This window comes from Roseateles sp. (assembly GCF_039929605.1).
Classification (GTDB): Bacteria; Pseudomonadota; Gammaproteobacteria; order Burkholderiales; family Burkholderiaceae_C; genus Pelomonas.
In genome coordinates this window covers 1-55,789 of sequence record NZ_JBDSQX010000033.1, presented here as the reverse complement: position 1 = coordinate 55,789, position 55,789 = coordinate 1, and the positions used below count along the sequence as shown (strand labels likewise).

At 67.2% G+C, this 55,789-nt stretch carries 52 protein-coding genes and 1 pseudogene (1 of these 53 cut by a window edge); 24 read left to right on the top strand and 29 right to left on the bottom strand.

The features are described from left to right. The 5 genes from atpD to ABIS05_RS05005 form a co-directional block, all read left to right on the top strand. Positions 1–1,228, top strand: the 3' portion of a protein-coding gene (gene atpD, locus ABIS05_RS05025; RefSeq protein ID WP_348013248.1) for a F0F1 ATP synthase subunit beta. 179 nt of this gene lie to the left of the window's left edge; only the last 1,228 of its 1,407 coding nucleotides appear in the window; its start codon lies beyond the left edge, outside the window; its stop codon occupies positions 1,226–1,228. 134 nt (positions 1,229–1,362) lie between these two features. Beyond that, the gene (locus ABIS05_RS05020) at positions 1,363–1,776 is read left to right on the top strand and encodes a F0F1 ATP synthase subunit epsilon (protein ID WP_348013247.1); all 414 of its coding nucleotides are present in this window, start codon (positions 1,363–1,365) and stop codon (positions 1,774–1,776) included. A gap of 131 nt (positions 1,777–1,907) precedes the next feature. Beyond that, on the top strand, positions 1,908–2,594 hold the full coding sequence (locus ABIS05_RS05015; protein ID WP_348013246.1) for a CsgG/HfaB family protein: 687 nt from the start codon (positions 1,908–1,910) through the stop codon (positions 2,592–2,594). Continuing rightward, the gene (locus ABIS05_RS05010; protein ID WP_348013245.1) at positions 2,576–3,016 is read left to right on the top strand and encodes a DUF4810 domain-containing protein; all 441 of its coding nucleotides are present in this window, start codon (positions 2,576–2,578) and stop codon (positions 3,014–3,016) included. The genes ABIS05_RS05015 and ABIS05_RS05010 overlap by 19 nt, the downstream gene beginning before the upstream one ends. Positions 3,017–3,030: 14 nt before the next feature. Next, positions 3,031–3,711 (top strand): DUF799 domain-containing protein, encoded by a 681-nt coding sequence (locus ABIS05_RS05005; protein WP_348013244.1) that lies wholly within the window; start codon positions 3,031–3,033, stop codon positions 3,709–3,711. Positions 3,712–3,795: 84 nt separating this feature from the next. Here ABIS05_RS05005 and ABIS05_RS05000 read toward each other — a convergent pair whose 3' ends face one another. Continuing rightward, the gene (locus ABIS05_RS05000; RefSeq protein WP_348013243.1) at positions 3,796–4,485 is read right to left on the bottom strand and encodes a phosphatase PAP2 family protein; all 690 of its coding nucleotides are present in this window, start codon (positions 4,483–4,485) and stop codon (positions 3,796–3,798) included. A 122-nt stretch (positions 4,486–4,607) separates the two neighbouring features. Here ABIS05_RS05000 and ABIS05_RS04995 point away from each other — a divergent pair, with 122 nt between their 5' ends. From ABIS05_RS04995 to ABIS05_RS04970, 6 genes are all read left to right on the top strand, one after another. Next, positions 4,608–5,966 (top strand): NAD(P)/FAD-dependent oxidoreductase, encoded by a 1,359-nt coding sequence (locus ABIS05_RS04995; protein ID WP_348013242.1) that lies wholly within the window; start codon positions 4,608–4,610, stop codon positions 5,964–5,966. Beyond that, complete coding sequence (locus tag ABIS05_RS04990) at positions 5,963–7,027, top strand: hypothetical protein (protein WP_348013241.1); 1,065 nt, start codon at positions 5,963–5,965, stop codon at positions 7,025–7,027. Before ABIS05_RS04995 ends, ABIS05_RS04990 begins: the two co-directional genes overlap by 4 nt. Next, complete coding sequence (locus ABIS05_RS04985; RefSeq protein WP_348013240.1) at positions 7,024–7,794, top strand: lysophospholipid acyltransferase family protein; 771 nt, start codon at positions 7,024–7,026, stop codon at positions 7,792–7,794. The genes ABIS05_RS04990 and ABIS05_RS04985 overlap by 4 nt, the downstream gene beginning before the upstream one ends. Then, a complete protein-coding gene (locus tag ABIS05_RS04980; protein ID WP_348013239.1) occupies positions 7,791–8,531 on the top strand; it encodes a glycosyltransferase family 2 protein in 741 nt (246 codons plus the stop codon). The genes ABIS05_RS04985 and ABIS05_RS04980 overlap by 4 nt, the downstream gene beginning before the upstream one ends. A 662-nt stretch (positions 8,532–9,193) precedes the next feature. Further along, complete coding sequence (locus ABIS05_RS04975) at positions 9,194–10,045, top strand: hypothetical protein (RefSeq protein WP_348013238.1); 852 nt, start codon at positions 9,194–9,196, stop codon at positions 10,043–10,045. Then, positions 10,045–10,956: a hypothetical protein gene (locus tag ABIS05_RS04970; protein ID WP_348013237.1), complete on the top strand. Its 912-nt coding sequence runs from the start codon at positions 10,045–10,047 to the stop codon at positions 10,954–10,956. Before ABIS05_RS04975 ends, ABIS05_RS04970 begins: the two co-directional genes overlap by 1 nt. A gap of 374 nt (positions 10,957–11,330) precedes the next feature. Here the strand turns inward: ABIS05_RS04970 and ABIS05_RS04965 are convergent, their stop codons facing one another. The 3 genes from ABIS05_RS04965 to ABIS05_RS04955 form a co-directional block, all read right to left on the bottom strand. Further along, a complete protein-coding gene (locus ABIS05_RS04965) occupies positions 11,331–12,671 on the bottom strand; it encodes a glucosaminidase domain-containing protein (RefSeq protein ID WP_348013236.1) in 1,341 nt (446 codons plus the stop codon). Positions 12,672–12,787: 116 nt separating this feature from the next. Further along, entirely contained in the window at positions 12,788–13,453 is a 666-nt protein-coding gene (locus ABIS05_RS04960; protein WP_348013235.1) for a PEP-CTERM sorting domain-containing protein, read from the bottom strand. A gap of 415 nt (positions 13,454–13,868) precedes the next feature. After that, complete coding sequence (locus ABIS05_RS04955; protein ID WP_348013234.1) at positions 13,869–14,558, bottom strand: hypothetical protein; 690 nt, start codon at positions 14,556–14,558, stop codon at positions 13,869–13,871. Positions 14,559–14,984: 426 nt separating this feature from the next. Between ABIS05_RS04955 and ABIS05_RS04950 the strand changes: the two genes are divergently transcribed. Further along, positions 14,985–15,251, top strand: a complete 267-nt coding sequence (locus tag ABIS05_RS04950) for a hypothetical protein (protein WP_348013233.1) — start codon at positions 14,985–14,987, stop codon at positions 15,249–15,251. A gap of 68 nt (positions 15,252–15,319) precedes the next feature. Then, a complete protein-coding gene (locus ABIS05_RS04945) occupies positions 15,320–18,343 on the top strand; it encodes a protein kinase domain-containing protein (protein ID WP_348013232.1) in 3,024 nt (1,007 codons plus the stop codon). Between the two features lie 767 nt (positions 18,344–19,110). Here the strand turns inward: ABIS05_RS04945 and ABIS05_RS04940 are convergent. From ABIS05_RS04940 to ABIS05_RS04885, 12 genes are all read right to left on the bottom strand, one after another. Beyond that, positions 19,111–20,790, bottom strand: coding sequence for an NAD(P)/FAD-dependent oxidoreductase (locus ABIS05_RS04940; RefSeq protein ID WP_348013231.1), 1,680 nt, complete (start codon positions 20,788–20,790; stop codon positions 19,111–19,113). 9 nt (positions 20,791–20,799) lie between these two features. Then, positions 20,800–21,546: a 3-oxoacyl-ACP reductase FabG gene (gene fabG / locus ABIS05_RS04935; RefSeq protein ID WP_348013230.1), complete on the bottom strand. Its 747-nt coding sequence runs from the start codon at positions 21,544–21,546 to the stop codon at positions 20,800–20,802. Positions 21,547–21,564: 18 nt separating this feature from the next. Continuing rightward, on the bottom strand, positions 21,565–22,059 hold the full coding sequence (locus tag ABIS05_RS04930; RefSeq protein WP_348013229.1) for a hydroxymyristoyl-ACP dehydratase: 495 nt from the start codon (positions 22,057–22,059) through the stop codon (positions 21,565–21,567). After that, the gene (locus ABIS05_RS04925) at positions 22,056–22,880 is read right to left on the bottom strand and encodes a beta-ketoacyl synthase chain length factor (protein WP_348013228.1); all 825 of its coding nucleotides are present in this window, start codon (positions 22,878–22,880) and stop codon (positions 22,056–22,058) included. The genes ABIS05_RS04930 and ABIS05_RS04925 overlap by 4 nt, the downstream gene beginning before the upstream one ends. Beyond that, positions 22,877–24,067, bottom strand: coding sequence for a beta-ketoacyl-[acyl-carrier-protein] synthase family protein (locus ABIS05_RS04920; RefSeq protein WP_407074887.1), 1,191 nt, complete (start codon positions 24,065–24,067; stop codon positions 22,877–22,879). Before ABIS05_RS04920 ends, ABIS05_RS04925 begins: the two co-directional genes overlap by 4 nt. After that, positions 24,064–24,909 (bottom strand): polysaccharide deacetylase family protein, encoded by an 846-nt coding sequence (locus tag ABIS05_RS04915; protein WP_348013227.1) that lies wholly within the window; start codon positions 24,907–24,909, stop codon positions 24,064–24,066. The genes ABIS05_RS04920 and ABIS05_RS04915 overlap by 4 nt, the downstream gene beginning before the upstream one ends. A 23-nt stretch (positions 24,910–24,932) precedes the next feature. Beyond that, the gene (locus ABIS05_RS04910; RefSeq protein ID WP_348013226.1) at positions 24,933–27,323 is read right to left on the bottom strand and encodes an MMPL family transporter; all 2,391 of its coding nucleotides are present in this window, start codon (positions 27,321–27,323) and stop codon (positions 24,933–24,935) included. Further along, positions 27,320–27,925: a LolA-related protein gene (locus ABIS05_RS04905; protein ID WP_348013225.1), complete on the bottom strand. Its 606-nt coding sequence runs from the start codon at positions 27,923–27,925 to the stop codon at positions 27,320–27,322. The genes ABIS05_RS04910 and ABIS05_RS04905 overlap by 4 nt, the downstream gene beginning before the upstream one ends. 31 nt (positions 27,926–27,956) lie before the next feature. Beyond that, a complete protein-coding gene (locus ABIS05_RS04900; protein WP_348013224.1) occupies positions 27,957–28,901 on the bottom strand; it encodes an acyl-CoA synthetase in 945 nt (314 codons plus the stop codon). Further along, positions 28,898–30,574, bottom strand: a complete 1,677-nt coding sequence (locus ABIS05_RS04895) for an AMP-binding protein (RefSeq protein WP_348013223.1) — start codon at positions 30,572–30,574, stop codon at positions 28,898–28,900. Before ABIS05_RS04895 ends, ABIS05_RS04900 begins: the two co-directional genes overlap by 4 nt. A 69-nt stretch (positions 30,575–30,643) precedes the next feature. Next, complete coding sequence (locus tag ABIS05_RS04890; RefSeq protein ID WP_348013222.1) at positions 30,644–31,264, bottom strand: hypothetical protein; 621 nt, start codon at positions 31,262–31,264, stop codon at positions 30,644–30,646. Positions 31,265–31,269: 5 nt separating this feature from the next. Beyond that, entirely contained in the window at positions 31,270–31,575 is a 306-nt protein-coding gene (locus tag ABIS05_RS04885; RefSeq protein WP_348013221.1) for a phosphopantetheine-binding protein, read from the bottom strand. Between the two features lie 355 nt (positions 31,576–31,930). Between ABIS05_RS04885 and ABIS05_RS04880 the strand changes: the two genes are divergently transcribed. After that, positions 31,931–32,761 (top strand): D-hexose-6-phosphate mutarotase, encoded by an 831-nt coding sequence (locus tag ABIS05_RS04880; protein WP_348013220.1) that lies wholly within the window; start codon positions 31,931–31,933, stop codon positions 32,759–32,761. Between the two features lie 8 nt (positions 32,762–32,769). Here the strand turns inward: ABIS05_RS04880 and ABIS05_RS04875 are convergent, their stop codons facing one another. The 3 genes from ABIS05_RS04875 to ABIS05_RS04865 are packed head-to-tail and all read right to left on the bottom strand — an operon-like array spanning position 32,770 to position 34,815. Further along, on the bottom strand, positions 32,770–33,288 hold the full coding sequence (locus tag ABIS05_RS04875; protein ID WP_348013219.1) for a TPM domain-containing protein: 519 nt from the start codon (positions 33,286–33,288) through the stop codon (positions 32,770–32,772). Next, positions 33,288–34,184 carry a TPM domain-containing protein gene (locus tag ABIS05_RS04870; RefSeq protein WP_348013218.1) on the bottom strand — a complete coding sequence of 299 codons (897 nt, stop codon included), beginning with the start codon at positions 34,182–34,184 and terminating at the stop codon, positions 33,288–33,290. The genes ABIS05_RS04875 and ABIS05_RS04870 overlap by 1 nt, the downstream gene beginning before the upstream one ends. 7 nt (positions 34,185–34,191) lie before the next feature. Further along, positions 34,192–34,815: a LemA family protein gene (locus tag ABIS05_RS04865; protein WP_348013217.1), complete on the bottom strand. Its 624-nt coding sequence runs from the start codon at positions 34,813–34,815 to the stop codon at positions 34,192–34,194. A 110-nt stretch (positions 34,816–34,925) separates the two neighbouring features. Between ABIS05_RS04865 and hemE the strand changes: the two genes are divergently transcribed. Together hemE and ABIS05_RS04855 are read left to right on the top strand one after the other, a co-directional pair. Then, complete coding sequence (hemE, locus tag ABIS05_RS04860) at positions 34,926–36,005, top strand: uroporphyrinogen decarboxylase (RefSeq protein ID WP_348013216.1); 1,080 nt, start codon at positions 34,926–34,928, stop codon at positions 36,003–36,005. A gap of 318 nt (positions 36,006–36,323) precedes the next feature. After that, complete coding sequence (locus ABIS05_RS04855; RefSeq protein WP_348013215.1) at positions 36,324–38,399, top strand: primosomal protein N'; 2,076 nt, start codon at positions 36,324–36,326, stop codon at positions 38,397–38,399. On the opposite strand, the gene ABIS05_RS04850 is transcribed toward ABIS05_RS04855, so the two are convergent. The 6 genes from ABIS05_RS04850 to ABIS05_RS04825 form a co-directional block, all read right to left on the bottom strand. Beyond that, entirely contained in the window at positions 38,396–39,076 is a 681-nt protein-coding gene (locus ABIS05_RS04850) for a hypothetical protein (RefSeq protein WP_348013214.1), read from the bottom strand. The genes ABIS05_RS04855 and ABIS05_RS04850 overlap by 4 nt on opposite strands. 134 nt (positions 39,077–39,210) lie before the next feature. Beyond that, positions 39,211–39,579, bottom strand: a complete 369-nt coding sequence (locus ABIS05_RS04845; RefSeq protein WP_348013213.1) for a hypothetical protein — start codon at positions 39,577–39,579, stop codon at positions 39,211–39,213. 110 nt (positions 39,580–39,689) lie between these two features. Beyond that, positions 39,690–41,756: a UvrD-helicase domain-containing protein gene (locus tag ABIS05_RS04840; RefSeq protein WP_348013212.1), complete on the bottom strand. Its 2,067-nt coding sequence runs from the start codon at positions 41,754–41,756 to the stop codon at positions 39,690–39,692. 150 nt (positions 41,757–41,906) lie between these two features. Further along, positions 41,907–44,528: a hypothetical protein gene (locus ABIS05_RS04835; RefSeq protein ID WP_348013211.1), complete on the bottom strand. Its 2,622-nt coding sequence runs from the start codon at positions 44,526–44,528 to the stop codon at positions 41,907–41,909. Next, complete coding sequence (locus ABIS05_RS04830) at positions 44,528–45,133, bottom strand: PEP-CTERM sorting domain-containing protein (RefSeq protein ID WP_348013210.1); 606 nt, start codon at positions 45,131–45,133, stop codon at positions 44,528–44,530. Before ABIS05_RS04830 ends, ABIS05_RS04835 begins: the two co-directional genes overlap by 1 nt. An 80-nt stretch (positions 45,134–45,213) precedes the next feature. Next, positions 45,214–46,170 carry a hypothetical protein gene (locus tag ABIS05_RS04825; protein WP_348013209.1) on the bottom strand — a complete coding sequence of 319 codons (957 nt, stop codon included), beginning with the start codon at positions 46,168–46,170 and terminating at the stop codon, positions 45,214–45,216. Between the two features lie 107 nt (positions 46,171–46,277). Here ABIS05_RS04825 and ABIS05_RS04820 point away from each other — a divergent pair, with 107 nt between their 5' ends. After that, the gene (locus ABIS05_RS04820; RefSeq protein WP_348013208.1) at positions 46,278–47,246 is read left to right on the top strand and encodes an AEC family transporter; all 969 of its coding nucleotides are present in this window, start codon (positions 46,278–46,280) and stop codon (positions 47,244–47,246) included. Here the strand turns inward: ABIS05_RS04820 and ABIS05_RS04815 are convergent. From ABIS05_RS04815 to ABIS05_RS04805, 3 genes are all read right to left on the bottom strand, one after another. After that, complete coding sequence (locus ABIS05_RS04815; protein WP_348013207.1) at positions 47,209–48,576, bottom strand: PAS domain-containing sensor histidine kinase; 1,368 nt, start codon at positions 48,574–48,576, stop codon at positions 47,209–47,211. The genes ABIS05_RS04820 and ABIS05_RS04815 overlap by 38 nt on opposite strands. Beyond that, entirely contained in the window at positions 48,573–49,913 is a 1,341-nt protein-coding gene (locus tag ABIS05_RS04810) for a sigma-54 dependent transcriptional regulator (protein ID WP_348013206.1), read from the bottom strand. The genes ABIS05_RS04815 and ABIS05_RS04810 overlap by 4 nt, the downstream gene beginning before the upstream one ends. A gap of 160 nt (positions 49,914–50,073) precedes the next feature. Then, a complete protein-coding gene (locus tag ABIS05_RS04805) occupies positions 50,074–50,283 on the bottom strand; it encodes a hypothetical protein (protein WP_348063217.1) in 210 nt (69 codons plus the stop codon). On the opposite strand from ABIS05_RS04805, the pseudogene ABIS05_RS04800 reads away from it, so the two are divergent. The 4 genes and pseudogenes from ABIS05_RS04800 to ABIS05_RS04785 all read left to right on the top strand — a co-directional run. Next, positions 50,209–50,415, top strand: a pseudogene (locus ABIS05_RS04800) (DUF1016 N-terminal domain-containing protein); the annotation flags it as partial. The gene ABIS05_RS04805 and the pseudogene ABIS05_RS04800 sit on opposite strands and share 75 nt — an antisense overlap. A 73-nt stretch (positions 50,416–50,488) precedes the next feature. After that, a complete protein-coding gene (locus tag ABIS05_RS04795) occupies positions 50,489–50,701 on the top strand; it encodes a PDDEXK nuclease domain-containing protein (protein ID WP_348013205.1) in 213 nt (70 codons plus the stop codon). Between the two features lie 10 nt (positions 50,702–50,711). Next, a complete protein-coding gene (locus ABIS05_RS04790) occupies positions 50,712–50,906 on the top strand; it encodes a hypothetical protein (protein ID WP_348013204.1) in 195 nt (64 codons plus the stop codon). Continuing rightward, entirely contained in the window at positions 50,903–51,934 is a 1,032-nt protein-coding gene (locus ABIS05_RS04785; protein WP_348013203.1) for a UPF0149 family protein, read from the top strand. The genes ABIS05_RS04790 and ABIS05_RS04785 overlap by 4 nt, the downstream gene beginning before the upstream one ends. A 166-nt stretch (positions 51,935–52,100) precedes the next feature. Here the strand turns inward: ABIS05_RS04785 and ABIS05_RS04780 are convergent, their stop codons facing one another. Continuing rightward, the gene (locus ABIS05_RS04780) at positions 52,101–52,565 is read right to left on the bottom strand and encodes a hypothetical protein (protein ID WP_348013202.1); all 465 of its coding nucleotides are present in this window, start codon (positions 52,563–52,565) and stop codon (positions 52,101–52,103) included. A gap of 175 nt (positions 52,566–52,740) precedes the next feature. Between ABIS05_RS04780 and ABIS05_RS04775 the strand changes: the two genes are divergently transcribed. From ABIS05_RS04775 to ABIS05_RS04765, 3 genes are all read left to right on the top strand, one after another. Then, complete coding sequence (locus ABIS05_RS04775) at positions 52,741–54,180, top strand: SIR2 family protein (RefSeq protein WP_348013201.1); 1,440 nt, start codon at positions 52,741–52,743, stop codon at positions 54,178–54,180. Positions 54,181–54,182: 2 nt separating this feature from the next. Continuing rightward, on the top strand, positions 54,183–54,653 hold the full coding sequence (locus ABIS05_RS04770; protein WP_348013200.1) for a TIR domain-containing protein: 471 nt from the start codon (positions 54,183–54,185) through the stop codon (positions 54,651–54,653). 282 nt (positions 54,654–54,935) lie between these two features. Then, the coding region (locus tag ABIS05_RS04765; RefSeq protein ID WP_348013199.1) for a molybdopterin-dependent oxidoreductase at positions 54,936–55,789 on the top strand (854 nt) is incomplete at its 3' end.

Genomic DNA, 55,789 nt, shown 5'->3' with positions numbered 1-55,789 from the left:
CGACGGCCTGCGCCGCGGCACCGAGGTCTACAACACCGGCGACACCATCCAGGTGCCGGTCGGCAAGGCGACGCTCGGCCGCATCATGGACGTGCTGGGCAGCCCCATCGACGAGCGCGGCCCGGTCTCGTCCGAGCTGACCGCCTCCATCCACCGCAAGGCCCCAAGCTATGACGAGCTCAGCCCGTCGCAGGAACTGCTAGAAACCGGCATCAAGGTCATCGACCTGATCTGCCCGTTCGCCAAGGGCGGCAAGGTGGGTCTGTTCGGTGGTGCCGGCGTCGGCAAGACCGTCAACATGATGGAACTCATCAACAACATCGCCAAGGCCCACAGCGGCCTGTCGGTGTTCGCGGGTGTGGGTGAGCGCACCCGCGAGGGCAACGACTTCTATCACGAGATGGCCGATTCGGGCGTCGTGAACCTCGAGAAGCTCGAAGACTCCAAGGTCGCCATGGTTTATGGCCAGATGAACGAGCCCCCGGGTAATCGGCTTCGCGTCGCACTGACCGGCCTGACCATCGCCGAGTCGTTCCGCGACGAAGGCAAGGACGTGCTGTTCTTCGTGGACAACATCTACCGCTACACGCTGGCCGGCACGGAAGTGTCCGCGCTGCTGGGCCGCATGCCTTCCGCCGTGGGCTACCAGCCGACGCTGGCCGAGGAAATGGGCCGCCTGCAAGAGCGCATCACGTCGACCAAGGTCGGCTCGATCACCTCGATCCAGGCCGTATACGTCCCTGCGGACGATTACACCGACCCGTCGCCTGCCACCACCTTCGCCCACTTGGACTCCACCGTGGCGTTGTCGCGCGAAATCGCCTCGCTGGGTATCTACCCTGCCGTCGATCCGCTGGACAGCACGAGCCGCCAGATGGACCCGAACGTCGTCGGCCAAGAGCACTACGAGACCACCCAGGCGGTGCAGCAGACCCTGCAGCGCTACAAGGAATTGCGCGACATCATCGCCATCCTGGGCATGGACGAGCTGAGCCCGGACGACAAGCTGACCGTGTCGCGCGCCCGCCGCATCCAGCGTTTCCTGTCGCAGCCCTTCCACGTCGCCGAAGTCTTCACCGGCTCGCCCGGCAAGTACGTGCCGCTGAAGGAAACCATCCGCGGCTTCAAGATGATCGTGGCTGGCGAGTGCGACCACCTGCCGGAGCAGGCGTTCTACATGGTTGGCACCATCGATGAAGCCTTCGAAAAGGCAAAGAAGATTCAGTAAGACTTCGCATACGGCGCGCTGGCGTTGTTACCGTGCTCGCTGGACACGAGTCCAGCTCCGCGCGGCGCCTAGCCAGCACACCGTCTGCTTGCTTACTGAACCTTCTTTCAATGGTTAGCTAAGGAAGATTGAACATGGCAACCCTCCACGTCGACGTGGTCTCCGCCGAAGAGCTGATCTTCTCGGGCGAGGCCAAGTTCGTCGCCCTGCCGGGCGAGAGTGGCGAACTCGGCATCCTGCCGAGGCACACGCCGCTGATCACCCGCATCAAGCCGGGCGCCGTGCGCATCGAGCGCCCTGATGGCACCGAAGAGTTTGTCTTCGTGGCCGGCGGCATTCTCGAAGTGCAGCCGAACCGCGTGACCGTGCTGGCCGACACCGCCATCCGCGGCAAGGACCTCGACGAAGCCAAGGCTGTCGAAGCCAAGAAGCAGGCCGAGGAAGCGCTCAAGAACGCCAAGAGCGAACTCGACCAGGCGGCGATCCAGAACGAGTTGCTGACGCTGGCGGCCCAGGTCGCGGCGCTGCGCAAGTTCCGCAAGAAGTAATCGCGCTGATCTTTGCGATTCAAAGGGCGATGGGAGTAATCCCATCGCCCTTTGCCATTGCGTTGCTGTGCGTTCAGGCGCCTGCCGGCCTCGCTAAACTCGCGCGGCTTTTTTGATTTCAGGGAGGAACTATGAAGAGCTTGAATAACGCCACTCGTGCGCTTGCCATTGCAGCATTTGCTGCCACGCTGGGCGGCTGTGCGACCACCGAGCAATCCCGCGCGGTCGAAGTGCCCAAAGTCGCTGCGGCCACCGCGCCGGTCTATCAAGGCGTCCGTGCGCCTATCGCTGTCGGCAAGTTCGACAACCGTAGCAGCTATCAGCGAGGCATCTTCTCCGATGGCATCGACCGCCTCGGTACGCAGAGCCGGACCATCCTCGTCTCGCACCTGCAGCAGACCAATCGTTTCAGCGTACTCGACCGCGACAACCTCGAAGAGTCCAAGCAGGAAGCCCAGTTCAAGGGCAGCGCGCAGGCCATCAAGGGGGCTGACTACCTCGTGACGGGTGCAGTCACTGAGTTCGGCCGCAAGGATGTGGGCGACAAGCAGTTGTTTGGCGTGTTGGGTCGCGGCAAGACACAGGTGGCCTATGCCAAGGTGACGCTGAACGTCGTCAACCCGGCAACCTCTGAGGTTGTCTATTCGGTTCAGGGTGCGGGTGAGTTCAGCCTGTCCGAACGGGAAGTGCTTGGCTTCGGCAGCACGGCCAGCTACGACGCCACATTGAACGGCAAGGTGCTTGATCTCGCCATTCGCGAGGCCGTCAATGCGCTGACCGCCGGCGTCGACGGCGGCGCGTGGAAGCCGGTTCGGTGATGAGGGCTGGCATGAAGACCACCTTTCCCATCGTCGCTGCCCTGGCGCTCGTTGGCTGCGCGCAGCCAGGCCCAAAGCCCCTGTACCAGTGGGCCGGGTATCAGGACGCCGTCTATCAACACCTGAAATCCAACGGCAGCGAGCCGGGCGCTCAGATTGCGCTGCTTGAGGCTCAAATCGCGAAGAACAAGGTTGCGGGCGAAGCTACGCCGCCCGGCATGCATGCTCATCTCGCGTTGCTCTATGGCAAGACGGGTGACGACGTGGCCGCGCAGCGTCACCTGGAGACTGAGCGTGCCCAGTTCCCGGAGTCGGCCGCGTATGTCGACTTTCTGCTGAAGAACACCAAGAAGGATGCCGGCAAGAGCGCAGCCAGCGCGGTCAATGCCCCGGCGGATGCCGCCAGCCAACCCAAGAGCTAAGGGAGAACCAAACAATGAGAACCATCTTCCAGCGCCTTCCGCGCTTCGCTTCGTCAATGCTGGGTGCGTTGGTGCTGTTGGTGCTGCAAGGCTGCGCCACGCCGCCGGCGCCTTACGACTACACGGCATACAAGGACGCCAGGCCCGGATCCATCCTCGTGCTTCCGCCGATCAACACCACGCCCGAAGTGCAGGCGACATCCAGCGTGATGGCGCAGATGACGCGGCCGTTGGCCGAGTCGGGCTACTACGTGCTGCCGGTCTCGTTGGTGGACGAAACGCTCAAAAGCAATGGCATGTTCACGCCCGAAGACGCGCAGCAGATCGCGCCGGCCAAGCTGCGCGAGATATTCGGTGCGGACGCCGGTCTTTACGTGAAGGTCACGCGCTACGGCTCGGTTTACAAGGTCCTCAACAGTGAGACCGCTGTGACGCTGGAGGCCAAGCTGGTGGACCTGCGCAATGGCAAGCTGCTCTGGGAGGGCAGCGCCGCCGCGTCCAGCGCGGAGCAGGCCAACAACAGCCAGGGCGGCCTGATCGGGCTGCTGGTCAAGGCCGTTGTCGACCAGATCATCTCGGCCTCCACCGACCGCAGCCACCCAATGGCGGGCCTTGCAAGCCAGCGCCTTCTTGTGGCCGGCCGGATGAACGGCCTGCTTTACGGGCCGCGTTCTCCGCAATACGGCAAACCTTGACGAGGCGGACGGGCCGACATCACGCGGCTGCCTGCTGGTTCTCGGGTTGGCGGTGGAGGGCTTGCTTTAGGCATGTGATCTAGGCTAGCGACGCCCAACCCATGGGCTGAGCCAGATGGACAGGACCGCCACCGCGATGCCGAGCACAGAGCCCGCCAGGGCATCCAGCACGACATGTTGTCGAACGGCGACTGTCGACCAGGCGATGGACAGCACCCATACCGCATTGGCCCAACGCCATGCGCATGGCGCGCGCAAGGTGCGGATCAACCGATCGATCCAAATCGCGGTGAACACCGCCGTGGCGACGTGCAGTGAAGGGCAGGCGTTGCCGCCGGCATCCACGCCCTGCAAGAGGGCGAAGCCGGGGTAGGCGCTGACGTCCACGTCGGGCGCTGGCACGGCAGTCGGCCAAAAGTAGAAGATCAAAAGGCCGCAACCGCACAGCACTGCCGCCCACAGCCCGTAAACCACGAGCTCGCGTACGCGCAGCAGCAGTCCGGGTGCAATGCCCACGTAGAACCACAGCGAGCCGTAAACCAACAGCGCTTCGGGCTGAAACGGCACCAGGGCATCCAAGCTTGTTCGAGGCATCTCGAACACCGCGTAGGCCGGGTGGCGCAAGGTATAGAAGTAGCAGAAGAAGAAGAGCCACATGAAGCCGCTGATGCCGATCACTTTCAGGGGCAGCAGGCGCCAAAGCCGTTCACCCAAGTCGGCCAGCCATTCCGGCGTGGGGGGGGCGGTCGCAGGCAGGGGGGCGCGTCGGTTCATGGACATGCGTTAGAGATAATCAGGAGGCCACGCGTTTGAGCGTGCGTCGCCACGCTGCATGATTGCAGACCCACGCAAGCCCGCGTGGGGTGGCTCGTCAGCCCCTCGACCGTCGAACCAACATGACTTCGGAAACCTCCGCCGCCCGCGATTCTGGGCCCTTCCACCATTGCGACGTGCTGATCATCGGCGGCGGCCCTGCGGGCTCCACGATGGCTACGCTGCTGGCGCGGCAAGGACGCGACGTCCTGCTGGTCGAAAAGGCGCACCATCCGCGCTTTCATATTGGTGAGTCGCTGCTGCCGGCCGGCGGGCCCCTGCTCGAGAAGCTGGGCGTCAGTGCCCAAGTCGAGGCCATCGGCATGCCCAAATGGGGCGTCGAGTTTTGCTCCCCTGAGCACAGCCATCGGTCCTTCGTGGAGTTCAGCGACGCCTGGGACAAGAGCTTGCCGATGGCCTGGCAGGTGCGTCGCGCCGACTTCGACGAGATCCTGTTCAGGAATGCGGCTGTGGCCGGTGCGCGCACCTTGGAAGGCTGTTTGGTGCGCCGCGTGGCGTTCGATGCCCAAGGTGCCGACGTGGAGGCCGTCTTGCAGGACGGCGCCGTGCAGCGCTGGCGAGCGAAGTTCGTCGTCGATGCCAGCGGCCGCGACACCCTGTTGGCCACGCAGAACCAATGGAAGCAGAAGAACCGGCGGCACAACAGCGCGGCCCTCTTCGCGCACTTCCGAGGCGCGCAGCGGCTGCCCGGCAAACAAGAAGGCAATATCAGCATCTTCTGGTTCCAGCATGGCTGGTTCTGGTTCATCCCGCTGGCCGACGGCAGCACCAGCGTCGGTGCGGTGTGTTGGCCCGAGTACTTGAAGCAGCGGAACAAGCCGCTGAATGAGTTCTTTGCCGACACCATCGCCATGGCGCCCGAGCTGGCGCGGCGGCTGGACGGGGCGGTGCTGATGGACGACCACGTGTGGGCCACGGGCAACTACAGCTACTGCGCCGACCGCTGCGCGGGCGACCGCTTCCTGATGCTGGGCGACGCTTACGCCTTCATCGACCCCGTTTTTTCCTCGGGGGTCTTTCTGGCGATGCAAAACGCCTTCGACGGCGCCGAGGTTGTGGCCAAGGCCATTGACGCGCCCGAAACCTATCCGGCCGCACGGCGGCAGTTTGAGCGGCGCATGCGCCACGGCCCAAAGCAGTTTTCCTGGTTCATACACCGGATGACGAACCCCATGCTGCGCGAGCTGTTCATGCATCCGCGCAACCCGCTGCGCATGCAGGAGGCGGTGATGTCCCTGCTGGCGGGTGACATCTACGGCAAGACGCCGATCTGGGCCTCCTTGGCGGCATTCAAGGGTGTGTACTACGTGGGCTCCCTCTTCTCGCTGCCGCGCACCCTGCGCGCTTGGTGGGCTCGCCGCCGCCTGATCCGGGACGTGGGTGGCGTGCGCGGCGAGAACGTCATCGCCAACCCCAGATGACCGAAGTTGACGCACTGTCGCGCGGGTGGTCCGCGCGCGCGCCCCATGTTTTGCGTGCTGAACGACTCGACCTTACCCAGTGGCGTGACGGCCATCACGACGGGTCGCTCGCGCTGGGGGGGGTGGCCTGGGGCTTGCCGCGCGCCGATGTGGACGTCGACGCCGACTCGGGTGGGCTGGCAGCCCTGGACACCCCGCTCCTCGGTCCCACTCAACCATGGGTGGACGCTTGGCTGACTCGGGGCGGCGCGCTGCGCAGCGGTCGCAGCGGCAGCGTTCAATGGCGCACCGATGGGCACTGGGCCTTCGGCCAGCTGAACCTGCCCGAGGCGCAAGGCTCGTTGGAGCAAGCCGCGTACCGCGCCTACCGCGACGTGTTCGCAGCCCTGGAGGACTGCGGCTGCCCGCAGCTGCTGCGGCTCTGGAACTACCTGCCCCGCATCAACGCCGACGGCGGCGGGCTGGAGCGCTACCGGCAGTTCAACATCGGTCGCCAGCAGGCCTTCATGGACGCCCAGCGCGACCCCTTCGACGGGGCACCCGCGGCGTGCGCCCTGGGTACCGCAGGGGCGACGCCGGGCGGTTTGAGCGTTCGCTTTTTGGCCGGCCGGTTGGCCCCGAAGCCCGTGGAGAACCCACGGCAGGTGTCGGCCTACCGGTACAGCCGCGCGTACGGACCGCGCGCCCCGACCTTTTCGCGTGCGGCGCTGGCTGACGCCGGCGGCGGCCAGTTGGCACTGCTGGTGTCGGGCACCGCCAGCATCGTGGGCGAGCACTCGGTGCACCACGGTGACGTGGTGGCCCAGACCCAAGAGACGCTGCGCAATTTGCAGGCGGTGATCGACAGCGCCCACCGGGGCTGCAGCGCCCGCTACAGACTGGCCGATCTGCACCCCACCGTCTATGTGCGCCATGCGGCCGACGCGGTGGTGGTGGGGCAGGTGCTGGCCCAGGCCGAGCCCTCGTGGCGGGATGCACCCTGCGTGCAGGCCGACATTTGCCGGGCGGATCTGTTGGTGGAAATCGAAGCCCACGCCTTCGCGCCCGGGGCGCTGGCGTGACAGCGCTGCGCTGGCTGGGCGTGCCGTTTCAATGGCTGGCGCTGCAGGGCATGCTGCTGTTCATGGGGCTGGGCTCGCTGCTGTGGAACGCCGTGGCCTTGTTGCTGTACCCGCTGCTGTCGAACGACACCGGCCGCCGTGTGGGCCGCGCCGGCATTGCCGCGGGCTACCGCCTGTTTTGGGGGATGGCGCGCGCCGTGGGCTTGATGCGCTTGCACTCGGAGCCCTTGGATGCCCTGCGTGACGAGGGCGGGTTGATCGTCGCCGCCAACCATCCCAGCATGCTCGACGCCATGATGCTCGTGGCGCGATTGCCGCACAGCGCGTGCATCATGAAGGCCAGCCTGATGCGCAACCCCTTCCTGGCACCCGGCGCCCGCTTGGCCCGCTACATCCCCAACGATTCGCCCAGCGGCTTGGTGCGATTGGCGATGCGAGACCTGAAGCAGGGTGGGCAGCTGGTGCTGTTCCCCGAAGGCACCCGCACCACCCAGCCGCCGGTCAACGCCTTTCACGGGGGCGTTTGCCTGATCGCCAAGCGCGCGGGAGTGCCCATCCAAACCGTGTTCATCGACACGGCGTCGCCCTACCTCTGCAAGGGGTGGCCGCTGTGGCGGCTGCCGCCCCTGCCGATTGTTTTCACGGTCCGCTTAGGGCGGCGCTTTGAACCTGCCGACGACCACGCCGCCCAATTGCGCGAGCTCGAGGCCTACTTCGCGGCCGGCGTTCGCCAAACGCCACCGCGGCCTGACCCCCACCCACGATGACGACCCCTTCTTCGACGCACTTGGTGCTCATCCCCAGCTACAACACCGGCGACCAGGTGTACGCCACCGTGCGCGCCGCGCGCGCCCGATGGGCGCCCGTGTGGGTGGTGGTGGATGGCAGCACCGATGGCACCGCCGAGGGCCTGCAAGCGTTGGCCGCGACGGATCCCGGTTTGCGCGTGTGGGTCTTGCCAAAGAACTGCGGCAAGGGTGCGGCCGTGTTGCATGGTTTGCAGTTGGCCCAGGCCGAGGGCTTCACCCACGCTTTGGCCATGGACAGCGACGGCCAGCATCCGGCTGACTTGATCCCGGCCTTCATGCAGGCTTCGATGGCCCGTTCTGAGACCATGGTGCTCGGCCGCCCGGTGTTCGACGCCAGCGCGCCCTTGCTGCGTGTGCGCGGGCGCCGCGTTTCCAACTGGTGGACCAACCTCGAAACCTTGGGCGCTGGCGTGGCCGATTCGCTGTATGGCTTCCGGGTCTATCCGGTGGCTGCGCTGGCGGCGGTCATGGCGCGCCAGCCTTGGATGCGCCGCTTTGACTTCGACACCGAGGCTGTGGTGCGCCTGGCCTGGCGCGGGGTCAAGCCCGTGAACCTGGACGCGCCGGTGAAGTACCTGCGCGCCGATGAGGGCGGCGTCTCGCACTTTCGCTACGTGCGCGACAACATCCTCCTGACCTGGATGCACACCCGGCTGATGGTGGAGTTCGTGCTGCGCCTGCCCGTGCTGGCGTAGCGCAAGGCTGCCGGGCGGCCTCCCTTCCAGCGCTGACCGTTCGTCGGTTCTCGTTCATACCAAAACTGACCTACCCAGCGGATCAAGGTCGTGGCGGCGAGCACCTCACGGCACCTTGGACTGCCCTCTCATTGAACATTGAACTTTCCGGAGTGCGTTTCACTGAACATGAAACTCCGCTGACCGCTGACCGCTGACCGCTGACCGATTGAGGGTGGCTGCTGTCGTTCCCTGCGGCCCTGCCGGCCGGCGGCGACCGACCCAGTACAGCCGCAGGCCGGAGCGTCGGGAACGTCAGCAACGTGCCCGAAGCCGACGCTCAAGATCGACGGCGGAGGGCAGCACCGCAGCGGTTGCTGACTATCGTCCTAGCGTCCTAAATGGCTGCTCCGAGGCGGCTCGCAGCCACTGGGAAGCAGACAGCCGTAAAAACCAGGAAAGCCATCGACTTCGCCACGTTGGAATGGGCATGCCTGTCGCAGGTGGTTGTGGGGTCATGTGGTGTGGTTGCGGGCTAACAACGCACGATTCCGGCAAGCCGTGGCAGCGCCAGGGCCTCGGTACCTCGCTTCGGAAAGGCGTGACCACTGTCAACCCCAATGATGCGGATGACTCGCCCGCCACGTCGCTGGATGCTTCGCTCTCACAGTCAGGAGCCCCGCATGCCCAGCGCCATCCGAGCCGCATCTGCAATTGCAGCCTTCTTGCTCATCGCCGGGTGTGCTGAGGTCAAGTTCTACACGTCGCCCAAGCTTGAAGCGGACACCGTGACTGGCATACCGGTCTATGTCGCCAAGCCGTACCTGCTTGTTGCGAGGACCGGCGCGAAGGACAAACCTGTGGACGTGTCGGTGATTTACTTGCCCAACCTCGCTAATCCGCTGTATGCCCGCCTGTCGCCCGGTCTCTGGGGCTCGTCCGACCTTTCGATGTCGTTCAACAACAGTATCTTGACGGCGGTGGGCCAGAAGACCGACACGAAGATCCCGGAACTTCTAACCTCCCTGGGCGGGTTGCAAACATCGCTCGCGACCGCAGCCAAGACACGTGCAGAGACCGGCCTGCTCGGCAACGAATCCGCCCCCGACTATGGCGCCGTGTCGAAGCAGCTTCGCAAAATCGGCAACGACCTGAAGTCGCAAGTCAACGAAGCTCGCGCGGGCAAGTTCCTCACCGAGAACGAGCTCGGTGTGCTCGATATGGCGAGCGGTGCCATCATTGCAGCAGCCGACAACCTTGCGGATCCCACCAAGGCCGAGTCGACCCTGGCGGCAACTCTCGCGTCGCTGAGCATGGCCGCGAAGAACTGGGACGGTCAGGTTCGGGAGGCATCGCCAGCCACGACGGGCAACGAGCCGGTGGTGAGAAGGCAGATATCCGCCCTTCGGAAGGAGCTCCAGGCGTTGATCGACGGCCTGTCCCCCAAGCCGGGTGAGCCGCCGACGTTCACGCTCTACGACATCGACATCGACGTCAAAACCAAGGTGACGACGCTCAAGGAAGTGAAGTTCTGATGAGGCCCAAGGCAGCAGTTCGCGAGGTCTCGCGCATCCGGCGCAGCCGCAGCAGCGTCGAAGCGTTGCTGACAGAAAAGCCGCATGTCATCGGGTCAATGATCGGGCTCAAGTCTTGCAACGGCCAGCTCACCGATCAGGTCAGCCTGGTCGTCTTCGTCTCGCAGAAATTGCCCGAGGCAGCGCTGCCTGCGGAGCAGGTGATTCCGAAGCGGGTTGAGATCGATGGTGTGACCGTGCAGCTCGATGTGTTGCCGTATGGAGGCATGACCTTCCAAGCCACTGGCCCATTTCCGGCCGGATCGTTGACGACCTACGACGGCACCGAATACGGCACCATGACCGCGTTCGCGCGAACCCAGTTCGATGTCTACGGGCTAACGTGCGCGCATGCCATTGAAGGCCTCGACCGCAACGCCTATTCGCCCTCAGACGTGGCGATCTGGTCGCCCCCGCTCAAGAGGGCCATCCTCGTGGGACGCAGCGCGATCGCGCTCGCCGGCGGGGGAGCCGGTGTTCCGGGCGCTTTTGGCTTCTCGGACGCCGCATTGTTCACACTGGCGGAAGCCAGCCTACGCAAGCGAGCCCTTGCCGGGGGCCAGATCCCAGTCGCTGCACCGAAGTTCGGCGAATCTGTTTATGGCACGGCCACTAGCGGCGCAAAGGTCGGCCAGGTCGTCGGCATCGAGCAGCGTGTCGGCCCGGAACTCGCCGACCTCGTCGTCCAGGTGGCGCACCCGGGAACGTTCCGGGGCGACAGTGGGATGTTGTGGCGGAACGCCCAAGGCCAGGCCATCGGTATTCACGCGAAGGGTGACGGGAACGGACCAGGCGTTGGCAGTGGACTGACAGCGGCGATGAGCGCGTATCGGGCGGCGGCGGGATTGCAGATTGCGTTCATCAATCCATAGGCTGCCTTCCTGAGTGGGATGTCGATCCGGCGGATGCAAGCGAGGCGCGTAGCGACAACACCTAGGGCCAGCTCGATCTTAAAAGCGGTCAGCGTTCCTTTGCGTCTGTGGCCCCGCTTTGCAGCGGGTGCCGTCCTCGGGTTTACTGATTGGCCTGTCAGCAATGTGCCCAAAGCGGAAACTCGCCGAACCTCAGCAATAGGCTGGCTGCTGTCACCCACGATTCGCGACGCAATGACCGCTGCCGTCGGCAGCGGTCATTGAACGGTGCGACGGCTGAGCGACTGCTGGACCATCAGGGCCGGCCATTTCCGGACGCTCGCGTTTTAGTCCACCATGACCCGGCGCGCCGAGTTGGTCGAATCGCTGGCCGTTCACGGGAACCGGTGCGCTGCCTTCAGGGATTTCGCCTTCGCCGAAATCAAAACATTGCGGTCGCTGTTCCATGCCTGCTGGTAAAGCGCACGCACGACATCCAGCCATCGCGGGTCGCCGTCGGCGTCGGTACCCACCGGATCGACGCCGCCGGCCGCCAGGTACTCGGCACGCGTGGTCGATGCCACCCGCGCGAAGCGCCGGGCTTTGACGACGGCGCCCTCGTTGTCCGGCGCCGGGCAAGTCGCGTTGACGGCCGCGGGGGCCGACGGTGTCGACATGGTGGTGACCGTCACGCCATCGCGGAACAGGAAGCATTGCATGGCGTTTCCCTGCCCGCCTCCCGAGGACGCCGGCTCCGGGATGAAACCGGCGACAGGGAAAACGGCCGAAGAGGCCTCCATGATTGCCTTTGAAACGGACACCGCGCATGCCCTGCGATCAAGGGTACCGGCATCCGAGCAGGCGGTCACCGTCCATTTCGCGAGTTGGTCGGGCGACGGGTTGAGCATGTAGGTCTTCACCTGGATGCCACTGTCCACGTAGCTGCACAGCTGCACGGGAAACCCGTCCCAACGCGGGAAGGTGGTGACAGGCGCCTCGCAAGAGCGGCTGCCGATGCGCGCGGCGAACCAGGCGCGCGTCGTGGCGAGAAGCTGCTCGTCCTGCGCATCAGGTGCGGAGGCAGGCACGGGTGCTGGCAGGGTTGGTGCTCCGTCTTCCGACAACCGGTAGAGGTTGCGCGGCGACACTTGATCCGACGGCGAGATCGGGTCGTTCATGACGCGGGTCAGCGTCTTCGCATATTCAGCCGGCCGCCAGTTGTAGGGGTCTGAGATGCCAACGACCCAAGCTTTCACCGCCGTATCGACCGGCTGGCCGGCAGCGCGCGCGAGACGGTAGGCCTCGGCGTCCTGCCGGTAGTAGCCCAGCGTCGCCAGTTTCTCCGCGACGAAGTTCACTGCATCGGCTGCGCTCGCGAAAACGACGTATCTGTTGTTCACGTCAGCGGGTGGTTGGCAGGCGAGGCTGAAGCTCTTGCGCCCGCCGGCCGCAGACGACGAGTTGTACTTCCATCCGAAGAAGTTGTTGGCTTGCTTGGCCGTTCGTGTCCAGCCGTAGCCGGACTCCACCATCGCCATGGCGGCGATGGCGGATGCCGGCACACCGTGTCTGTGCTCGGCAGTGACTGCCAGGGCGGAAACCAAAGACACGAACTCCGACTTTTCCGCCGAAGTCGGGTGACCCGGCTGGGGGTCATAGCAGCCCCAGTCTTCAGCAACAGCCGGGGAACTCGCCGCCAACGCCAGGCTGAACAGGGACACGAGTCGCACGGTCATGATTCGTCCTCCACACAATCTTTGCCACGTCGTCTGGCAACACGCGCTTGCAGACACCAGGGGGCGTGATGAGGGCATCGCAATCGCTGCTGCAGACGACGGAGCCGGAAATGCGATCAGCCGATAGTGCTCCGGCCGTTCTTGTCACGACATCGTAGCTTCACGCCGCCTATGGCGAGTACACCCAGCGCAAGCAAGACAGCGGTCGATGGCTCGGGAATGGCGCGCACCACGATGGCCGCGCCGGAGTTGTCGATGCTCCAGTTTTGAATGGTGAGCGGAAAACCGTTGCTGCCCGAAGAGGAGAGTGTCATATACCCGTAATTGACAACCCCGGTCTCTTCGTTGAAGAAGCGGAAACCCAGTACGTGCGATCCCGGCGCATGGAAGAGAACGGCGGCGGTCGAGTTCGGGGAGCTGGAAAAGGCAGAGGCTGCCGAAATCACGCTACCTGGCGCAAGATCCAAGTACGGATCGCCGGCTGACGCAGCGACGCCTCCGTAAGCATCCGCGTTTGCGTAGTTCCACCAGAAGGCGAGGTTGTGGTTGTAGTTGTATGGGTCGATGTCCCAACCCGCCACCGCTGACTCGATCGTGCCTTTACCGCCAGTGAGCACGTTCAGGTAAAGGCCGTCGAACGTGTTCGGTACAGGCGTCGGATTCGTGAACGAAATAACGGCAGCATTTGCATCCGCCAGCAACGCCGTGGCAGCGACGAACATCGCGCCAGTTCGCAGCCACGCGTTCAGCTTGCTGTTTTGAAAAGAGGTTGCTTGGTTCATGATCATCCTGCTATGCAAAGAGGGCGTAGTCGAAACAGAATTCCGACCTCTCATTTACTGAACGACTTTTTTCGCAAAGCCCGGACAGTGGCGCTCCGGCACCCCCTGTTCGCGTGGCAGGCACTCAAGGGCCACGCGCCGCTTGTTCTGCTAACGGCACAAGCTGCCGACCCAACGGCGACAAGCACAATTGCGAGCGCTCAACATACTCAGCTCAACGCTGCGTGAACCAGGCGATGCAATCGCCTGATCCTGCCAATCATGTCCATGGTGATCACTCCTCATCCTCGGCTGCACAAAAATGCAGCAGAGTAGGTTGTTCACCTGGCTCAGTTTTAGATCGACAGCAGGCCAAAAAGTGGCTCAGTTTTCGGTCGGCGGCAATACCGTCCGTACGAGATGGCGCTGATGCCCACTATCGGCAGATTAGGCCCAGGGCATCTACCGCGGCGCCCGAGCGTCCCTGCAATCCGATGATGTCCTTCGCACCGCAGGACAGCGTGCCTCTTGGATAGTTCTTGTTGAGATTCTCGGCCATTCGAATCGCGCCCACCGGTCCTGCTACGAGCAGCGCAATGTTGCCTGCCGTCCCGGTTGGCGATGTGAAGGCCCCGGGCGTATCCAATGGAACGGAGGCAGTTCGGACCTGGCTGCCACGCGCAGCGCAATCCAGGATCAACGCTTTCAGCAGATGATTGGAACTGCGAAGCGAAGTCACCGCCATCGACCGGACGACCGAGCCGGCGGGGCACGACGCACTGCGCCTATCGCCGCTGCCACCACCGCCCTGGATCGCTCGCCCGTCACACAGGGGCGCGATGTAATTGACGTAGGCGCCGGTCCGGGCCTCCACGCCGGTCACAAAGGTGTTGGCGGGACATCGCGCAATGAACTGCTGCCCCCCGCCACCGCCAATTGCCGGAGTGAACGCTTCCTGAGCGCTGACTGGTAGCGATGCGCCGAGAAACCCGGCGATCGCGATCACGTGCAAGATTCTTGTCTGTGCCAGCCCCCGCCCAGCCGCGGCGAGAAGCGGCGCGCCTCGCGAGCATTGGCGGTTCGGCCCGACCGGGATATTGATCGCGCGTGCGAGGAAAAACGGCATGTCGAAACTCCTGTGATCGTTTGGAGGCTGTTCGCTCCATTGGATGTACGCGAAGGCGCTGGCATTTCGGACATTCGGAGCCACGCTTACTCGGGGCTTTTTGAGGTGCGGCCGCCAACCGGGTTTGAATGTGCGAAGGACGGCTATGAATTGCTCCGCCCCGCAACCTACTCCGGCGAGCTTTTGAGCGACGAATTCCAGGCGCCGGCCAGCCCTCGTCTCGCACGCACAGCGCCTCGCGCAGGCGCGTGACGCCGCAAGATTGCATGGATGTGAAGACCACCCTTCACCACCCCTGGCCGTCCACTTTCGCTACAAACGACGGCATGTGCCTCTCGTTCTCATCGGCTGCGGACATGCCGGGGTTCCAGCCGTAAGGCGGCATTGGGAAGGCGACGGTGGCCCGAATATCTGAGCCTGCACCCGGTGGTGAAGCGCCAGGCCGAAGCGCTGCGCATGGGCTACCGATTCCGCGCCTCCGACGCGCAGCCGGAGCAGTTGATTCGCAGGACCGGCTATGTACTACTGACGCGGGAGGAGGAGTTCCTGCGCCGGCACCCCGATGTCTGCCGGCAAGTCTGCGACGCTCAGGGCCGCCTGCTGCGTACTGAGAATCCTGATCTCCCCGGCGTCTCGCTGTGGACCGACAGCTTCAGCAACATCAACATCAACGCCATCAAGATCCGGGACTGACAGCGGGGTTCAGGGGATTTGCGGCGCCCCACCTTGCCGACATCCTTGCGCACACCGACGGGGGAAGAATGAAGAAACTGGAATCTCTGGCCGAGCGTTGGCCTTCGCTCAGCCCGTTGCTTGACGAGGTGCTTGCACTGCCTGCCGGAGAGCGCAGCGCCTGGCTCGACGCGTTGCCCGCCGAAGCGGAAGGGCTGCGCGACACCTTGCGTTCGCTGCTGGCGGCCAATGCGGAACTCGAGACAGGCGACTTCCTGGGCACGCTGCCCAAGTTCGCGCCCGACGCTGCAGGCAGCGACACCTCGCCGGATGCCAAGGCGGGCGACCTCGTCGGCCCCTACCGGCTGGTCAGCCTGCTTGGGCGTGGCGGGATGGGCGATGTCTGGCTGGCCGACCGCGCCGATGGCGAACTCAAGCGCCAAGTGGCCTTGAAGCTGCCGCGTGTGACCTGGGGCGGCGCGCTTGCCGAGCGGCTGCGTCGCGAGCGCAACATCTTGGCCACGCTCGCGCATCGACACATTGCGCGCTTGTACGACACGGGCGTGGACGCTGGTGGGCGGCCCTACCTTGCCCTTGAGTACGTCGAGGGTCAACCCATCGACGCGTACTGCCTGGAGCGCGGCTTGTCGATGGACAAGCGCCTCGGCCTGCTGCTGCAGGTGGCGGCGGCCGTGGCCCACGCGCATGCACGGCTGGTGGTCCACCGGGACCTCAAGCCCTCCAACATCCTCGTGACGGCCGACGGCGAGGTGCGCCTGCTGGACTTCGGCATTGCCAAGCTGCTACAGGACGACCTGGCCGCCGAGACCCAGTTGACTCAGATGTCTGGCAGACCGCTGACGCTGGACTACGCGAGCCCCGAGCAGATCCGTGGCGAACCGCTGGGCACCGCGAGCGATGTCTACAGCCTGGGTGTGGTCGCCTACGAGTTGCTGGCCGAGGCCAAGCCCTACCAGTTGAAGCGCCAGAGCGCTGCGGCCCTCGAGGAGGCGATCGCATCGGTGGACGTTCGACCCGCCAGCGCCGCCGCGACGAGGCCCAGCGCCGGTCAGGCATTGAAGGGCGACCTGGACGCCATTCTCAACAAGGCGCTCAAGAAGAATCCCGTCGAGCGATATGCCACGGTCGACGCATTTGCCCAGGACATCGAGCGGCACCTTGCCAACCTGCCGGTCCAGGCACGACCTGACGCGCTTGGCTATCGGGCCCGAAAATTCCTGCGTCGCAACAAGCTCGCGGCAGCTGCATCTGCTGCCGTCACCGTGGCGGTCGTCGGCGGGGCCGGCATCGCGTTGTGGCAAGCGTCGGTCGCGCGCGACCACGCGCGCAGCGCCACGCTGCAGGCCGAGTTGGCGAAGAAGGAGGCGCGCCGCGCCCAGGCCGTGCAGGGTTTCCTGCTCGACATCTTTCGCACCAACTCGGACCAACAGAAGGACCCGCTCAAGGCGCGCGGCACCACGGCGCGGGAGTTGCTCGACATTGGCACGGCGCGGCTCGACTCGTCGCTGCGGGACGCTCCCGAGGCACGGGTCGAGGTGATGGAGACGCTGGGCGAGATGTACTACCAGCTCCAGCTTCATGAGGAAGCCGCCGTGATCGAAACCAAGCGGGTCGAGGTGCTGCGAAAGCTTCATGGCGCGGATGATCGACGCGTTGCTGAGGCATTGATCAAACTGGCGTCAACGCTGCACGCCACCACGAGACGGGCCGAAATCCTGCCGGCGCTGGAGGAGGCGCGCCGCATCCTCGACGCTGCCGGAGACCAGACGTCAATGCTGCGCGGCGAGTTGCTGACGCGGCTGGCGCAGCGGCATCAAAACCTCTCCTACGAGAAGATGAAGGCCTTCGCGGATGAAGCCGTTGGCATCCTGCGGGCGCACGCGGTCGCCAACGAGGACCGGGTCGGCGCGGCCCTGACGCTTGCCGCCCGCGCCCGCGTCCAACTAGGGGAAGGTGCCGACGCGGAGCCCCTCTACCGGGAAGCACTGGTGGAACTGCGCAAAGACAAGGCCCTGTCCCAGGTGGCGTTGGCGCAGATCCGAACGTCACTGGCGGAAAACCTGGTCACACAACAGAAGTTTGACGCCGCGTTGCGCGAATATCGCGAGACTACGGACGGCGCGCTCGCTGCCCTCGGGCCCTCCGACGCAACCTCGATCCCACCCCAGTCGCATCTGGCCGCGTTGCTGCACGCCGTGGGCGAACGCGCCGAGGCCCGCAGGCTGCATCGCGACGTCCTGCGCCGGGTTCTCGAGGTGAAGGGGCCGAACGACACACTGTTCACGCCCATGGTTCGCATGGACATGGGTCGCAGCCTGTTGGCCGAAGGGCGTTTGTCCGAAGCCCTGGAGCTGGTGGCGGCCGTCAACGCTTCCAACCGTCGCCACTACCCGGGGTCCGCCGTGCTCGGCAATGGACTGCGAACCGAAGCCACCATCCTCGTCGCAATGGGCCGCTACGCGCAGGCGCGGCAGCTGTTCTCCGAAGGGTTCGGCCTGTGGCTTAAGGGCACGGGCAGCTCGGTCCAGGCGTCGCGCCACAACCGCTTCCATCTGGATGAAGCCCGCCTGGACCTGGCCCTGGGCGACGCATCGGCTGCCATCGCACGGCTCAACAAGGTCGCAGCGCCGTACAAGGCCGACGGCCTACCCTTGCGGGCAGAAGAGATCGAGCGCGACGTCCTTCTGGCGCAGGCGCACTTGCGGCTTGGCGCTGTGGAGCGAGCACTTGGTCTCGCCAAGGGTGCGGCCGAACGTGTTGCTGTATCGAGCGTGCGCAGCCGCTTCCCCGCGCTAGATGCCGAGGTGCAACTGCAGTTTGGAAACGCACTGCTTCGCGCGGGCCAGCCTAATGCGGCACGCGGCCCCATCGAGCGTGCGCTCGCATGGCGCACCGCGAACGACGACGCAAGCAGCCCGTGGGTAGCTGACGCCGAGGTCGCGTGGGGCCAATGCCTGCTGGCTCTCGGCGACCCCGTGAGATCCCGTGCTGCTGCGGCGAGGGCCAGCACCATCTACGCCGCGCACATGCTGGTTGGGGAGCATTTCACCCGCCCCCTGCAAGAGCTGCTACGTACCCTGACGAAGGCGTAGGTATCGGAGAGCAGAGAAAACTGGTGAATCCGGCTTTGCCCATGTCATTGACGATCCTGCGGATGACGTTGCGAGAAGAAGTCGCCCGCGACCCAGAACCCGCCGGGCCGCGTTCGACTGACCGGTGCTGGAGGTGCAGCTGTTGATCGAGGCTGCGGGCGGCGAATGACCGCTTAGCGTGGACGCTGGCATTCGCGATGAACGGCCCTGTGTCTCAGACTAGCCTATTGCTGTAGCCCAGTGAATTTCGGCTTTGGGCACAAAGCTGTCGCTTGCGCTGAGCCACTGAACGACGGCACTCGGCCGGGAGCTGCCGCCGACAGCGTGCCTGCCGAACAGCGGCTGCGCGTGGCGCATCGGTCAGCGGTTCGCATGCGAGCTCACGCCAGGTCGGACTTTCAGCCGCTGCAGTTCAGGGTTGAGTGAAAGAAGTTCGGCCTTGAACCTAGATCCGGCAGTTGACCGCTCGCTACTCAACGAAAGTCTTGGCGTATCAACACCTTGCCCATTTCGCCCTGTTCACCACTTCGGTAACCAGCGCTGCACGCCCGCTGGTCTGGCGTTTCGGGCCGTTGGCTGCGTTGCTTCTCCTGGTGGGCGGGAGCCCACTGCGTCGGCGCGCCTTGCCACCGACCCGCCTCGCCATGCCGGGGCGAGACGCCCCGTCCTTCGGCAGGCACAAAGAGTCCTCAGGACTCTTGTGTCCGGCCTCAGCCCCTCGGGCGCGCCCAACTGCCGGATCTAGGTTGAACGAAAACCGACACGGTTCAAGCCGCCAGCGCCTCGGCGCTGGGAAAGAGCAGGCTGTGCGCCGGCTTTGCCAACGCCTGCGGCGGCAGCAGCGCCATCAGCGCGCGCCCATCCAGCCCCGGGTGTTCTTGAAGGCCGCGCTGAAGCAATTCGCCGGCCAGCTGCTGCATCGTCAGTGCCGCCTGCCGGATGCGCTGGCGGAACTCGGCATCGCTCAGCGCGGTGTCGTGCAGGCTGCGGTTGAGTTCCACGAACCAGGGCATCGAGGCCTGGTCCAGCATGACCGGCAGGTTGCGGCGCTGGCTGACGGCGCCCCAGGCGCGCAGGAAATGCTGTACCTCGATGTTGAGCTGCTGGCACACCGCGAGTTCGTCGCGCAGGTGGCCCAGCGAGGCCAGGTCGGTCAGGCGCTCTTGGCAGAACATCTGCGCGAGCACGCTCCAGTAGTAGGTGTAATCCCAGATGATCTTGACCGGCAGCACTTCGGGGTCGCCGAACAGGCCGTACTGGTCGACGTACAGCGCCAGCGTGCTGTCGTAGAACGAGCGGTACACCTGCTCGTACACCTGTGTGTGCGCCGCCAGGCGCTGGCCGGCGCGGTCGCGCGCGATGAGCTCGGTGATGTAGGTGTTGCCGATGGCGATGAAGTCGCTGCCCGGCGAATAGAAAGGGTCGAGAAAGCGCCCTGCTTCGCCGGTGAGCGCCCAGCGGTGCTCGCTGAACACCTGGCTGCAGTCGTAGCTGAAGCGCTTGAAGAAGGCGAAGTCCTGCAGCTTGTCGCGCTTGCCGTCGAGGTCGTCGAACAGCGCCGGCTGGAACTCGCGCAGCCAGTCCATCGCCTTCTCGAAGGTGTTCATTCGGTCCAGCGGGTGGTACTTGGGGTCGGCCACGATGCCCACCGAGTGCGAGCCCGAGGCCAGTGGGATGAGCCACACCCAGTAGCCCGCGCCCACCAGGTGGTTGGTGGACAGCCAGCGGGTGGGGGTCACGCAGCGCGCGCGCCAGGCGGCGGCGGCTGCTTCGGCGGCGCCGTCGCCGCTGTGTTCGCCTTCCAGCGGCCAGGTGTCCAGGTGGATGCGCTCGCTGATGCGGAACCAGATGGCGTGCGCGGCGTGCGCGTTGTCGCGCGCCAGGCCCAGCTTGCGCTTGATGAGGCCCGCGCGGCCGCAGGCGTCAATGACCCACCGGGCCTGCGTCGACACCATCTGCTGGCCAGTCTCTTGCCAATGCACGGTGTGCAGGCTTGCGTCGTCGCTCAGGTCGACCTGGCGGATCATGGCCTCGTCGATGAAGCGGATGCTGCGGCGCTGGCATTCCTTACCGAGAAAGTTCTCGAACAGGCCGCGGTCGATTTGGTAGCTGGACACCGGCAGCGGCCGGCTGGCGCCCAGTTCGGTGACGCGGTGCAGGTCGCGCCGTCCCTCACTGAAGAAAAAGCGAAACCCGAACTTGCGCAGTTGTTCGCCCTGCAGGTGCTCGCGCAGCCCCAGGGTGTGCTCGAAGTAATGCGCACCGATCTCCACGCTGCTTTCGCCGACCTTGTGGCAAGCCACCGGCACGGGGTGGGAGCGGCGTTCGAGCACCAGCACGTTGAGGTCGGGCAGGCGCTGGCGCAACTGCAGGGCCAGGGTCATGCCGGCCAGGCCACCGCCCATGATCAGAACGTCGGTGTGGGTGGGGCTGGATTCGGTGTGCATCGGAGGCCTTCAGTACAGCCCGCCGTTGACCGAGATCACCTGCCCGGTGATGTAGCCCGCAGCGGGGCTGGCCAGGAAGCCGGCCAGGGCGGCCACTTCTTCGGGCGTGCCGGCGCGCTTGGCGGGCACCATGCGCTCGATCATGGCTTTGTCGAAGGTGCCATCGGCCATCGGCGACGCGATGATGCCCGGCGCGATGGCGTTCACCGTCACGCCGCGGCTGGCCACCTCCTGGCTCAGCGATTTGGTCGCGCTGTTCAGCGCCCCTTTGGCGGCCGAGTAGTTGACCTGCCCGCGGTTGCCTGACAGCGCGGCCACCGAGGAGATGTTGATCACCCGGCCCCAGCGCGTGCGCAGCATGGGCAGGATCAGGGGCTGCGTGACGCGGAAGAAGCCGTGCAGCGAGACGTCGATGACGCGGTGCCACTGCTCGGCGCGCATGCCAGGAAACACGGCGTCGTCGTGAATGCCGGCGTTGTTGACGACGATCTGCACCGCACCGCCCGCCAGCATCTGCGCCACGGCATTGGCGGTGGCGTCGTCGTGCGTCAGGTCAAAGACCAGGGTCTCGGCGCTGCCGCCGTCAGCTTTCAATTCATCGGCCAGGGCGTGCACGGCAGCGGCGTTGGCATTGGCGTGCAGCAGCAAGTGCGCGCCATCGGCGGCCAAGCGGCGGGCGATTGCCGCGCCCAAGGCGCCGCTGGCGCCGGTGACGAGGGCACGTTTGCCTTGCAGGGAGAGGGGGTGTGCGGTCATCACGGGCTCTGGAAAGGGTCAGGCCGCGGCCGTATCGGCCGGCCGGGGCAAGGGGGTGTTCAGCACCACGGTGGCGCGGCCATCCACCAGCAGGCGACCGGTGTCGTCCCGCAGTTCGAACTGGTAGAGCGCCTGTGCTTCGGCGCCGGCCAGGCGGGTGACGCTGACCAGGAGCGGGCCGGGCACGTCGTCCAGGCGCGCCACGTGCAGGTTCACGCCCCGCGCCGCTGCCAAAAAGCCGGCCGACGGCACGCTGCCCGGCGGCGCCGTCAGCGCGCCGTGCAAGGCCATGACCTGGGACGCGTACTCGATGGCCACGGGTGACAACAGCCCGCCGGGAGACCGCAGCGGGTGGGCCATGTCGCGGTGGCTGGTGGCACGGCACAGCGCCTGCTCGGGGCTCCACTTCAAAAGGGCGTCCAGCAAGCACATGCTGCCGCTGTGCGGGATGCGCGCGGCGATGCCGTCACGGTCGAGCGTGGCAGGGTGCGGGGAGGCGAAGCGCTCGTTCATGCGGCGGGTGCAGTGAAGACAGGGGCGGTGACCGTGAGCGCCAGGCTCAACCCCGGCGGGCCCTCGACCACCAGGGCGCTTGCACCCCCCCGCGCCAGGGCTTGCAGCAAGGGCAGTGCGCGCGCTGCGGGCACGCCTTGGCGAAGCTGGTCGAGACCTTCGTGGCCGCAGGTGGTGGGCGGGGCTTCGGGCACCAACTGCAGGCAGAGGGTGGTGCCGGCTGCCGACGCCGGTGCCAGCACCAAGGCCACGCCGACGGCGTCGCGGGTCGGCCGCTTGGCGTCCAGCGGGGCCGGGTAGGGAACGTCGGCCGCGACCAGCAGCACGGGCGCGCCGGTGGCCGCCACCTGGGTCATTGCTTCGAGCAGGCCGGCGCCAAAGCTGGCGTCGTGCGCGGCCAGGCTGGTGGAGGCGGCCATGCTGTGCACGGCGATGTGCCAATAGCCTCCGGGCGCGTTATGAACCGAGTTGGTGAAGCGCGTGGGCGAGACCATGCGCTCGGGCGCCGCCAGCGCCTCGCACAGCGCGTGGCAGTTGGAGGGCTCGCCGGTGGACGAGGTGAACACGGTGGGCAGGGTCGCCGCGTCCAGCCCTGCGGCCGTCACAGCCGCCACGGCCTCGTCGGCCACGACCAGGCTCACCTTCACCACCGGCCCGGCGCGACGCCGTTCTGTGGCCGGCAGGCGTTGCGGCGGCGGCACGACGGTGGGGGTGTCGACCCAGCTTGAGGGGTCGCGCAGCGCGGCAGCGCCCACGGCCCAATCGGGCAGGCCCGGGCCCAGCAGGCCGACGCCCAGGACGCTCACGGTCAGCGTGCTCACGATGCGGCCCCCAAGAGCAGGCTGGCATTGCTGCCGCCGAAACCGAAGGAGTTGCTGGCCACGACCTTCAACTCGGCACGCAGCGGTTCGCGCAGCAGTTGCGCGTGCAGCGCGGGGTCTTGGGTTTGCAGGTTCAGGCTGGGCGGTGCCAGCCCGTGCTCCAGCGCCAGCAGCGCGATGCTGGCTTCCACGCCGCCCGCCGCTCCCAAGGTGTGGCCGGTGTAGCCCTTGGTGCTGCTGCAGGGGGTGGCGGTGCCGAACACCGTGCACACGGCGCGGTCCTCGGCGGCGTCGTTGCCCGGCGTGGCGGTGCCGTGCAGGTTGAGGTAGTCCACCTGCGCGGGCGTCAGGCCCGCCTGGGACAGCGCCGCGCGCATGGCCAGGGCCGCGCCGGCGCCCTCGGGGTGGGGGCTGCTCATGTGGTGGCCGTCGCTGCTTTCGCCGGCGCCCAGCAGCCAGCCCATGGGCCGGGCCGGGCCGCCTTCGCGCTCCAGCAGCGCAAAGGCCGCGGCTTCGCCGATGGACAGACCGGCGCGCTCCGCGTCCCAGGGGCGACAGATCTCGCCCGAGGTCAGCTCCAGCGCCTTGAAGCCATACAGCGTGGTCATGCACAGGCTGTCGACGCCGCCCACCACGGCGGCGTCCACCAGGCCCAACCGGATGGCGCGTTCGGCCGCAGCGTAGACCTTGGCGCTGGACGAGCAGGCCGTGGACACCACGTGCGCCGGCCCCTGCAAGCCCATGGCGGCGCGCACGTAACGCGCCACGGACGCGGTGTTGTGCGTTTCGCCGTAATGCAGCCCGTCGGGAAGCGCGCCGGTGTTGGGGTCGCGCTCCCGGTAGGCCAGTTCGGTTTGCAAGATGCCCGAGGTGCTGGTGCCCAGGAACACGCCCACGCGCATCGCGCCCCAGCGCATGGCGGCGGACTGAACGGCCTCGGCAAAGCCATCGGTTCGCAGTGCTAGCTCGGCCAGGCGGTTGTTGCGGCAGTCGTAAGCGGCGAGTTCGTCGCGCCAGTCGAGCGCGTCCAGACCGTCCACGACGCCCAACCACGAGCCGATGTCGGCGGTTTCGAAGCCGCGCCGCGCCAGGCCGCTGCGGCCGTCGCGCAAGGCCTCGAAGGTGGCCGCACGGCCATGCCCCATGGCGGTGACCAAGGTGTGGTGGGTGATGGGGATCGGTGTCATGGGGTCCGGGGGGGCAGTGCGGCCCGCAAGGTGGTGGTGCGCAGGCCCGCGTCTCGGGCTGCGCTCAGCAGGGCCGGCAGGACCTCCAGCAGCACGGGCCGGCCGCTGGCGGTGCGGCGCGCGTGGCCATCATGCAGCAGCAGGATGTCGCCTGCGGCCAAGGCAAGGGCTTGCGGGCCGATCAGGCGGTCCAGCACGCGGTCGGGGTCGCCGTCGCGGGTATCGAAGCCGCGACGGGTCCAGCTCACCAGGTGCAAGCCCAAGCGGTGCAGCACCGGGTCGAGCAAAGGGTTGCGCAGCCCGGCGGGTGCGCGGAAGCAGTGGGGCGCCTGGCCGGTCAGGTCGGCCAGCAGGGCTTGGGCGCCGCCGATCTCCTGGGCCAAAGCCCGCGGCCCGCGCATCGAAAAATCGTGGCGGTGACGCAGGCTGTGGTTCTGCACGTCGTGGCCGCGGCGCACGATCTCTCGCACCAGGCCGGCGTGCTGCGCCGCGCGTTGCGCGATGACGAAGAAGCTGGCCTTGGCGCCGGCCTCGTCCAACACGTCGAGCACCTCCGGGGTGACCTGGGGATCGGGGCCGTCGTCCAGCGTCAGTGTGAACTCCCGACGTTCGACCGCCGCCGGGGGCAAGGCCCTGACGTTCGGGCCCAGCAGCGTGCTTCGGGGCCACAGCCCGGCGGCCGCCAGCCCCAGGTGGTTGAGCACCACGCTCCCCAGCGCCCAAGGCCAGGCTCCGGGCACCGACAGCGCAGCCATGCCGGCCGCTGCGTGCAAGCCCAGGCTGGCTTGCAAAGCAGGCGGCCAAGGCCAGGGGCGGGTGGGGCGCTCAGCGGGCGCGGGCATAAGGAGTTCTTCAAAAAGTTTTGTCACAGCGGCTTGGCCAGCATGCGCGCCGGGCTGGCAAAGGCCGCCGCCAGCACCAGGGCCAGCAGCGCCCCGGGGGCCACCACGGAACCGATGGCCGACAGGGCCCGGATGTCCGACGCCGCGATCAGACCGAAGCCGATCACCGTGGTGAGGTTGGCCAGCAGCAGCGAGGCGAGTGTGTCGTCGTCCGCCGTGCTAGCGCCGTGCTGCAGCATGTCGAAGAACAAGGCGTAGTTCGAGCCCACGGCCACTACCAGCAACAGGCCAACGAGGTGCAAGATGCCCATCGGTACCCGGAAGAACGCCAGGCCGCCCAGGCACAGCAGCACGGCCAACAGCAGCGGCTGGCTCACCGCCAGCACGCGGCGGCCATTGCGCAGCGCCAGGGCCATCAGCAACAAGACCCCCAGCCCGCCCAGCGCCGCCTGCCCGCGCGCCTCGCCGAGGTAGCGGCTGTACATGCGGCCGAGTTCACCGCCGATGTCCAGCGCTTGTGTTTGCGGCAGGCCTTGCAGAGCGGCGCGCACCAGCGCGATGTCGACGGCGTCGCCCACGCCCTGCACCGGCAGCAGCACCGTCCAGTGGCCGTCGGGGTGTTGCAGCGTCAGGGCGTCCAGCAGCGGGGCCAGCGCGCTGGCGCGTGCCAAGTCCGGCGTGGCCAGCGGCAGGCTGCGCGCTTGGGCGACGGCCTCCACGAAGGGGGCCAGGCGCGCCGCGCGCAAAGGCCCGTTCGCGGTGGCTTCGGCCAAGGCCGCCTGCAAGGCCGGGGCTTCGGGCAATGCCGCCTGGCGCCGTTGCTGCGTTTGCAAGCTGGGCAAGAAGCGCGTGATGCTGTCAAAGCCGGCAATGGCCTGCGTGTTGACCAGGCCCTCGAGGCGCAAGGCCGCGGCCTCGGCACGCTGCAGCGCGGTCTCGGCGTCGCGGCCTTGCACGACGACGAAGGCACCGCCGTCGCTGCTGCTGGTGATATCGGCACGCAGGCTGGCGTCGAGCGCCAGGGCTTCCCGGGAGACGGGACTGAGCGACGACAGCTCGGCGTTCCACAGGCCGTCCCGCTGCACCACCAGCACCACCGACGCCAAGCCCAGCGCCAGCCACAGCCAGCGCGTGCGCGGCAGCACCGCAATCGCCGATCGAGCGGCACGCCCCAGGGGGCGTCGCAAGCCTTGGCCGCGCGCGCCATCGGGCATCAGCACCGGCAGCACGAAGCGGGTGGTGAGCACCGCCCCCACCAGCCCTGCCAACGAAAACACGCCCAATTGCTGCAGCCCCGGAAAGCCGGAGAACAGCAAGGCGGCGAAGCCGCACAGCGAGGTCAGCAGGCCAAGGCGAATGGTGGGCCAGCTGCCGTGCAGCCAGTGTTGCCACCCGGTGCCGCCCTGGCCGCGGGCCTGGATGAGGTAGTAGATGGCGTAGTCCACCGCTTCGCCGATGAGGGTGGAACCGAAACCGAGCGTGACGCCGTGCACGTTGCCGAACAGCAGGCTGACCGTGACGATGCCGGCCAGGATGCCGGTGGCCACCGGCAGCATGGCGACCGCCAATGCCACGGGAGACGCAAATGCCGCGAGCAGCAGCGCGCTGATCACCAGCGTGCCGGTCAGCGCCAGCCACTCCACCTCGCCCTTGATCTGCGCACGGCTGTCGACCGAGAACACCGGCGCACCGCTGACGAGCAGGGTCAAGCCCGGGGTCTGAACGCGGGAGAAGCTTTGGCGGACGGTGTCAATGGCGGCTTGCTGGCCGTCCAGGTCGGCCCCGTCGCCTCGGATGATCGCCAGCATCACCGCCCGCGGTGGCGTGCCACCGGCTTCGCGCGAAACCCACACGCCGTCGTCGGTGCGCGGGGACTTCACCGGGATCATGCTTTCCGCGATGCGCTGCACCTCGCCGGTTGGGTCCAGCTCCAGCAGCGGCTTGAGGGCCGTGCCAGCGGGCGTGCCCAGCAGCGAGAGCGTTTCGCCGATGCCTTCTCGCAGGCCCTCGGCGGTGAAGCGCTCCGGCGTGACGGCGGGGCTCAGCAAGTAGCGACGCTCCACCATCCAACGGCCGACCCCGGCCCAGGCGTCGTTCTCGCCGTTGCTCACCTGGTCGAAGCGACCGCTGCTGCGCAATGTCGCCGCGAGTTGCCTGGACGCAGCGCCGCGAGCCTGGGCGTCGGCGCCTTCGATGCCGATGAACAGCGTGCGCGCAGGGACCCCGCTGCGGATCTGGTCGATCAGCACCTGCTGCTCGGCGTTGGCCGTGGCGGGTAAGAACGCGGAAAGATCGGCCGTGAACGAGGTACGCGTGATCTGCCACGCGGCCAGGGCCATGGCAGCCAGCCACAGCAGCAGCACCGCCGCGCGGTGGCGGGGTGTCAGCGCGCCGAGGGCTGGGACGCCGGTCACTTGTTGGAAGGGGTGGCAGGGGTGGCAGGGGTGGGCGTCAGGCCGTCAGCCACCGGCTCGACCAGCATCAACGAGCGGTCGCCGCCAACCAAGCGCAGCTCCAGGCTGCGGACATCGGCCCCCAGGCCCGCGATTTCCAACTGCTGCACCGTGCGCGCCAGGCGGCCGTCCAGCGGGGTCAACCGCAGCACCCAGCGCGCCGCGTTGCCGCTGACCTGGGTGCGGAAGTGGCGTTGCAAGGCGCCCGCGTCGCCGCCGAGCGTGCCCCGCATGGCCTCGGCCAGAGCGGCCACTTCAGGCACCGCGTCCAGGGTCATTTGCCGAGTGCGCTTGCCGCGCTTGAGCAGCACTTGGTTGCCTTGCACCTCCATGCTCTCGGTGGTGGGCTCTTCGGTGAAGCGCGCGAATCGGTCCGGCGCCTGAAACGTCAGGCGTCCGCTGGCCCGCAGCGGGGTGTCCAGCGAGCTCACGGTGCGCTCTTCAGTGAACCGTGCCTCGCCCCCTTTGCGTTGGGCCAGCACGGCCATCAGCTCACCCAAGTCAAACGCCCTGGCGCTTGCCTGGGCCAGCGCAGCGCTGGCGCCCAAGGCGAGCAGGCCCATCGCTGTGGCCAGGCAAGCCCGGCGGCGGCCGTCAGGTCGCGGCGTCTTCGTGCCAGTAGTCATAGAAATTGAACCAGTTGTAGGGGGCTTCGCGACACAGGGCTTCGAGCCGGCGCACGTAGTCGGACACGGCGGCCAGCACCAGGGCCTCGCGCGCGGCGGGATCGGTAGGCGGTTGGCGGAAATCGGCCAGCTCTTCGAAGCGCAGTTGGTAACGGTTGCCACCGCGGTACAGGCCGACCATGAAGATCACGCGGCGGCGCAGCATCATCGCTAAGCGCACCGGGCCGTCGGTGAACTGGGTGGGCTGCCCCAGGAAGGAGCGCTCTACGCTGCTTTCCTGGACCGCTTTGCTGGGGATGTACCGGTCGCCCATCAGGCCGGTGAGGCCGCCCTTGTCGAGGAAGTCGCGGATCGCCAGGGCCGAGCCGCGCTCGCCGATGGGGATGATGCTCACGTCGAAATCCGGCGCCAGTGCCTGCAGCACGGTGTGGATCATGCGGGCGTTCTCTGGGTACATCACCATGGCCACCGGCAGTTGACGGCGGTTCACGCCCGCCGCGTGCAGCGCTTCGAAGCTGCCGATGTGCGCCCCCAGCAGGTACACGCCGCGACCTTCGGCCAGCGTCTTTTCAATCACCGCGCCGCCGCCGATGTGCAGGTCGAAGAGGTCCATGCGGCCCGCCGCGAACCAGATGCGGTCGAGCGCCACGGCGGCAAAGGCGTGGAAGTGGCGGTACAGGTCGGTCCAGCCGGCCGGCCGGCCCAGCGCCCGGCCGAGGTAGCGGCGCGACGCCCGACGCGCGGCGGGTGCGAACAGCAGGTAGTACAGCGCGATGGGGTGCAGCACCAGGCGCGCCACCGGGCGTCCCAGATGGGTGGCGATCCAGGCGATGGTTCGGATCGCCAGCAGGTTGCTGCGCTCCGGCGTCGTGCTCCACGAGTGCGCTGGCCTCGAATCAGCTTCTGCGCTCATGCCAGCGCCGCCTGTGCTGCCCCGGCGGTCAGCAGACCTTTGGCGACCGTGGTGTCGCCGCGCAGCACAGCGAAACCGACGCCGCTGCCCCGGGGCTGCAACTGAACCTGCAACGTCGTGTCTGGCAGCACCGGACTGATGAACTTGACGTTGTTGATCTGCGGCACGGCGCCCAGACGCAGCCGCAACTCGGGCTCGCCGTCCAAGGTGCGCATCACCAGCGCCAGCAGGGCCACCCCCGGCAGCACGGGTTGGTCAGGGAAGTGGCCCGGGAAGGCGGGGTGATCGCTGCCCACGATGTACCGGCCGGCTTGCGACAGGGCGTCGCGTGCAAAGCGTGCCCAGTCTTGCGCCGGGAGCTTGCCCGTGGCGGTGCGCGGCAGGGCGGGCACGTGCACCACACGGCGTGGCACAAACGCCGGCTCTAACTGCGCTCGCAGGGCGTCGATCACGTCCTTGGCACTGCGCTGCGGGGCCACCACGAAGGCCACCGGCCGCGCGACGCCGTCGGCTTGCTCGTCGGGCATCCAAAACGCGCCGTCGTCCACGCCGTCGATGCGGTTGAGGTGGAAGTTCAGGTGCGCCAGGGAGCTGCGCTTGCCTGCCACATGGATCAGGTCGTTGGCGCGGCCGAGCAGGCGGAAGTGCGTTTCATCCGCCAACGCCAGCAAGTCGGCCAAGGGCGTGGGCTCGAGCACATGGCCGCCGTGCACGCAGAACCGTTCCTCGCCGGAGGCTTCTTCGCGCCACACCCTCAGGCCCGCCAGCGCATGCCAGGTCTCGCCGGCCGTGGTACGCCGCGTGGCCACTTGGCCGGCTTCGGTGCAACCGTAGATATCCACCAGTGCACCCCCAGTGGCGCTCTCGGCCTGTTGGGCCAGTTGCGGCGACAGCGGTGCCGTGGCCGACAACAGCAAAGCCACCGGCGGCAGCGGCACCTGGGCCTGCAGCAGTGTTTTCAGGTGAAACGGCGTGGTGACCAGCGCGCGCGGGGCTGGCACATCGGCAAGCGACTTGGCGATGTCGGCCGGGAAAAATGGCCGGCCGGCGTCAAAGCACGCGCCGCCCAGCAGGGCCAGCAGCACGGTGGACTCGAAACCGTAGCTGTGCTGCGGCGGGACGGTGCCCACCAGCGTCAGGCCGGCCAACGAGGGCCGTCCGGTCATCTCCGCCAGGCGTTCGGCTTGGGCCGCGATGTTCAGCACCAGGGCCCCCCAGCGTTTGCCATGCGGCTGCGGTGTGCCGGTGCTGCCACTGGTCAGCAGGCGCACCGCCTCCAAATCGGCCGGAATGTCGGGCACCTGCGTGGCCTCAGTGGCGGTCTCGTCTGCCTGCACCAGCACCCGCTGAAGGCCGCCGACGTCCAGCGTGGTGTCGTCCACCATGGCGTAGGTTGGGCAGCGGGCATCGGCCCCAGCGGCGCGCAGGCGCGCCATCGTTTCCGGCAGGGCGTTGGGCGGCATCAGGCTGGTCTGCCTGCGGATCAACGCCGCAGCCAAGCCCAGCGCAAACAGGTAGCGGTCCTGACACAGGTTGACGGGCTGGCCCGCGGCAGGAACGCGCCTCGCCAGTGCCTCGGCCTCACCTAGAAAACGGGCGGCGCTGACCGGCGAGCCTCGCCGCCAGGCCAAGGGCGCGGCAAGGTCTCGCGCCGCGAGCAAGGGCGAGGCCATTGGCGAAGTGTTTGGCAAGGGGGTCGCAGACATCGTGAGGGCAAGGATCGGTGGGAGGAGGCCCGAGGCTCAGCGCCCGGAAGCGCGCCAGGCTTGGACCACCTGGCCCAAACTCACACGTTCGAATTCAGGGTGGCGCCAGTAGCGCACCACATGCTCCACAGCAAAGAACAGCGCCGCCGCCAGCGGCGTGAGCACGTTGCCGTAGAACGACCACCAGGCCCAGGGTGCGAACAAATACAGGGCGAAGGAGATGCCGATCATGGCCACGAAGTACAGCACCCACAGCCCGGTGAGCCAGCGCGTATAGGCGCGCATGGCGGGCGTGAACTCGCGGTGGATGCGCTCGGCCAGCATGGTGATCAGCGGCGTTGCGCCCGGACGCAGCGTGACCGCAAAGCCCCAGCCCAGCAGCGCATGAAGGCTGGCGTGCTGCAGCACATAAAGCCGGTTTATGGCGGTGTTGCCCGTGTAGAGCAAGGCGGCCAGCAAGCCAATAGCCAGCAGCGCGCCGGCCAAGGCCAGCCGGTGACCCTTGACGATACCCGCCACCAGCAGCGGCACGATCACAGGGCCGAGCAGCGCCGCCACGGCCCAGGGGCTGTTGGGCCGCCAGGTCATCAAAGCCCAACTCAGCAGCGCGTAGGCCGTGAAGGCGGCTGCAGCAGCCATCAGTCGCCAGCGGGGCATGGCGCCTACTTGGTACGGTGCTGGGCCACGTGGGCCGCCAGGCTGCGCAGCGAGCTGAAGATCTGGTGGTTGTGCTCGTCGTCGGACCGCAGTTGGAAGCCGTAGCGGTGCGACACCTCCAGAGCCACTTCCAAAATATCGATGGAATCAAGACCCAATCCATCGCCATACAGCGGTCCGCTCGGGTCAATGTCTGCAGCTTGAACTTCTAAATTCAAAGCTTGGACAAAAAGATCCGCTAACTCTTGTTCAAGTTCAGGCGTGGCTTGCGCTGTAGCAGCGGCAGAAATAACAAGGGTCGGCTCGGACACGGAAATGGCCTTGTAGGAGTCGTAATGGCGGCAGGGGGCACCATTTTAGGCGTGAGCTTGACCTGCTTAGCGTTTTCGACCATTCATGCCTGCACGGCGGCCCAGTTGTGGGCAGCGGACTTTTGCTGCTACTTGAACTCGTAGGGCTAAGGTAAGTGACCCGCCCCCATGGCCTGGGGTTGGGGTCGTGGACAGCAGCGCCCGCAGGCCAGCGTCACCATAGGCCTTGAGTGCGCGGTCGTCGTAGGCCCACATGGGCGGGCGCACGAGGCGTTTGGGCAGGGCGCCGATTTTAAGAACGCACGATTTTATGGAGGGCCGTCGGCGCGGGATGCTGCACGGACAATGCCGCCCCATGACCGACGATCTCATCACCCTGGAGGCGCCCGACGGCGCGAGCCTGAAGCTGTCGCCGCAGGGCGCCCATCTCTTGTCCTGGAAGCCCGCCGGCGCCGCCGAGCAGCTCTACCTCTCCCCGCGCAGCGAGTTCACACCCGGCAAAGCCATCCGTGGCGGCGTGCCGGTCTGCTTTCCTCAGTTTGCCGAGCGCGGGCCGCTGCCCAAGCACGGCTTTGCTCGCACCTTGCCGTGGGAGCTGGTGCAGCAGGAGCAGGGCCAGGACGACGCACTCGCCGTGATGCGCCTGCGCGATAGCGACGCGACGCGGGCGATCTGGCCGCATGCCTTCGAGCTGGAGCTGAGCGTGCGCGTGGGCGGCCGCGGCCTGGACATCGAACTGGCCTGCGAGAACATCGGTGACTCGCCTCTTCAGTTCACGGCGGCGCTGCACACCTACCTGCGCGTGGCGGACCTGGATGAGGTCAGCGTCGAGGGCCTGGCCGGGCTGCGCTATTTCGACAGCATCAAGCAGGCCGAGGCGCTGCAGCGCATGGACTTGCTGCTGACCGGTGAGAACGGCGTGCTCGACCTGGATCGCATCTATTTCGGCGTCAAGGAGCGGCCGCTGCTGGTGACCGAGGGCCGTCGGCAGGTGGTCATCCGCCAGCAGGGCTTCGAGGACACCGTGGTCTGGAACCCCGGCCCGGAGCGCTGCGCCAAGCTGGCCGACATGCCGCCCGAGGGTTGGTCGGAGATGCTGTGCGTGGAGGCGGCCTGCGTCGGCCGGCCCGTCGAACTGCCGGCCGGCGAGACCTGGGTGGGGCGGCAGAGCCTGCGGCTGGAGTAAGGCGCGCCTCAGCGCAGCAGCGGCGCGTCGGGTAGCTCGTTCAGGCGTGGCGCCGTGGCGCCAGCGTCGCGCGGGAAGTGCGCCACCAGCAGCGCGTCCACCGCGTCGATGGCTTCGATCAGCCCCTGCTCGAAGTGGCCGGCGCGGAAGGCCGCGCCCATCGCATCGACCAACGCCTGCCAGTGCTCCGCCGCGACGCACCGCGACAGCGCTCGGTCGGCGATCAGCTCGATGCGGCGTTCCGCCAGCAGCAGGTAGATCAGCACGCCGTTGTTGTGCTCGGTGTCCCAGACACGCAGCTTCGCGAACATCGTGACTGCGCGCTCGCGCGCCGAAGCGTCGCGCCACAGATAGCTCAGCGGCAGGCTGGCCTCCACGCAGATGCGGATCTCGCCGTTGTGGCGGGCCTCGCTGTCGGCCACGCGCTGCTGCAGCCTTGCCAGCGCCTCGGCGGGCAGCACGCGGCGGGCGTCGTCCTCGTCCCAGAGACGGTGGCGAATGAGTCGCTTGATCGACAGGCGCGCCATCACCAGTCTCCCGAGGCGCCGCCGCCGCCGAAGTTGCCACCGCCGCCGGACGAGAAGCCGCCTCCTCCGCCCGAACCACCCCCGCCACCAAAGCCACCGCCGCCGCCCCAGATGATGGGCGGCACCATCATGCCGCCGCGTCGCGTGCCACCTGACGAGCGCCTTGCCGAGCCGATGCCGAACAGGCCCACCAGCACCAGGGCCGCGACGGCGGCAATGCCCGCCATGACGAGGCCGCCGCCATAGGCCCAGCCGGCCGCCCCGGCAGCGCCTGCCGTGGCCACGCTGCCCAGCTTGCGGCCGAGCATGCCGGTCAGCAGCATGCCGACGACCGGCACGCCGATGAAGAACAGCGCGCCCAGGTCCTGGAAGCCGAAGCCTTCGTCGCCGCGCGCAGGCGGGGCGGGCGCGGGCAGCCCTTCACCGGCAATGCGCGCCTGCAGCTTCTCGATGGCGGCCTGCAGCCCGCCGGCATAGTCACCGGCCTGGAAGGCGGGCTTCATGGCCGTGTCGATGATCTGCCGTGCGGCGAGGTCGGGCACGGCGCCTTCCAGCGCCTTGGCCACCTCGATGCGCATCTTGCGGTCGTTCTTGGCGACGACGATCAGCAGCCCGTCGCCCACGGCGCGGCGGCCGATCTTCCACTGGTCGGCCACGCGCTGGGCATAGGCGGCGATGTCCTCCGGCGCCGTCGTGGCGATCATCAGCACCGCGATCTGCGGGCCGGACGCCTGCTCGTAGGCGGCCAGCCGGTCCTCCAGCGCCTGGCGCTGCACCGCGTCGAGCGTGCCAGTCTGGTCGATGACGCGGGCGCTCAAGGCCGGCACCGGCTGCACGCCCTGAGCCTGGACCCACGCCGCTGCCATCAGCAGCAGCAAGGCGATCAGCCGGCGCATCGCGCGGTCACTTCGACGCTGCCGGCATGGCTGGGCTTGGGGGCTTGGCCGTGCCGAAGTCCACCGTCGGCGCGGTCGTGATCGCCTCCTCGTTCTGCACGGTGAAGTTGGGCTTGGCCTTGTAGCCGAACACCATCCCGGTGAGGTTGTTCGGGAAGCTGCGCGCATGCACGTTGTACGAAGCCACCGACTGGATGTAGCGATTGCGTGCCACGGTGATGCGGTTCTCGGTGCCTTCGAGCTGCACGCGCAGATCCTGAAAGCCCTGGTTGGCCTTCAGGTTGGGATAGTTCTCGGTGACGACCAGCAGGCGGGACAGCGCGCTGCTCAGCTCGCCCTGCGCAGCCTGGAATTTTTTCAAGGCTTCGGCATCGTTGACCAGTTCCGGCGTGACTTGCACGGCGGTGGCACGGGCGCGCGCCTCGACGACGCGGGTCAGCGTTTCCTGCTCGAAGTTGGCCTCCCCCTTGACCGTGTTGACGATGTTTGGAATCAGGTCGGCACGGCGCTGGTATTGGCTCAGCACCTCGCTCCAGCTGGCGGCGACCTGCTCGTCCAGCGTCTGGAACTGGTTGTAGCCGCAGCCCGACAGGCTGGTGGCGAGGGCCAAGGCGGCGAGGGTTCGGATCATGGGCGCATTCATGCGGGCATCTCGCTGCGAAAAGGTGAAGCACCTCTGGGCAAACAGCGCTCCCGGCAACGGGCGCGGCGCCTTGCATGCCAGCGGGGATAATTTCGGCCATGTTCGCCCCCCTGCAAAACGACACCTTCCTGCGCGCCTGCCTGCGCCAGCCGACCGACCACACGCCCGTCTGGCTGATGCGCCAGGCCGGCCGCTACCTGCCCGAGTACCGCGCGTCGCGCGAGAAGGCCGGCAGCTTCATGGGCTTGGCCACCAATGCCGACTACGCGACCGAGGTGACGCTGCAGCCACTGGAGCGCTACCCGCTCGACGCCGCCATCCTGTTCAGCGACATCCTGACCGTGCCCGACGCGATGGGCTTGGGCCTGAGCTTCCAGCAGGGCGAGGGCCCGAAGTTCGCCAGGACTGTGCGCGACGAGGCCGCCGTGGAGGCACTGGAAGTGCCTGACATGGACAAGCTGCGCTATGTCTTCGACGCCGTCACGTCGATTCGCAAGGCGCTGAACGGCCGCGTGCCGCTGATCGGCTTCTCCGGCAGCCCGTGGACGCTGGCCTGCTACATGGTCGAAGGCGGCGGCTCCGACGACTACCGGCTCGTCAAGAGCCTGATGTATTCGCGCCCCGACCTGATGCACCGCATCCTCGACGTGAACGCCCGCTCGGTGGCGGCCTACCTCAACGCCCAGATCGAAGCCGGCGCCCAGGCCGTCATGCTGTTCGACTCCTGGGGCGGCGTGCTCGCAGATGGCGCCTTCCAGCAGTTCAGCCTCGCCTATTCGCGCCAGGTGCTGGCAGCGGTGAAGACCGAGCACGAAGGCGTGCGCATCCCGCGCCTGCTGTTCACCAAGGGCGGCGGCCTATGGCTGGACGAGATCGCCGATGCCGGTGCCGACGTCGTAGGCCTGGACTGGACGATGAACTTGCGAGCCGCCCGCGCCCGCGTCGGCGACCGGGTCGCGCTGCAAGGCAACCTCGACCCCAACGTGCTGTTCGCGCCGCCCGAGGCCGTGCGCGCCCAGGTGCGTGCCGTGCTGGACAGCTTCGGCAGGCCGGCGGCGGGCAGCGGCCACATCTTCAACCTGGGCCATGGCATCAGCCAGTTCACGCCGCCCGACAGCGTCACGGCGTTGGCGGACGAAGTTCACAGCTACTCGCGCCGGCTGCGCGCAGCGGTCTGACAAAACGAGAAATTTGCACTTGGCCCGCGACTTATCCCCAAAAGTTGGTATACGAGCCGGCGCGTTGAAGATTGGTGCGGCGCAAATTGGCGTTTTCCCGAGTCGCCGCTAAGTGGTTGATTTGTAAGGGACGCCCCCAAACGAAGCATTGGGCCACTTGGGGGCAGTTGGCCCAGCGTGTGGGCGGTGGCGGTTCTTGCCGGCTGATTTGCTCACAAACTTATCCACAGAAATTGTGGGCAACTCAAGAAGTCTTACTAATCAAGAACTTGGCCTTGGTTTCTGAGCCAACGCTTCACAAGATGCCCGGAGCTGCACGTGACTGAAAGCAAGGGCGCTGGCGTCGTGCGTGTCGCTGTCGACGCCCCCCAGCACAGTGGCCTGAACGGCCCGCTTGACTATGCGAGTGAGCAGGCGCTCGCCTCCGGCACGCTGGTGCGCGTGCCGCTGGGCAGGCGCGAGTTGTTGGGCGTCGTCTGGCCGGGCGAGGCAGTCGGCCAACCCGAGATGGCGCTGCGGCCGGTGGCGGCCGTGTTCGCCGCGCTGCCGCCGCTGGGCGCGGACTGGTGCCGGATGCTGGACTTTGCCGCCGGCTACTACCAGCGCAGCGTCGGCGAGCTGGCCAGCGCCGTGCTGCCGCCGCAGCTGCGCGAGCTCTCGCCCGAGCAACTCGTCGCCCGCCTGCGCAAGCTGGACAGGAAGCCCGCCAAGGCCGCCGCAGCGTCGCCGGTGAAGCCGCCGCTGGCGCCCGAGCAGGCCGAGGCCGTCGCCCGCATTGAGGCGCAACTGGCCAGCGCCGCGCCCAGGCCGGCGCCCAGGCCCGCACTGCTGTTCGGCGTGACCGGCAGCGGCAAGACCGAGGTCTACCTGCGCGCCGCCGAAGCCGCGCTGGCCGCCGGCCGCCAGGTGCTGGTGCTGGTGCCCGAGATCAACTTGACGCCCCAGCTCGAAGCCCGCTTCACCGAGCGCTTCGCCGCGCTGCTGCCGCAGCCGCTGGCCATCGTCTCGCTGCACAGCGCACTCACGCCGGCCCAGCGCCTGCAGAACTGGCTGGCCGCCCACCTCGGCCGCGCGCGCCTGGTGCTGGGCACGCGGTTGGCTGTGTTCGCGTCCATGCCGGAGCTGGGCTTGATCGTCGTCGACGAGGAGCACGACCCCTCCTACAAGCAGCAGGACGGCGCTCGCTACTCGGCACGCGATCTGGCCGTCTGGCGCGCGCACGACCTCAAGGTGCCCGTCGTGCTCGGCTCGGCCACGCCGTCGCTGGAGAGCTGGCAGCACGCCGAATCTGGACGGTATGAGCGACTGACGCTCGCCGCCCGCATCGGCGGCGGTGTGCTGCCTCGCGTGCGCCTGTTCGACATGAAGTCGCTGCCCGCCACGGCCGGCGTCACCACCGCGCTGACCGCACCGCTGCTGGCCGCACTGAAGGAGCGCCTGGATCGTGGCGAACAGAGCCTTGTCTTCCTGAACCGGCGTGGCTACGCGCCGGTGCTGCATTGCGGCGAATGCCAGTGGAAGAGCGACTGCCCGCACTGCAGCGCCTGGCGCGTCTTCCACAAGCGCGACCGCACGCTGCGCTGCCACCACTGCGGCTTCACCGAGCGCGTGCCCAGCGCCTGCCCCAACTGTGGCAACCATGACATCGCGCCCATCGGCCGTGGCACGGAGAAGCTGGAAGAGCAACTCACCGAGGCCTTGCCCGGCGCCCGTGTGCTGCGCATCGACGCCGACTCCACGCGCCGCAAGGGCGAGCTGGAGACGCAGCTCAAGGCCGTGCACGACGGCGACGTGGACATCCTCGTCGGCACGCAGATGATCACCAAGGGGCACGACTTCCGCCGCATCCGCTTCGTCGCGGCGGTGAACCCAGACGGCGCCCTCTTCAGCAGCGACTTCCGCGCGCCAGAGCGCCTCTTTGCGCTGCTGATGCAGGCCGGCGGCCGGGCGGGGCGAGACGCGTCAGGTGAAACGCCGGCCGAGATGTGGGTGCAGACCTGGCATCGCGAGCACGCGCTCTACCAGGCGCTGGCCCGGCACGACTACGTGCGCTTTGCCAACGACCAGCTCGCCGAGCGCCGCTCTGCCAGCCTGCCGCCGTTCTCGCACCTGGCTCTGCTGCGGGCCGAGGCGCGCACGGCGGACGCGGCCAAGGCTTTCCTTTTGGCTGCGGCCGAGCTGATGCATGACGAGGGTGTGCTCGTCTACCCGCCGGTGCCGCACGCCGTGGCGCGCGTGGCTGACGTTGAGCGGATGCAGATGCTGTTGGAGGCCAGCCAGCGCGCCCGGCTGCAGGCCGCGCTGCGTGCCTGGGTGCCTGAGTTGATTGCGCTCAAGCGCGTACACAAGGCCGTGCTGCGCTGGGCGGTGGACGTCGATCCGCTGGCGATTTAGGCGTCGCGTTTCAGCGTGCTGGCCAGCGCCGTCGCCCGGCGCAGGTCGGCCTTGCGGCGCAGCATGCGCGGCAGCAGGAAGGCACCTGCCAGCGCGGCGAGGGTCAACGCCAGGCTGCCGGGCTCGGGGATGCGGTTCAGGCGGACGTTGTCGAGGTTGCCGCCCAGGGCATCGCTGCTGCCCACCGACGCGAAGCTCAGCAGATTGCGGCCGGCCTGCGCCGTCACGAGGTACTCGTGCTGGCTCCAACTGTTACCGCTGCCGCCAAGGCCGATCAGCGTGTCGCCGATCTGCACGCCATTCCAGAACACCTGCATGCCATTCGTCGACGCCGCCTGGAATTCGCGCGGGGCGTACCAGAAGCGCAGGTCATAGCGGTCGCCGCCGCTCATGTTGTCCAGGTACTGGCCGATCAGCGTGTTGCCGTTCGTGTCCAGTTCGAGGTAGTTGTGGCCGTCCTGGGCGCTGCCGGCGACGTTGTTGCGGACTTCGAAGCCGGAGCCTGGGCCGCCCAGCCACGTCCATCCGGCGATGCTGGGCACATTGACCCAGCTGCCATTGCCCACCACCGCGCTCTCGAAGCTGCCGTTGACGATCAGGTTGCCGGCCGGAGCGGGCGCCGCCATGGCGCAGGCGCCGAAGGCGGTGAGCGCGAGCAGGGAGAGAAAGCGTTTCATGGGCGGCCAGCTTGTTGGATTGGCCGCGATTCTTCGGCCTTATCCGCCTGGCGCCGGGTGCAGACTTCACACCGCCAGCAATGGCCCCCTCAGGCAGGGGTGCGGCGTGTGACGCAAGTCACCCAAAGGCGATGTCAGCGGCGGGGCTGATGGCCGAGAGTGCTGGCCAGCGCGCTGGCGCGGCGCTGTTGTTCCTGCCGGCGCAGCAGCCGGGCGACGGGGCGCGACAGCGCCAGGCCTGCCAGGCACAGGGCGATGAGCAAGGGGCCGGTGTCGACCTGGGTGGCCAGGTCGCTGAAATTCGCGCCTTCGACGGATGCTTGACGAGTGCCGGCCCAGGGGCTGCCGTCGTTGAGCGTGCTCAGGCCGGCTGAGGACAGGCGGCCGGCGTCGGCGATGACGGCGACCGTGGTGTCGGCTTGCGGGCGTGCGTCACGAGAGGCGCCAGCGAAGGCGGTGGAGCTCAGAGCGACGAGGATGGTGGCGTGGACCAGGACTTTCATGATGCGGGGCTCACCTTGAGAGGAAGTGCTGTAACGCATTGTTCGCAGCCTACCGTGGCCAGGGTGTGAACACTTCACGAGCTTGAGGGGGCCCCCCGCGAATGGGCGAGTCATTCGGTCGCGGTGTCGAGACGCGCGGCCGCCTTGGCGGCTAATTCGGCGCGAATGCGTTTTAGCTTCTCGCGCGGGTCCTCGCGCGTGCTGCCTTCGTGCAGCTTCATCTCGGCCAGAAAGCGGCTAGGAATGCCCACAACGGTGTCGCGGCCTTTCTTGCGCCGGCGCAGTGTGGAGACGGCCAGCGTCGTGCGCGCGCGGGTGATGCCCACGTACATCAGCCGCCGTTCCTCCTGTAGCGCCTCCACCGTCAGCTCGGCTTCCTCTCGCTTGAAGGGCAGCAGGCCCTCGTTGACGCCCGCCAGCACGACGTGTGGCCACTCCAGGCCCTTGGAAGCATGCAGCGTCGTCAGCGTGACCTGGTCCTGGTCCTCCCCGCGCTCGGCCAGGGACAGGATGACGGAGATGGTCTGCGCCACGTCCAGCACGCTCTGCTTGGGCTCGGTGAAGCTGACGCCGCCTTCCTCGCTCTGCTGGCCGCCGCAGCGCTTGGCGATCCAGTCGACGAAGTCCAGCACGTTGCCCCAGCGTGCCTGGGCGACCTTCTCGTTCTCTTCGTTGTCGAGCAGGTGGGCTTCGTAGCCGATGTCTTTCAGCCATTCCGTCAGCATCGCGTGTGCGGCGGTGTGGCCCTCGGTGTGCTTGGCCTTGTACTGCAGCTCGTTCACGGTGCGGCCGAACTCGTGCAGGCCGTCGATCGCGCGCTTCGTCAGCGCGCTGCCCAGCGACTCGGCAAACAGCGCCTCGAACATGCTGCACTTCCACTGCGCCGAGAACGTGCCGAGCGAGCCCAGCGTCTGGTGGCCGATGCCGCGCTTCGGCGTCGTCACGGCGCGCAGGAAGGCGGGGTCGTCATCCTGGTTCACCAGCAGGCGCAGCCAACCGCACAGGTCCTTGATCTCGGCCTTGTCGAAGAAGCTCTGGCCGCCCGACACCTTGTACGGGATCTGCGCGCGGCGCAGCGCCTGCTCAAAGATGCGCGCTTGGTGGTTGGCGCGGTAGAGGATGGCGAATTCGCGGAACTCCGCAGCCTTGCCGTCCGCACGCAGTTGCTGGATGCGCGCCACCGCCCGCTCGGCCTCGTGCTCCTCGCCGTCGGCCTCCAGCAGCACGACCGGCTCGCCGTCGCCGTACTCGCTCCACAGCTTCTTCTCGAAGATCTTGGGGTTGCCGGCGATGACGTTGTTGGCTGCGCGCAGGATGTTGCCCGTCGAGCGGTAGTTCTGCTCGAGCGGAATGATCTTGAGGTTGGGGTAGTCGGTCGGCAGCCGCTTCAGGTTTTCGATGGTCGCGCCGCGCCAGCCGTAGATGGACTGGTCGTCGTCGCCCACGGCCGTGAACATGCCGCGCTCGCCCACCAGCGCCTTCAGCAGCTCGTACTGCACGGCGTTGGTGTCCTGATATTCGTCCACCAGCAGGTAGCGCAGCTTGGCCTGCCACTTCTCACGCACCTCGCGCGCGTCGGCGTGGGTGGTCAGCAGCCTCAGTGGCAGCGTAATGAGGTCGTCGAAGTCCACCGCCTGGTAGGCGGCCAAGCGCTCCTGGTAGCGCACCATGACGGCGGCGGCGGCGCGCTCGTCGTCATCCTTGGCCACCTGGGCGGCCTGGGCCGCATCCAGCCCTTGGTTCTTCCACAGCGAGATGGTCCACTGCCAACGCCGCGCCTGGTTGATGTCGGTCGTGCTGCCGGCGTCCTTCAGCACGTTGAGCACGTCGTCGCTGTCGAGGATGGAAAACTGCTCCTTCAGCCCGACGCGCGTGCCTTCCTCGCGCAGCAGCCGCACGCCCAAGGAGTGGAAAGTCGAGATCGCCAGATCCTTGGCCGCCTTGTTGCCCACCAGCGCCTTGGCGCGCTCGCGCATTTCCTGCGCGGCCTTGTTCGTGAAGGTGATGGCGGCGATCTGGCTGGCCCGGTAGCCGGACACCAGCAGCTGCGCGATCTTGGTCGTGATGACGCGCGTCTTGCCCGAGCCCGCGCCGGCAATGACGAGGCAGGGGCCGCTCAGGTGGTAAACGGCTTCGAGCTGGGCCGGGTTGAGGGTGGCGGCGGGAGTGGGCGACATGGCAATTGTTGATGGCGCGGCAATTGCGGGCCGAGCGCCGGGCCGCTCCCAAGCCGGCCCGTCTTGGCGATGTGCTTGCCGGTCAATCCGGCAAGCATCGCCGTCCCCTCGGGGGACCGGCCAAGGTACGCCTTGGACGAGGGGCGCACATCATGCCACTCTGGCCACGCCCTCTCCCGGTAGCGCCCTTAACCCCAGCCCCAGCAGCAGCAGCGTGAAGAAGATGAAGCCGATGCGCGGCGCGTCCAGCAGGCTGTCGAAGGCGCCCACGGCGCCGAAGCCGATCAGCGCGGCGACGATGGCTGGGGCGAGCGGGTGGTCGCGGCCGCGGCCGAAGCTCAGCCGCACCAGGGCCAGCAGATAGGCCGAACCCACCAGCGCCAGGCCCACCAGGCCTTGCTCGAACAGCACATGCAGCGCCGCATTCTTGATGTGCCAGGGCAGGTGGTAGCGGTCGCTGGAGAAGAACCAGTGCGCCATCTCGCGGTTGAAGTCGCCGTTGACGAGCAACTGGTGGCCTTGCGAGTCCTGCATCGCGATGCGGGCGATGTCCAGGCGCCCGCCGCGCGTGTTCAGTGCCATCGAGAAGGTCACGAAGCGTGGCGCCCACCAGTCGCCACCGAGGTTGGCCACGTCGCCGACGCGGATCTGGCGGGTCTGCCAGGTGCCCATGTCGTTCGGACGGGTCGGCGGTAGGTCGGCCGTGAGATCGGGCGGCACGTCGGGTTTGGCAGGCGCCAGTGTGACTTCGGTGCCAGTGCAGTTGTCTGGGTAGATCAGGTTCTTTTCGCAGATGTCCAGCACGAGGTTGGTGTCGGCGGCCACGCGGTGGACGAGCGTGAGCGTGACCGGCCCGTGCGCCGGCGCGACGATGCGCTGGCTGAGGCGGAACTGCTCGCCCCGCCCCAGCAGGTGGCGGCCACCGGTCAGCGCGAGAAAGGCCTCGGCCTCGTCGGTGCGCAGCCGGTAGTCACCAATCTGCGAATCAGGCGGCCCTTCGTAGAGATTGCTGCTGACGAAGCGGCCACTGCCCTTGCCCAGCAGCCATTGCCGGCCGCCGTGCAGCAGGCGCAGGCCGTCGTGCCAATGGGTCAGGCGGGTATGGCCGTCTTCCTTCCAGGTGGCGACGCGGTCGCGCAGGTAGGCGCCACCGCCCAGGGCCGCGACGACGGCCATCACCAGAAGCAGCCCGGCCACCAGCAGCGCGCGCTTGCGCCAGCCGGCCTTGCCGGTGCTGGTGAGCGGCCACAGGCGCGGCTCCAGCAGCATGGCGGCCCACAGGCCGGCCAGTGCCAGGCCGGCGGCCAGCGCCGTCCAGCGGCCGGCCGTGCCGCCCCAGTAGTCGGCCACGATGACCATCGTGGCTACCAGCCAGAACCAGGCCGCCGTCATCAGCACCACGTAGACGGGGCGCGTCTGGCCCGGCACGTTGCGCCAGCGCAGCGCCGCGCAGCACAGCAGCGCGACGCCGTTGAGCACATAGGCCGCCTTGGGCACGGCCATCGACAGCGCCCAGCTCGCGCCGCCCAGCAGCAGCGCCAGCACGCCGCCCATCAGCAGGGCCGTCAGCCGCTGCCCCAGGCCGGGCCGCCACAGGCTGGCCGGCATGGTCAACAGGATGACCATGACGAAGAACAGCGCCAGCAGCCCACGGTAGCCGCCGCCGCCGAAGACCAGCGCCGCCGCCAGCGCGAAGGCGCCCGCCATGGCCAGCGCGCCCAACTTGGCCAGGCGCGGCATGGGTTCGTCCACGGCGCCCAGCGTGCTGTCGATGTGGCTGCTTTCCGGGCCTGACGAGGCCGCGCGGCGGCGCTGGGCGTCGGCCAGCAGCACCATGGGCACCAGGGCCAGCGGCAGCGCCAGGTAGACGCCGCGCGAGAACGTGGTGAGGCAGGCATAGGCCGCCAGCAGCGCAATGATCATTCCGACGCCGAACTGCCAGGGCGAGCGCGTACGCAGCACGGCCAGCAACGCAAAGGGCAGCGTCAGCACCAGGAAGCCGTCCAGCGTGGCGCCACCCACGTGCATTTCCCAGAACAGGGCGGTGGTGCGGTAGTCGGTGGAGAAGTCCAGCAGGCCGGTGTAGGCCAGCCGCTCCCACAGCGCGGCGGCGCTGCCGGCGGCCAGCGAGATGACCAGCCCGAGCAGCAGGCCGCGCGAGAAGCCGCGCGGGCGGGCGGCCGCCGCAGCCGTCCACAGCGGCAGCAGCGCCAGCACGAGGAAGATGGCCTTGCCGTTGCGCACCGAGTTCATGGCCTCGTGGTAGCCGTGGAACCAGCCGAAGCTGAAGCCGCCCGCATCGGCAAAGCCGCGTTTCACGCTCCACAGCGCCGACAGCGCCAGCGCCAGGATGAGCACCAGCACGGCCGGTGAATAGACGAGGGCATGCCGCCAGGCCGGCGCGCGGTCGCGTGCGTTGAGCTGCAGCGCGTAGGCCAGATAGCCGCCGCAGCCGCAAGCCGTGACGAGGAGATCCATCTCCTCGAAAGTGATCCAGCCGCTCCACGGCGCCAGGCCGATCAGCGGCAGCGGCGCGAACAGCAGCACCGGCGTCTTGACCCAGAAGAGCGCCGCCAGCAGCACGGTCGCACCCCAGGCCGCCAGCGCCAGCGGGCCGGACAAAGGGTGGTGCCAGGCCAGTTCGGCGCCGAGCACGCCCAGGGCCAGGCCGGCCACAACGGCCAGCCATTGCATCTTGGTGGCGGGCAGCCTGAGCTGCAGCTCGCCCAGCCCCATAAAACCGGCCGCGGGCGCGGCGCCGACGGCGGCCATCAGCGTTTGCGACGCAGGCAGGCCAGCAGGCCGATGCCGGCCAGCAGCAGCGCCGCACTGGCCGGCTCGGGCACGGCGGTGACCTGGATGTTGTCGAAGCCGACCACCTCGCCCGGCCCGGCGTGGAATTCACCGTTGATGGTCAGGCTGGTCACGTTGGCGAGCACGCTGGCCAGCGACGGGCCCCAGCCGGCCGCAGGCGTCAGTGCCACGCTGTAGCGATGCCACTCGCCTTCGCCCACGGGCTGGCCGGCCTCGGCGACGTCGAGCAGCACGCTGCCGCCCGGGCCGCTGATGCGGATCTCACCGAAGCCCGGCCAGTCGTTCGACACGTCGTTGACCTTCTTGGCATCGAAGGACAGCGTGCCGCCCAGGTAGGCCGACCAGTTGCCCAGCCAGGCCGAGGGTGCGGTGAGCAGGATGTCGGTGTTGCCGTCGATGTCTTCTATCTGCAGCCAGCCACCGCCGTTGCCGCCGCTGCCCTGCCACGTCTGGGTGCCGCCGGTTGGCGTGGCCCAGCCTTCGTCGCCCGCGTCGAAGCCGGCGGCCGTCACGGCCATGGGAAGGGCGATCAGCGACGCGATCAGCAGCGAACGACGGGCCATGGGAACCTCCGCAGGTGGGGCGCGCATTGTTGCGCAGCGCCGCGATGGGCGCATCCCGAGAAGCCCGCGTTACGCGCCGGCTAAGCGCGCGGCTGCGCCGGCCGCAGCCAGCGCTTCCACCAGGCCGGCGGCTTGGGCCGGGCCAGGTCGGCCAGGTCGGCCGGCGCGGCGGCGCTGCGCTGCGGGCTCAGGCCCAGCCATTCGCGCAGTTCGTCGGCCAGTTCCTCGGCGCCGCGCGTGCGCAGCTCGGGCGACTCGGCCATCGCCGAGCGCAACACGGCGTCGAGCTTGATCTGCTGCGCCTCGCGCAGCTTCGGCCATTGGTCTGCCGCACTGCCGCGCAGCGGCGCCGGGCCCTTGGGCGTGTCTTCCCAGCCGCAGATCAGCACGCGGGCCAGGGCGCCCAGGCCGTAGACCTCGCTGGCCAGGCTGGGCGGCTCGCCGCCTCGGCGCTCGGGTGCGATGAAGGCGGGCGATGCGCCCAGGCTCAGGCCGCGGTCAAAGGGGTCGGTGGGGTCGGGAATGCGGGCCAGGCCCAGGCCCATCAGGCGAACGTCGCCGTCGGCGCCGAGCCACACCATGGCCGGGTCCAGCTCGGACAGCAGCCAGCCCTGCTGGTGGGCGGAGCGCAGGGCCTCGCAGAGCTGCACCAGCAGTTCGATGCGCTGGCGCAGGCTTAAGGCCTGCAGCCGAGGCAGCAGCGGCTCACCGTGCTCGCCTTCGAGGATGAGATAGGGGTGGGCGTCGGGCGTCACGCCGCTGTCGCTGGGCACGGCGATGTGGGGGTGCTGCAGCCGGGCGAGGTCGCCGGCCTGGTCGGCATAGCGCAGCATGACGCCGGCGCCCAGGTCGCTGCGGTCCAGCACGAGAACGGCCGCCTTCTGTGCGGTGGCCATCGCGTGGTGGGCGCTGTACCACTGGCCGGCATGGGCCTGCTCGCCGTCGGGCAGCGGCTTCTCCAGCCGCCACACGCCCAGCGCCTGGCCTTCGTCCAGCGGGGCGGCTCCGGCGGGCGGTGGCAGGGAAAGGTTGGGCATGCGCATCGGCGGCATGTTAGGGGGGACCCGTAGGCGCTTGCCATCCCACGCCGTCACAAAGCCGGTGCGGTCGCGCATTCGCTCACGCGGTCGATACTCCGCGCCCGATGCTCGCCGTCCTCGCCACCACCTTTCCCTTCTTCGCGCTGGTGCTGTGCGGCTGGTTGGCCGCCGAGCGCGGGCCGCTGCCCGACAGCGCCATTCCCGGGCTCAACGGCTTCGTGCTCTTCTTTGCGCTGCCCTGCCTGCTGTTCCGCTTCGGGCGCGACACGCCGGTGCTGGAGCTGCTCAACCCGGCGCTGCTCGGCGTCTACGTGGCCTCGGCGCTGCTGATCGTGTTTTTCACGGTGGCCGTCACGCTGTCGCCGCGCGTGGGCATGAAGGACGCCGCTTTAGGCGCGCTCGTGGCGGCGTTTCCCAACACCGGCTTCATGGGCGTGCCGCTCATCGTCGCGCTGCTGGGCAGTGCATCGGCCGGCGTCGTCATCAGCACCATCCTGGCCGATCTGTTCGTGACCAGCTCGGTCTGCATCGCGCTGGCGCGGGCCGGCACCAACCTGCGCGCGGAGCGGGCGGCCTTCGTGCAGGCGCTGAAAGCCGCCGGCTCCAACCCGCTGCCCTGGGCCATCGCCGCCGGGGCCGCCGTGGGTGCGCTGGACCTGCAGCTGCCCGGGCCCTTGAACAAGACCGTCGCGATGCTGGCCGACGCGGCCTCGCCGGTGGCCTTGTTCACCATCGGCGCCGTGTTGAGCCGCTCGGGCCGTGCCAACCGCGCCGCCGGGCGGGTCACGCCGCCGTCGCTCTACCTGCCGGTCGCGGCCATCAAGCTGCTGCTGCATCCGGCGCTGGTGTTCGCGCTGGCGGCCTCCGCGCGCTGGCTGGGTGCGCCCTTGTCGCAAGGCCAGCTCATCGCGCTGACGCTGGCGGCCGCGCTGCCCAGCGCCAGCAATGTGTCGCTGCTGGCCGAACGCTACGGCGCCGACAACGGCCGCATTGCCCGCATCATCCTGGCGTCCACGGCGCTGGCTTTCCTGACGTTCAGCGGCCTGGCGGCAATCCTGATCTCGGCAAGCTGATCACCACGCGCAGGCCGCCGCCATCGCGGTTGCCGAGCGCGATGCGGCCGTCATGCGCCTCGGCGATCTCACGGGCCAGCGCCAGGCCCAGGCCGGTGCCGCCTTGGTTACCAGGTTTTGATCCGGGCTCGGAGCGCTTGGTGGAATAAAACGGCAGCAGCGCCTGCGCCAGCACCGCCTCGCTCATGCCGGGGCCGCGGTCCAGCACCTCAATGCGCAGCTCGGCCGCAGTCTGCGCCAGCCGCAGCGCGATCTCGTCCGGCTCGCTGCCCGACTCGTGCGCGTTCTTGATCAGGTTCAGCAGCGCCTGCTCCACCTGCGCCGCGTCGAACCAGCCCGGCTCCGCAGGCACCTCACCGTCGAGGTTGAACTCGCCCAGCGTGGCCAGGCGGTTCAGGAACGGCGCCCACTCCACCGCCTCGCGACGCGGGTTCGGCAGCTTGGCAAAGCTCGCGTAGCCACTCAGGAAGCCATGCAGATGCGCGGCCCGCTCGCCGATGCTGGCCAGCACCTGCGGCAGCCGCTCCGTGTCGCCGCGCCGGGCCAGCTCCGCGCCGCTGTGAGCCAGCGACGAGATCGGTGCCAGCGAGTTGTTCAGCTCGTGGCTCAGCACGCGGATGACGCGCTTCCACGTCGCCACCTCGGTGCGAGACAGCTCCCGCGTCATGCGCCGCAGCAGCCGCAGCCGGTGCGGCTGGCCCTGCAGGCGGAAGGCGCGCGTGCTGTGGTGGAAGGTCTCTTCCACGCCCTTGTCAACTCCGTTCTCCAGCGTCACGGCAAAGAGCTGGTCCGCCTCGCTGGCCAGCGCCTCGCGCAGCGCCTCGGGCAGCGGCGCGATGACGGCAGCCATGTCCAGGCCGACGAGGCTGCGGCCGTCCCCCAGCAACTGGCGCGCCGCCAGGTTGGCGATGGCGATGCGGCCGCTGGGGGACGTCAGCACCAGCGCGACGGGCGTGTTCTGCACCACCGTGTCCAGCAGCAGCTCGCGTTGGGCCAGGTGCTGGCGCTGCTCGCGCAGGGCTGTGCCCATGTCGGCGTGCAGGCGGGTCAGCGCCCTCAGCTCACGCGGGCCGTCGGGCGCCAGGTTGAGGCTGAAGTCGCCATCGCGGTAGCTCAGCACGGCGCCCTCCAGCGCGCGCGTCAGCCGCAGCAGCGGGGCCAGCCAGGCGGCGGCCAACCAGGCGAGCAGCGGCAGCATCACCAGCACGGCGACGGCGAGCGCCGTGCCCGATTCCAGCCCCATTCGGCGCACGCCGAGGATGACCATCGGCGGCACGACGGCCGCCGTGGCGAGTGCCAGCAGGGCGCGGGCGCGCAGCGACAAGGTCAAGATGAAATCCCGTAACGCTCCAGTCGCCGGTACAGCGCCTGGCGCGACAGGCCGAGCTGCGTCGCCGCGCGGCTGACGATGCCACCCGCCGTGGCCAGCGCCGCCATGACGGCCTCGCGGCTCGGCTCATCCAGATTGCGATAGCCGCTGCCGTTGCTGGCCGCATCGTCCAGCCCGAGTAAGGACGGCGTGATCTCGCCGCCCCCGCACAGCAGCGCCGCGCGCTCAACGGCGTTCTTCAGCTCGCGCACATTGCCGGGCCAGCGGTGGGCCAGCAGCGCCTCGCGTGCGGCTTCGCCCAGGCGTGCGCGGCCGGCCAGGAAGTGCTCGGCTAACGGCAACACGTCGTCGCGCCGCTCGGCCAGTGGCGGCAGCTTCAGCTCGATGAGGTTGAGGCGGTAGAACAAGTCCTCGCGGAAGGCGCCGGTCTTGACCATCGCGCGCAGGTCCGCATTCGTCGCGCTCAGCACGCGTACGCGGGTCTGGCGCGTCTTGCTGCTGCCCAGGCGCTCGAACTGGCCCGTCTCCAGCACGCGCAGCAGCTTCACCTGGCCGGCCAGCGGCAGGTTGCCGATCTCGTCCAGGAACAACGTGCCGCCGTCCGCCGCCTCGAAGCGGCCCACCCGCGCCTTGGCCGCGCCGGTGTAGGCGCCGCTGTCGCTGCCGAAGAGTTCGGCCTCGATGAGATCGGCCGGCAACGCGCCGCAGTTCAATGCGACGAAGGGGCCGTCCTTGCCCGCCGAGTTCGCATGCACGAAGGCCGCGATGCGCTCCTTGCCCGCGCCGTTGGGCCCGGTGATGAGCACCGGCACCGGCGCGGCGGCGATCTGGCCGGCCAGCTCCAGCAGATTGGCCGTCGCGTCCGAGCCGAACACGACACCGGCCAGGTTGTAGCGCCGCCCCAGCGCCGCACGCCGCTCGCGCCGGGCCTCGCGCAGCTGCGCGATCTCGCGGTTGGCCTCGCCCAGCTCCAGCAGGTTCTCCACGGTGGCCACGAGCTTGGCGTCGTCCCACGGCTTGGCCAGGTAGTCCGCCGCGCCGGCTTTGACGAGTGCCACCGCCGCGTCCAGCCGCGTCCAGGCGGTCAGCAGGATGATGGGCAGGTCCGGCCGCTTGGCGCGGATGGCGCGGAAGAGGGACTCGCCTTCCTCGCCCGAGGTCGTGTCGGCCGTGAAGTTCATGTCCTGGATGACCAGTCCGAACGGCCGCGTCTCCAGCAGCGCCAGGCCTTCTGCTGGGCTGGCCGCGACGCTGGCTTCGATGTCGTGCAGGGACAGCAACAGCTCCAGCGCCTGGCACACGCCGGGGTGGTCGTCGATGATGAGGACGCGCCTCATGGCTGCGTGGGCGCCGGCCGCATCAGGCGCGATCCTTTGGCGATGTTGTTGCAGGTGGGGAGGCAGAGATGCATGCGGCGAGGATAGCGGCCCGCATTGGCGGCTGCGCTCACTGCGCCAAGCCAGAATCGCGACAGTTCCCCAGCGCTGCCCCATGCCCTCAACCAAGCAAACCTACGACTCGGCTTCCGCCCCTCGGCAGCTCAAGAAAGCCGGTGAAGCCAGCACTGCCGCCGAGGGCCTGACGCCCTTGCTGGGCACCCTTCGCCAGCTGATTGCCGATGCACACCAGCAGGTGCTGCGAGCGGTGGACGTGGTGCAGGTGCAGACCTGCTGGCACATCGGGCGGCATATCGTGGAGTTCGAGCAAGGCGGGGCGCTGCGAGCGGCTTATGGGCAGCGCTTGTTGCCGCAGTTGGGGCAGGCGTTGTCGGCGGAGTTTGGGCGCGGTTTTGACGCCAGCAATCTGCGCCACATGCGCGGGTTCTATCAAGCATTCCCAATTCGCGACGCGCTGCGTCGCGAATTGAGCTGGACACACTACCGCCTGCTGCTACAAGCTGCAGCTGTTCCTGATGGAGCTGGGCAAGGGCTTCGCGTTTGTCTCCCGCCAGCAGCGCATCAGCACCGAGACGCAGGACTTCTACATCGATCTGGTGTTCTACAACTACCTGCTCAAGTGCTTTGTGCTGATCGACCTGAAGACCGGGCCCTTGATGCACCAGGACGTGGGCCAGATGGACATGTATGTGCGCATGTATGACGAGCTGCGAGGGGGGCGAGGGTGACAACCCGACCGTGGGCATCCTGCTGTGCGGCAGCAAAGACAAATCGGTGGCGCGCTACTCCGTGCTCAATGGCAGCGAACAACTCTTCGCCAGCAAATACCGCCTGATCCTGCCGAGCGAAGAAGAGCTGCGGCTGGAGCTGCAGCGTGACCGCGAAGACATCGAAGCCCAGAGGCACCTGGGCAGCACTGAAAAACAATCATGACCGACGACGACACCCAACTCATCTACTCGCCGCTGTGTCGAACCCACAGCGCCGACGGGCACACGCTGCGCATCGAGATCTACCGTGGCGCGGGCGAGCCCTGGATTCTGGAGATCGAGGACGAACTGCGCACGTCCACGGTGTGGCACGAGGCGTTTGAAACCGACACCGCCGCATTGGCAGCGGCCATGGCGGCGATTGAGACCGACGGCGTTCACAGCTTTGTGACCGTCGCCCAGCAGGCAGCCAAGAAAGCCGAGCCCGAGCTGATGCGCCATCAGGGGCACGCTAGCCATCCCCCTCTGCCGGGCGGCGTACACGACATGATGACGCCACTGGCAGACGAGGAACTGGACGAACTGGAAAGCGTTCTGCTGGCCTTGGATGCCGACGAGAGCATGACGCTGGACACGCTCGACGGCTTTCTGCACGCCCTGGCGATTGGGCCGCAAACGGTGATGCCCAGCCAGTGGCTGCCCCGGGTGTGGGGCCAGGCGGGCGGCGCCATGCCGCCGCCTGTGGACGGCATGCATCAAGCCAACCACCTGCTGGGTTTGGTGATGCGCCACTTCAACAGCATCGTGTCTGGCTTTGAGCACCGCCCGCCGGTGCTGGTGCCCTTCTGGCCCACGGTTCATTACGGCGCTGCGGGCGAGTTTGAAGACGCGGAAATGTGGGCTTACGGGTTCACCGAAGGCGTCAAGCTCAGCCAGGCGGCGTGGCAAGCGCTGTTCAACCACCCGGACGGCTCACGCTGGTACCGGCCCATTGGTTTGCTGGGCGCAGACGAGTTCTCGGCCGACCAGGACGAGCTGACCCGCACACCCGCGCAGCGCGCGGCGCTGGCTGCGCAGATTGAGGAGAGCCTGATGCGCATCCATGCCTTCTGGCTGCCGCTGCGGCAGGCCGTGGCCGAGCAGCACGTGGCGAAACGGATGAGCACCAAGGTGGGCCGCAACGAGCCTTGCCCCTGCGGCAGCGGCAAGAAGTTCAAGAAGTGCTGCGGCGCGCCGTCCGAACTGCACTGAACTGCCCTTCAGGACACACGCAAGATGGCCGACGCCGCGTATCCAACAGGCCAGGCCCGCCTCGGGGCTCACCGCGACGCTGGCCTCGATGTCGTGCAGGGACAGCAGCAGCTCCAGCGCCCGGCCTACGCCGGGTGGTGGTCGATGATCAGAACTCGTCGCATGTTCACTTGGGTTCCAGCCAGGCGCGGTCCGGCCCGTTGGGCGAGGTCTCGCGGCGGATGCGGAAGACGGCGGCCGAGCGGGGCTGGCCCGCAGGCGGTGGTGTGAAGTCGAAGCGGCCGTTGGCCAGCGCGTGCAGTTCGGTGTGGGTCAGCCGGTCGTCCAGTGCAAAGGCGAGGGCCACGCAGTCCTCCGGCACGACGGTGTAGCGGACGATGCGGCCGCAGGAGTTGCGGTTGGCGCCGATGAAGTCGCAGATCTCTTCGCGCCTGGTGCCGGGCTTGAAGAAGACGAAGCGGTCCCAGCCGAAGCTCGTCAGCTTGCCGAGGTCCACCTCTTTCGCGCCCGGGTCACGCACCAGATCGCCGATGCGCTGGCTGATCATGCCGGGGCCGTTGGCGACCTCACTGCAGGCGACGAGGGCGAGACACAGGTACAGACCCAGGGTGGCGCGGAGGCGAGCACACATCGTGTTCACGCTGCTGCCCTCACTCCGGTGATTGCGGTGCATGCTCATGCTGATATTTGGAACGCGATGGCACTATTCACATATTTTCGAAAGGAGGGTTTCCACCTGCACCTTCTCCCTAGCAGTGTATAGAGTTTGTTTGGCAGCGGTTGAACTGCTCCACTCGAAAGTCAAGATGATCTTCAGCCCGCCGATAGAAGCATTCATAAAACTATTCGTCAAGGATCTCGAGGAGAACAACGTAGCGGTGTTCGCCGGCGCTGGGATGTCAAAAAACGCTGGGTATGTGGATTGGCCAGAACTCTTACGAGATATAGCTACGGAGCTTGGTCTTGACATTAAGTTTGAGCACGACCTGATCTCTCTTGCTCAGTTTCATGTCAATGAGCGTCAGTCGAACGCTGGCTTGGCGCGGAAAATTCTTGAAGAGTTCTCGGCGCAAGCGGAACCGTCGTCTTCGCATAGCATTTTGGCCAGACTGCCGATTCGAACCTACTGGACCACAAACTATGACAGCCTGATCGAGGACGCACTGAAGGCGGCCTTCAAGATCGCAGACATCAAGCACAGCGTAAAACAACTCAACCACACGCGACCGAAGCGTGACGCAGTCGTTTACAAGATGCATGGAGACGTAACGGAACCCGGTCAAGCTATTCTCTCAAAGCAACAATACGAGCGCTATCACGATACGCATGCAAGGTTCATTACGGCACTCAGCGGCGACCTCGTTTCAAAGACATTCCTGTTTATCGGCTTCAGCTTCAGTGATCCGAATCTAGATTACGTATTAAGCCGCTTATACGTCAGTCCTGACGCCGACAAGAAGCAGCATTACTGCTTCATGAAAAAAGACAAGGGTGTGTCACGCGAGAAGAAGAATGCGGCGGCATATCGAAATCGTAAGCTCGAACTTCGAATCGCAGACCTTAAGCGCTTCGGTATCCAGACCTTGCTGATCGACGATTACAGCGAGATTCAAAAAATTCTTGAAGAGATTGAAGTCAGATTTCGCAAGCGAACAGTGTTTATTTCGGGCAGTGCGGAAGAATTCGGAGCTTGGGATCGGCCCGCTGCGCAGCAGTTTGTCCACAACATGTCCGCCGCTTTGGTGAGAGCGAACTTCCGTGTTGTGAACGGATTCGGCTGGGGGATTGGTAGTGCCGTTATCAACGGAGCACTTGAAGCCATCTACGCTTCACCCGAGAAATATTCCGAAGATCAGTTAGTGATGAGGCCATTCCCCCAGTTCGCAAAGGATGCGAAACAACTTCCAATGCTTTGGGAGCAGTACCGACAACGCATGATTTCGCTCGGAGGAATCGCCATCTTCATCTTCGGCAACAAGATCGGTCCAGAGAAGACGATTATCGAAGCCAATGGCGTCATTCGGGAGTTTGAGATTGCAATTGAGCGTGGTCTAGTGCCAATCCCCATCGGAGTCACTGGGTATGCGGCCGAGACGCTCTTCAATAAGGTCATGGCGTCATCCAAGACGATTTACGGTCGCACCCCCGGGATAGTTTCTCTTGTGAAGGAATTAGGCAATAAAAATATCGATCACCCAGACCTCATTAAGAAGATTGTCCACATCCTCCAGTATCTGAATAAATAATCATGGCTAAACGCAAAATATTCTATAGTTTTCATTTTAACAATGACGTATTTCGGGTCCAACAGGTCAGAAATATGGGAGTTATCGAGGGTAATGAGCCAGTTTCGCCGAATACATGGGAGGACCTGAAGAAGAGCGATGCATCTGTCGAGAAGTGGATTGACGACAACATCGGCGGCAAGTCTTGCGTGGTGGTGCTGATCGGTACCGAGACCGCGAGCCGGAAGTGGGTTAAGTACGAAATAAAGAAGGCGGTGAAGGATGGCAAAGGTGTGCTGGGAATCCATGTGCACAACCTCAAGGACCCGAAGTCGGGAACCTGCACCAAGGGCACTAATCCCTTTGTAGGCCTCGGACTCTCACGTAACGGAGTCTCATTTGTTCCCAAGGTCTACGACCCGAAGTCAGATGATGCATACAACGACATCGCAAAGAACCTTTCGGTCTGGGTCGAAGCTGCGATTGCGCAGTAAGTAACAGAGTTGCTCGGTAGTGGCTTGGGCCTGCACTCCGATGGGGTGCAAGCTCCAGCTACAGATCGATCCGCCGATCGCTATTGCTCGCGTGTTTCCGTTTAAGACATTCGCGAATATCCAGACAAGCTCTGGCTGTCAGCAATCAGCCTGAAAGCCATCGACCCGCACTGTTCGTCATGAAGTGCGGACATCGTCGGCGCGGCTGCTCAGGCGCCACCGCCGCCAGCACCGTTGACCAATGCATGTACCGAGCGGAACGCAGTGCTAGGCTGCCCCGCCATGAGCGAACGGAAGATCGAGCTGTACGACGGCCCCGCCGGTGGCTGGGGCGCGCTGAAGAGCGTGGCCAAGCATTTGAACGAGCAGGGCGTGGCCGTGAAGGGCGCGAAGACCCTGCTGCACGCCAACCAGACGGATGGTTTCGACTGCCCCGGCTGCGCTTGGCCGGACCGGGACCATCGCTCGACTTTCGAGTTCTGCGAGAACGGCGCCAAGGCGGTGGCCGCCGAGGCCACCGCGCGGCGGGCGACGCCGGAGGTCATCGGCGCGAAGACGTTGGCCGAATGGGCCGAGGCGTCGGACTACGAACTGGAAGCCACTGGCCGGCTCACCGCGCCCATGCTTTATGACGCCGAGACCGACCGTTATCAGCGCACGACCTGGGACGCCGCCTTCGCGCTGATCGCTGCCGAACTGCGGGCGCTGCCGAGCCCGAACGAAGCCATCTTCTACACCTCGGGCCGCACTAGCAACGAGGCCGCCTTCCTCTACCAGTTGTTCGTGCGCGAGTTCGGCACCAACAACTTTCCCGACTGCTCCAACATGTGCCACGAGCCCAGCGGCGCGGCGATGAAGCCGACCGTCGGCGTCGGCAAGGGCACGGTGACGTTGGCGGACTTCGAGCAGGCCGACTGCATCCTCGTCTTCGGCCAGAACCCCGGCACCAACCACCCGCGCATGCTGGGCGAACTGCGCGCGGCGCGCAAACGCGGGGCGCGCATCGTCAGCTTCAACCCGCTGCGCGAGCGGGGCCTGGAGCGCTTTGCCGACCCGCAGAACGCGCTGGAGATGGCCACGCTGGGCGACTCGCCGATCAGCAGCCACTACTTCCAGCTCAAGGTGGGCGGGGACTT

Excerpts from the sequence above, each read along its gene's own strand:
- ABIS05_RS05020 (WP_348013247.1), top strand. The coding sequence starts at position 1,363 with ATGGCAACCCTCCACGTCGACGTGGTCTCCGCCGAAGAGCTGATCTTC.
- ABIS05_RS05015 (WP_348013246.1), top strand. The coding sequence starts at position 1,908 with ATGAAGAGCTTGAATAACGCCACTCGTGCGCTTGCCATTGCAGCATTT.
- ABIS05_RS05005 (WP_348013244.1), top strand. The coding sequence starts at position 3,031 with ATGAGAACCATCTTCCAGCGCCTTCCGCGCTTCGCTTCGTCAATGCTG.
- ABIS05_RS05000 (WP_348013243.1), bottom strand. The coding sequence starts at position 4,485 with ATGAACCGACGCGCCCCCCTGCCTGCGACCGCCCCCCCCACGCCGGAA.
- ABIS05_RS04995 (WP_348013242.1), top strand. The coding sequence starts at position 4,608 with ATGACTTCGGAAACCTCCGCCGCCCGCGATTCTGGGCCCTTCCACCAT.
- ABIS05_RS04990 (WP_348013241.1), top strand. The coding sequence starts at position 5,963 with ATGACCGAAGTTGACGCACTGTCGCGCGGGTGGTCCGCGCGCGCGCCC.
- ABIS05_RS04980 (WP_348013239.1), top strand. The coding sequence starts at position 7,791 with ATGACGACCCCTTCTTCGACGCACTTGGTGCTCATCCCCAGCTACAAC.
- ABIS05_RS04975 (WP_348013238.1), top strand. The coding sequence starts at position 9,194 with ATGCCCAGCGCCATCCGAGCCGCATCTGCAATTGCAGCCTTCTTGCTC.
- ABIS05_RS04970 (WP_348013237.1), top strand. The coding sequence starts at position 10,045 with ATGAGGCCCAAGGCAGCAGTTCGCGAGGTCTCGCGCATCCGGCGCAGC.
- ABIS05_RS04965 (WP_348013236.1), bottom strand. The coding sequence starts at position 12,671 with ATGACCGTGCGACTCGTGTCCCTGTTCAGCCTGGCGTTGGCGGCGAGT.
- ABIS05_RS04960 (WP_348013235.1), bottom strand. The coding sequence starts at position 13,453 with ATGAACCAAGCAACCTCTTTTCAAAACAGCAAGCTGAACGCGTGGCTG.
- ABIS05_RS04955 (WP_348013234.1), bottom strand. The coding sequence starts at position 14,558 with ATGCCGTTTTTCCTCGCACGCGCGATCAATATCCCGGTCGGGCCGAAC.
- ABIS05_RS04945 (WP_348013232.1), top strand. The coding sequence starts at position 15,320 with ATGAAGAAACTGGAATCTCTGGCCGAGCGTTGGCCTTCGCTCAGCCCG.
- ABIS05_RS04940 (WP_348013231.1), bottom strand. The coding sequence starts at position 20,790 with ATGCACACCGAATCCAGCCCCACCCACACCGACGTTCTGATCATGGGC.
- fabG (WP_348013230.1), bottom strand. The coding sequence starts at position 21,546 with ATGACCGCACACCCCCTCTCCCTGCAAGGCAAACGTGCCCTCGTCACC.
- ABIS05_RS04930 (WP_348013229.1), bottom strand. The coding sequence starts at position 22,059 with ATGAACGAGCGCTTCGCCTCCCCGCACCCTGCCACGCTCGACCGTGAC.
- ABIS05_RS04920 (WP_407074887.1), bottom strand. The coding sequence starts at position 24,067 with ATGACACCGATCCCCATCACCCACCACACCTTGGTCACCGCCATGGGG.
- ABIS05_RS04915 (WP_348013227.1), bottom strand. The coding sequence starts at position 24,909 with ATGCCCGCGCCCGCTGAGCGCCCCACCCGCCCCTGGCCTTGGCCGCCT.
- ABIS05_RS04905 (WP_348013225.1), bottom strand. The coding sequence starts at position 27,925 with ATGGGCCTGCTCGCCTTGGGCGCCAGCGCTGCGCTGGCCCAGGCAAGC.
- ABIS05_RS04900 (WP_348013224.1), bottom strand. The coding sequence starts at position 28,901 with ATGAGCGCAGAAGCTGATTCGAGGCCAGCGCACTCGTGGAGCACGACG.
- ABIS05_RS04895 (WP_348013223.1), bottom strand. The coding sequence starts at position 30,574 with ATGGCCTCGCCCTTGCTCGCGGCGCGAGACCTTGCCGCGCCCTTGGCC.
- ABIS05_RS04890 (WP_348013222.1), bottom strand. The coding sequence starts at position 31,264 with ATGCCCCGCTGGCGACTGATGGCTGCTGCAGCCGCCTTCACGGCCTAC.
- ABIS05_RS04880 (WP_348013220.1), top strand. The coding sequence starts at position 31,931 with ATGACCGACGATCTCATCACCCTGGAGGCGCCCGACGGCGCGAGCCTG.
- ABIS05_RS04875 (WP_348013219.1), bottom strand. The coding sequence starts at position 33,288 with ATGGCGCGCCTGTCGATCAAGCGACTCATTCGCCACCGTCTCTGGGAC.
- ABIS05_RS04870 (WP_348013218.1), bottom strand. The coding sequence starts at position 34,184 with ATGCGCCGGCTGATCGCCTTGCTGCTGCTGATGGCAGCGGCGTGGGTC.
- ABIS05_RS04865 (WP_348013217.1), bottom strand. The coding sequence starts at position 34,815 with ATGATCCGAACCCTCGCCGCCTTGGCCCTCGCCACCAGCCTGTCGGGC.
- hemE (WP_348013216.1), top strand. The coding sequence starts at position 34,926 with ATGTTCGCCCCCCTGCAAAACGACACCTTCCTGCGCGCCTGCCTGCGC.
- ABIS05_RS04850 (WP_348013214.1), bottom strand. The coding sequence starts at position 39,076 with ATGAAACGCTTTCTCTCCCTGCTCGCGCTCACCGCCTTCGGCGCCTGC.
- ABIS05_RS04845 (WP_348013213.1), bottom strand. The coding sequence starts at position 39,579 with ATGAAAGTCCTGGTCCACGCCACCATCCTCGTCGCTCTGAGCTCCACC.
- ABIS05_RS04840 (WP_348013212.1), bottom strand. The coding sequence starts at position 41,756 with ATGTCGCCCACTCCCGCCGCCACCCTCAACCCGGCCCAGCTCGAAGCC.
- ABIS05_RS04835 (WP_348013211.1), bottom strand. The coding sequence starts at position 44,528 with ATGGCCGCCGTCGGCGCCGCGCCCGCGGCCGGTTTTATGGGGCTGGGC.
- ABIS05_RS04830 (WP_348013210.1), bottom strand. The coding sequence starts at position 45,133 with ATGGCCCGTCGTTCGCTGCTGATCGCGTCGCTGATCGCCCTTCCCATG.
- ABIS05_RS04825 (WP_348013209.1), bottom strand. The coding sequence starts at position 46,170 with ATGCCCAACCTTTCCCTGCCACCGCCCGCCGGAGCCGCCCCGCTGGAC.
- ABIS05_RS04820 (WP_348013208.1), top strand. The coding sequence starts at position 46,278 with ATGCTCGCCGTCCTCGCCACCACCTTTCCCTTCTTCGCGCTGGTGCTG.
- ABIS05_RS04810 (WP_348013206.1), bottom strand. The coding sequence starts at position 49,913 with ATGAGGCGCGTCCTCATCATCGACGACCACCCCGGCGTGTGCCAGGCG.
- ABIS05_RS04795 (WP_348013205.1), top strand. The coding sequence starts at position 50,489 with ATGGAGCTGGGCAAGGGCTTCGCGTTTGTCTCCCGCCAGCAGCGCATC.
- ABIS05_RS04785 (WP_348013203.1), top strand. The coding sequence starts at position 50,903 with ATGACCGACGACGACACCCAACTCATCTACTCGCCGCTGTGTCGAACC.
- ABIS05_RS04780 (WP_348013202.1), bottom strand. The coding sequence starts at position 52,565 with ATGTGTGCTCGCCTCCGCGCCACCCTGGGTCTGTACCTGTGTCTCGCC.
- ABIS05_RS04775 (WP_348013201.1), top strand. The coding sequence starts at position 52,741 with ATGATCTTCAGCCCGCCGATAGAAGCATTCATAAAACTATTCGTCAAG.
- ABIS05_RS04770 (WP_348013200.1), top strand. The coding sequence starts at position 54,183 with ATGGCTAAACGCAAAATATTCTATAGTTTTCATTTTAACAATGACGTA.